The following is a 54,671-nucleotide window of genomic DNA, read 5'->3' as shown; positions in this document are numbered from 1 at the left end:
CATGCTGCCCGTGCCCAGTTCGGGAAAGCCGCCCACCACCAGGCGCGTGGGCTCGCCGCCGGTGTGGGAGTCGAGGATCTGTATGCGTTGCATGGCACTGTCGTGGGTCATGGTGGGTCGCGTGGGTTGGGGTGCGAAGATCGTAGCGGGAGCCCAGCCGCGATCCCAGCAGTTTCAGTAGCTGGCGAGGGGGACGGGGACGGCGTTCCTGAAGGTCAGCACCGTGATGGGCGCCTGCTTGAGGTTGCCCTTGTCGTCGTAGGCATAGGTGCCCGCCACGCCCTGGTGGCTTGCCTGGTACATCTGCGCTCCGACCTTGGCAGGCTCCACGGACTGGGCCTTCTGCATGGCATCGGCCATGAACATCACCTGGTCGTAGTACGACGCCGCGTAGGCATCGGCATCCAGCTTGAAGCGCGCCTTGTACTTGGCCTTGAAGGCCGGGCCGCTCGCGGCCTTGTCGAGCATGGTGCCGCCCTGGGCGCAGAACACGGTGTCGTTCACGGCCTCGCCGCCGAGCTTGCCGACCTCGGGGCTGCACAGCGTGTCGCCGCCCAAGAGCTTGGCCGTGAGGCCCAGTTGCTTCATCTGGCGCGCCATGGGCGCCGCCTGCGGGGCATAGCCGCCAAAGAAGATGGCCTGCGGTTGCTTGCCCTTGAGGCTGGTGAGGATGGACAGGAAATCGGTGGACTTGTCGGTCGTGAACTCCTGGCCCACCACGGTGAGGCCCTGCTTCTTCGCCTCTTTGGTGAACTGGTCGGCCACGCCCTGGCCGAAGGCGGTGCGGTCGTCGATCACCGCCACCTGCTTGACCTTGAGCACCTGGGCGGCATAGACGGCCATGTTCGAGCCGATCTGGGTGTCGCTGGCGATGATGCGAAACAGGTTCTTATAGCCGCCCTCGGTGACCTTGGGGTTGGTGCCGACAGTGGAGACCATGGCCCCGCCGTCGCTGTAGACGCGCGAGGCCGGGATGGCCACGCCCGAGCAGTACGGCCCCATGACGAACTTGACGCCGCTGTCCACGAGCTTTTGCGCCACGCTCACGCCGGTGCGGGCGTCGCACTGGTCGTCCTCGGACACCAGTTCGAACTTGATCGCCTTGCCTCCCACCACGATCTTCTTCGCATTGAGCTCCTCGACGGCCAAGCGCACGCCGTTCTCGTTGTCCTTGCCCGCGAACGCATTCGGGCCCGACAGCGGGCCGCTGTGGCCGATCTTGACGACCTGCTCCTGCGCGAATGCCGGTGCCGCCAGCAGCAGCAGGGCTGCCAGCGCCGTGGGGGTCATGAATCTGGATGCCATGGGAGACCTTTGGGTGGAAGAAGGGAGTGGGGGAGGGCGCGGGCGCTCAGGCGACCGACTGGTACTCGGTGGGGCGCGTGTCCAGCGCCTTCTTCACGACGCGCTCGATGAAGGCGCGCTCCTCGCCGATCAGCGGCAGGCGCGGGCGGCGCATGTGCTCGGTGCCCACGCCCACCAGCACGTCGATGAGCTTGAGGTTCTGCACCAGCTTGGTCGATACATCGAGGTGCAGCATCGGCGTCATCCACTGGTACAGCTTGAGCGCTTCGGCAAAGCGGCCGGCCTTCATCAGGTCGTACAGCGCCACGGTCTCGCGCGGGAAGGCGCAGCCCACGCCGGCCAGCAGGCCGTCGCAGCCCAGGGCCAGACCTTCGTAGGCCAGGTCGTCCACCCCCAGGAAGAGCTGGTAGCGATCGCCCACGGTGTTGCGCAGGTCGGTGATGCGGCGGATGTTGTCCGTGCTCTCCTTGATGGCGGCGATCCACTCGCAGTCGGCCAGTTCCAGCATGTGCTCGGGCTTGAGGTCCACGCGGTAGGCCACGGGGTTGTTGTAGACCATGAGCGGCTTCTGTGCCACCTTGGCCATGGCGCGCACATTGGCCATGGCTTCGCGCGCATCGGCCACGTAGATCACCGAGGGCATCACCATGTAGCCGGCCACGCCCAGCTTGTTGCCGCCATCGATGTAGCGCAGCGCCTCGCGGGTGCTGGTCTCCGAGACGTTGGCCAGCACGGGCACGCGGCCATCGGCGGCGTCGAGCGCGATCTTGGCGACCTGCAGCTTTTCTTCCAGCGTGAGGGTGCTGGCCTCGCCCAGCGAGCCGCAGGTCACCAGGCCGTGGATGCCGTTGCGGATCTGGAAGTCGATGTGGCGCGCCGTGCCCTCGGCATCGATGCTCTCATCGGCGTGGAACTTGGTGGTGATGGCGGGGAAGATGCCTTGCCAGCGGGGATTGCTCATGGGGTGAACTCCTGGGGAAGAAAGAAGGAACGAAGGGGGTGAAGGAAAGCAGTGGCTGGGATGAATCGGTGTCGTTGGTAAATATATTAAGAAAATATTTGAAATATCTTGTGAGGGTATTTAGCAGCTTGCGTGCCAGCCGAATTTGCGCTTGGATGGGCTGCATCCGGGCGTTCGGGGGCTGAAGAAGCCTGCCAGGGGGCCTTCGTGCATCGTTGTTGGGCGCTGGGCACCGCAACGGGGCATGACTTTGGTGCGGGGCGGATGCGAAGGGATCCCAGACCCGCAACGCCCTTGCGATGCTGCTTCGAGGCCCTTGCCAGCCGCGTTCGGGACAGTCAAGTGCAGTGTCTCTAGAGGCCGCAAGCCGTTTCAGCTTGCTGCCTCGATAGAATCTGTGGTTATCTCCAAAAATGGGGTTGCCGCGCCCTGCGCGAGCGGCCCACCATTCGTTCCAGGCCCGTTGCCCCTTTTCGCCCATGACCAACAACACCACGCCTTCGATCTCGGTTGCAGACATCCGCAAGTCCTTTCTGGACTTTTTCGCCTCCAAGGGCCACACCATCGTGCCCTCGAGCTCGCTGGTGCCGGGCAACGACCCGACGCTGATGTTCACCAACTCCGGCATGGTGCAGTTCAAGGACGTGTTCCTGGGCACGGACAAGCGCCCTTACAACCGCGCGGTGTCGGTGCAGGCCTGCCTGCGCGCCGGCGGCAAGCACAACGACCTGGAGAATGTGGGCTACACCGCGCGCCACCACACCTTCTTCGAGATGCTGGGCAACTGGAGCTTTGGCGACTACTTCAAGCGCGAGTCGCTGCATTGGGCCTGGGAACTGCTGACCACCGTGTACAAGCTGCCCCCGGAGCGCCTGCTGGCCACCGTGTACCAGGAGGACGACGAGGCCTACGACATCTGGACCAAGGAGATCGGCCTGCCGCCCGAGCGCGTGATCCGCATCGGCGACAACAAGGGCGGCCGCTACAAGTCCGACAACTTCTGGATGATGGCCGACACCGGCCCCTGCGGCCCCTGCAGCGAGATCTTCTACGACCACGGCGACCACATCCCCGGCGGCCCCCCAGGCAGCCCCGATGAAGACGGCGACCGCTTCATCGAGATCTGGAACAACGTGTTCATGCAGTTCGACATGGCCGAAGACGGCTCGGTCAGCCCGCTGCCCGCGCCCTGCGTGGACACCGGCATGGGCCTGGAGCGCCTGGCCGCCATCCTGCAGCATGTACACAGCAACTACGAGATCGACCTCTTCGACGCGCTGATCAAGGCCGCCGGCCGTGAGACCGGCGTGGCCGACCTGAACAACAAGAGCCTGCGCGTGATCGCCGACCACATCCGCGCCACCGCCTTCCTGGTGAGCGACGGTGTGATCCCCAGCAACGAAGGCCGCGGCTACGTGCAGCGCCGCATCGTGCGCCGCGCCATCCGCCACGGCTACAAGCTGGGCAAGAAGACTCCGTTCTTCCACAAGCTGGTGGCCGAACTGGTGCGCGTGATGGGCGACGCCTACCCCAAGCTGCGTGAGCAGGAGCAGCGCATCACCGAGGTGCTGAAAGCGGAAGAAGAGCGCTTCTTCGAGACCCTGGCCAACGGCATGGAAATCCTGGACACGGCCCTGGCAGGCGATGCCAAGGTGCTGCCCGGCGACGTGGCCTTCAAGCTGCACGACACCTACGGCTTTCCGCTGGATCTGACCAATGACGTCTGCCGCGAGCGCGACGTCGAGGTGGACGAGGCCGGCTTCAAGGTCGCCATGGAAAAGCAAAAGGCCCAGGCCCGCGCCGCCGGCAAGTTCAAGATGGACAAGGCGCTGGAGTACACCGGCGATGTGAACCGCTTCACGGGCTACGAGCAACTGGCCGAAACGGCCAAGATCACCGCCATCTACGTCGATGGCACCAGCAGCGCAGCCCTCAAGGCAGGCCAGAACGGCGTGGTGGTGCTCGACACCACCCCCTTCTACGCCGAAAGCGGCGGCCAGGTGGGTGACGAAGGCACCATCACCAGCGGCTCTGCCCGCTTTGCGGTGGGTGACACGCTCAAGGTCAAGGCCGATGTGTACGGCCACCACGGCACGCTCGAAGAGGGCACGCTGAACGTGGGCGACACCGTGCAGGCCGAGGTCAACACAGCCGTGCGCGCCGCCACGGTGCGCAACCACTCGGCCACCCACCTGATGCACAAGGCCCTGCGCGAAGTGCTGGGCACGCATGTGCAGCAAAAGGGCAGCCTGGTGAACGCCGAGCGCACGCGCTTCGACTTTGCCCACAACGCCCCCGTGACCGATGCCCAGGTGCGCGAGATCGAGCGCCTGGTGAACGAGGAGGTGCTGGCCAACGTGCCCACGCAGGCGCGCGTGATGGACATCGAATCGGCCCAGAAGACCGGCGCCATGATGCTCTTTGGCGAGAAATACGGCGAAACCGTGCGCGTGCTCGACATCGGCACCAGCCGCGAGCTGTGCGGCGGCACGCATGTGCAGCGCACGGGCGACATCGGCCTGTTCAAGGTGGTGGCCGAAGGCGGCGTGGCCGCAGGCGTGCGCCGCATCGAGGCGGTGACCGGCACCAACGCACTGTCCTACCTGCAGCAGCTCGAAGACACGGTGAACCAGGCGGCCGGCACTTTCAAGACCCCGGTGGCCGAGCTCAACCACCGCATCGGCCAGACCCTGGACAGCGTGAAGGCCCTGGAAAAGGAAATCGCAGCGCTCAAGGGCAAGCTGGCATCGAGCCAGGGCGACGAGCTGGTGGGCCAGGCGGTGGACGTGAACGGCATCAAGGTGCTGGCCGCGGCCTTGCCCGGTGCCGACGCGAAAACCCTGCGCGACACCATGGACAAGCTCAAGGACAAGCTCAAGACCGCCGCCATCGTGCTGGCCGCCGTCGATGGCGACAAGGTGCAGATCGCTGCGGGCGTGACGGCCGACAGCATCGGCAAGGTCAAGGCCGGCGAGCTGGTCAACTTCGTGGCCCAGCAGGTTGGCGGTAAGGGCGGCGGCAAGCCCGACATGGCCATGGCCGGTGGCACCAATGCGGCGGGCCTGCCTGCCGCGCTGGCCAGCGTCGAGGCCTGGGTGCGCGAGCGCGCCTGAGGCTAAGCGGTAGGTACAGGAAGGTACACCCGATGGACCTGCCTGGACTGATCCCCAAACCGGGCCGCTGCCTGCTCGCCATGGCTTTGGGGCTATGGGTGGCCTGTGCCGCAGGCGCCCCGTCGGATGCTGTGGAGCGCGTGCAGTTCCAGGCGCCTGCCGGTGAGTCGGGTGGCTCGGTGACCCTGCAGGCCTGGTGGTACCGCCCGCCCGCCGCACTGGCCCCGGCCACGGGCAAGGACACCAGGCCCCTGCCTGCCGTGATCCTGCTACACGGCTGCGGCGGCATGCTCAACCGGCGCGGCCAGCCGGCAGAGCGCATGCGCGAGTATGCGGACCTGCTCAACCAGCAGGGCTGGCATGCCCTGGCCGTGGATTCGCTGACACCGCGCGGCGAAAAGGAGCTGTGCACCCAGCGCGTGGGCACGCGCAAGATCAACCAGAACGACCGCCGCCGCGATGCGCTGGCCGCCCTGCAGTGGCTGGCCGCCCAGCCGGGCGTGGACGGCCAGCGGTTGGCGCTGCTGGGCTGGTCGCACGGCGGCAGTGCCGTGCTGGCCGCCAGCAACCTGCGCCATGCCGACGTGGCGGCGGCGAAGGTGCTGCCCCGCCTTGCCGTGGCGTTCTACCCCGGCTGTGGCTCCGACCTGCGCGGCGGCTATAGGCCGGCGGCCGATACGCTGATGCTCGTCGGCAAGGCGGACGACTGGACACCGGCCGCACCCTGCCAGGCCCTGGCGGCGCCGCGCGGCACACCACGCGACGATACCCCGGGCAGCCGCGAGGTGCGGGTGGTGGCCTACGAGGGCGCCTACCATGGCTTCGATGGCACCGTACCCTTGCGCCTGCGCACCGACGTGCCCAACGGCGTGTACCCGGGGCAGGGCGTGCATGTGGGTGGCCACCCGGTGGCGCGCGAGCAGTCGCGCAAGGAGCTGCTGGCCGCCCTGGGCAAGGCGTTCAGCCGCTGACCAGCAGAAGGCCTGCGGTAGGCCCTCGGCGGGTCAGAACAGCTCTACATCGTCGTTGGAGACCTTGGCCGTGAGGTGCCCGCCGGCAATCAGGTCTTCGTAGAAGCAGACCTGGTTGCGGCCGTGCTCCTTGGCGTAGTAGAGCGCCTGATCGGCCTGGCCCAGGATTTCGACCGGGGAGCCACGCGAGGTGCCGACGAAACCCAGGCTCACCGTCACGCGGCCCACCTGCGGAAAGTCGTACTCCTGCACGGTCTCGCGGAAGCGGTTGAACACCTTGTGCGCCCGTGCCAGCGTGATGTTGCGCAGCAGCACCACGAACTCCTCGCCACCAAAGCGGAAGATGCGGTCGTGCGAGCGGAACGAGGTGCGCAGGATGTTGGCGATCAGGATCAGCACCTCATCGCCGTAGAGGTGGCCGAAGCGGTCGTTGACCAGTTTGAAGTGGTCGATGTCCACCACGGCCAGCCAGTTCTGCGCGGGCTCGCTTTCGGAGGCCACTTCTTCTGTGACCAGCGCTTCGGCGCTCTGGGGTCGATTGCTGCTCAGGCCGCTGGCGGTGCGGGAGAACTGCTCGTCGAAGGTCTTGCGGTTGAACAGGCCGGTCAGCGCGTCGCGTTCGCTGTAGTCCAGCAGGTTCTGGTAGTTCTGGTAGACCAGGAACACGCCCTTGATGACTTCGAGCTTGTGGGCCGAGAACGGGCGCGACTGCGTGATCTCCAGGCAGGTGCTGACCTTCTCGTGCATCCATACCGGCAGCCACAGCGTATGGCGCCCAGGGCGGTGCGAAAGCGCGCTGTCGCCCTGGCTCTTCACGCATTCGCACAGCTCGGGGTACTGCTCCAGCAGTTCGCGCCGGGGGTCGGCGGCAGCCTCGGAGTCGGTGGAGACCAGTTGCCCGTCCTCCACCCAGGTGCGTGGGCGCACATGGGCCACGCCCTTGTCTGTGAACAGCTCCAGCGCCCGGACCGCCTTGATGCCGCTGAGTTTTTGCAGGGTGGAGAGCACCGACACCTCCAGCCGCAGGTGGTCGCGGTGGCCGGTCATTTCAACCAGGTGTTGCAGGATGGGCTTCATAGGCGCGGTGATGGCGGTCGTCCGGTGGAGGGGGCGCTAATTGCGCCGCACAAACACAATATCCCACACACCATGCCCGAGGCGCAGGCCGCGGTTCTCGAACTTGGTCAGTGGGCGGTAGTCCGGCTGCGGCGCAAAGCCGTCGGCGGTGTTGGCCAGCAGGGGCTCGGCACCCAGCACCTGCAGCATCTGTTCGGCGTAGGGTTGCCAGTCGGTGGCGCAGTGCAGGTAGCCGCCGGGCTTGAGCCGGGCGGCCAGCTTGGCGACTAGCGGCGACTGGATCAGCCGGCGCTTGTTGTGCTTGGTCTTGTGCCAGGGATCGGGAAAGAAGATGTGCACGCCATCGAGGCTGGCCGGGGCCAGCATGTGGTCTATGACCTCGACGGCATCGTGCTGCAGGATGCGGATGTTGCCGATCTCCTTCTCGCCGATGCGCTTGAGCAGGGCACCCACGCCGGGCTCGTGCACCTCGCAGCACAGGAAGTTGTCGTCGGGGCGCACGCGCGCAATATGGGCCGTGGCTTCGCCCATGCCGAAGCCGATCTCCAGGATCAGCGGGGCCGTGCGGCCGAAGGCGGCGGGGGCGTCGAGCAGGGCGGCGGTGTAGGGCAGCACGAAGCGCGGGCCCAGGTCTTCGAAGGCCTTGGCCTGGCCCGTGGTGGTGCGCCCTGCGCGGCGCACAAAGCTCTTGATGGTCTTGGGGTGGGCAACGCCAGCGGGCGCGGTGTTGCCGGCTTGGGGGGGCCTGGCGGCGGGTGCCGCACTGTCGGGGGCGGGGGAAAGGATTGGCAGTTCGGTCACGATGGGCCATTGTAGTTTCTGAACCACGCATTGGCCCATTGCGCCAGCGCATCCCCCGTGCAAGTGTTGTGTGGATGTGCCAGCGCGGGCAGCCCCAGGGCCTGTGCCGCCTGGGCCAGCGCCTGCAGGGGATCGTGCAGGTCCAGGGCCTGGGCACCGTTCTGCTTGGAGAGTTTCTCCCCGTTGTCGCCACGCACCAGGGGGGTGTGCAGGTACTGCGGCGTGGGCGCGCCGAGGGCGCGCTGCAGCAGGATCTGGCGCGGGGTGTTGTCGGCCAGATCCTCCCCACGAACGATGTGGGTAATGCCCTGGGCCGCGTCATCCACCACCACGGCCAATTGATAGGCCCACAGGCCGTCGGCGCGGCGCAGCACGAAGTCGCCGATCTCGGCCGCCACCTCTTGCTGCTGTTCACCCAGGCGCCTGTCGCTCCAGCGCGTGGGCAAGAGGCCTTCGGGCACCCGAAACCGCCAGGACCGGCCGCCCCGCCCATTCAGGCCATGGCGGCAGGTGCCAGGATAGGGCAGGGCCGCATGCCGCTCGCGCGCATGGCCGAGGGCGAGCTGCGCCTCCTCGATGTCCTTGCGCGAGCAGGCGCAGGGGTAGGCCGCGCCTTCGGCCACCAGGCGATCCAGTGCCTGCTGGTAGAAGGCACCGCGCGCGGACTGCCACAGCGGCGGCTCGTCGGGCACCAGGCCGCAGGCGGCCAACTGCTGCAGGATGATTTCGCCTGCACCCGGGATGCAGCGCGGGGTGTCCACGTCCTCGATGCGCACCAGCCAGCGACCGCCACGCCCTCCGTTGAAGGCGCGGGCGTCGAGCCAACTGGCCAGGGCGGCCACCAGAGAGCCTGCATGCAGGGGCCCTGTCGGCGACGGCGCAAAACGGCCGATGTAGCCGGACCCGGGGCCCTGCACAGGGTCCTCGCCTTCTTTCATGCCACGGCGAGTGCCAGCTCCAGTCCGGACACGAAGGCATCTTCCAGGCGGTGGCCCAGGCACCAGTCGCCGCAGGCACCCAGGCCCAACTGGGCGTCCCATAGGTGGCTGCGGCCCAGGGGGTGGGTGGTCTGGGCATAGCGCCAGCGCTGGGTCTGGGCGTGCGCGGGTTGTGCGCGGATGCCGGTCACCTCGGCAAAGGCCTTGATCAGCTTGGCCTGCACGCGCTCGGCGTCGTCTTCAAGGTGCTCGGCAGACCAGGCGGGGCTGGCCTGCACGGTCCAGCGCTCCACGCTGGGGCGGCCGGGCTTGGAGGATTCGCGCGCCAGCCAGGCGATGCGGTGGTGCGTGCTGCGTGCGGCATTCCATTGCGGGCCCAGGGTGGTCAGGCCCGGGCGCACGGCCTGCGGGTAGGCCAGCATCAATGTCCAGCAGGGGGCGATGGCAACGCTGGACAGGGCCGCTGACAGGCTGCTGTCGATGGCCGAGGTGGACAGCAGGGCCTGCGCGGGCGTGGCCGGCTGGGCCAGCAGCACGGCGTCGAAGCCGGCGTACACGTGGTGGCCGCCGTCGGGCCCTTCGGTGCGCAGTTGCCAGCCGGGGGCGTTCAAGGCGTCATGCTCGATGCGCGTGACGCAAGTGTCGGTGATCAGCCGGCCGGCCTGGGCCAGCGGTTCGGCCCAGGTGGCCACCAGCGACTGCATGCCGGGGCTGGCGACCCAGTGCGCTTCGCGCGTGGGCAGGCCGGCGGCGGTCACGCGGCCAGCAGCGTCCAGCACGCGCACGGAATTGGCGCTCCAGCGCTTGCACACGCCGGGCACGGTGTCGATGGCGCGCGCAAAACGCGCATCGCGCACGGTGAAGTACTGCACGCCGGCATCGAAGCCGCCAAAGGGTGAGTCGATGGTGGCCGTGCGTCCGCCGGCGGCGGAGGATTTTTCGAAGACGGTGACCTGGTGGCCCGCCTGCACCAGGGTGCGGGCGCAGGCAATGCCGGCCATGCCGGCGCCGATGATGGCGAAATGCCGGGGTGCCTTGGCACTGCCGGCGGTTTTGCGGGTGGAGGGGCTTGTCGTCGTGGTCGCCGCAGCAGCCACAGGGCTGGGTGCAGGGCGTCGAGGCCGTTTGGCAGGGCGAGAAACAGGTTTGCTCATGGGAGGCCTTTCGGGAACGGTTGGCAGGAAAACTCCGACACCGACCACTCTACACGCCCCACGCAGGGCTGCGCATCAGAAATGATGGTGGTTTTCCAGCAGTGCGCGGCGCGTGGTGGGGCTTTGCAGCTGGTTGAGCCACCACTGCAGCGCGCGGCCGGGCGCGGTGAAGCCCGGGCCGCCCCAGGCGTAGTGGATGGGCACGCGGCGTTCGGGCCGCGCCACCTTGCGTGTCACCAGCCGCCCGGCTTCGAGGTAGGGGCGCACCATGGGCTCGGGCAGAAAGCCGCCGCCCAGGCCGCGCAACTGGGCGCGCACCTTGGCCTGCATGGTGTCCACCGTGAGCACGTCCTGCCCGCCCAGCAGGCCCATGGTGGCGCCGCCGCGCAGGGCCGAGTCGGCCACCGCCACGGCGCGGTGCTGCAGCAGGGTGGCGTCGGTGATGGGCTCGGGCACCGAGGCCAGTGCATGGTGCGGCGCCACGACGTAGATGAACAGCAGGTCGCCCAGCGTGGCCTGCTGCAGGCCGGCCACGCTGGAGCCTGCAATGGTGACGCCGATGGCCAAGTCCGCCCGGCCCGAGGTCAGGGCCTCCAGCGTGCCGGTCATGATGCCGTCGCGCAGCTTCAGGCGGGTGGGAGGCGCCATGGCGTAGAACGCATCCACCAGCTCCATCATGGTGTGCGGCGAAATGGCACCATCGACCGAGATCGTGAGCTGCGGCTCCCAGCCCGTGGCCACGCGGCGCACGCGGTGGGCCACGGCGTCGATGTCCTGCAGCAGCCGCGCGCCCTCGCGCAGCAGCTCCACGCCGGCCTCTGTGGGGCGGGCCTGGCGCGCGCTGCGGTCAAAGAGCAGCACGTCCAGCGCATCCTCGATCTGGCGCACGCGGTAGGTCAGCGCGCTGGGCACCAGGCCCAACTGGCGCGCTGCGGCGGCAAAGCTGCCGGCCTCGGCAATCACCTGCAGCATGGCCAGGCTGTCAGGGGTCAGCACATCGCGTGGGTTTTGCATGGTGGCGCCATAGTAATTCAATTTTTTTGAATCATGCCATCAATGTGCCAGCGCCCGGAACAGGGAGCACAGGCCTAAAGTTGCGTCTTGAAAGGGCTACACACCATGCTGACTGTTCGCAAATCCCAAGACCGCGGCTACGCCGACCATGGCTGGCTGCATTCGTACCACAGCTTTTCGTTCGCCGGCTACCACGATCCCGAGCACATGGGTTTTGGCAACCTGCGCGTGATCAACGAAGACCGCATCGCCGCAGGCATGGGCTTTGGCACCCATGGCCACCGCGACATGGAGATCATCAGCTACGTGCTGTCGGGCGAACTGGCCCACAAGGACAGCATGGGCAACATCAAGGGCATCCCGCCCGGCGACGTGCAGCGCATGAGCGCGGGCACGGGGGTGCAGCACAGCGAGTTCAACCATGCAGAGGGTCAGACCACGCATTTCCTGCAGATCTGGCTGCTGCCCGACGTGCAGGGCATTGCACCCGGCTATGAGCAAAAGGCCTTTACCGATGCCGAAAAGCGCGGCACGCTGCGCCGGGTGGCCTCGCCCGACGGGGCCGATGGCTCCGTGACCGTGCACGCCGACGCCACGATCTACGCCGGCCTGTTCGACGGCGGTGAGTCGGCCACCCTGGCGCTCGACCCGGCCCGCAAGACCTATGTGCACCTGGTGCGCGGCGCGCTGCAGGTCAACGGGCAGGCGCTGTCGGCCGGTGATGCCGCGCTGATCGAGAAGGAAACGGCCCTGGCACTGGCCGAAGGCCGCGATGCCGAAGTGCTGGTGTTCGATCTGGCCCCTTGACCTAATTTTTTTCCGCCCCCTGTTCTTTACCTGTTACCTGAAGGAGTCCACCATGTTCAATTCCCTGCAAAACCCCCTGGCCCTGGCTTCGCGCCTGCTGCTGGCTGCCCTGTTCCTGCCTGCCGGCATCGGCAAGCTCACCGGCTTTGCCGGCACCGTGGGCTACATCGCCTCCGTGGGCATGCCCATGCCCACCGTAGCGGCAGGCCTGGCCGCCGCTGTGGAAGTGCTGGGTGGCCTGGCGCTGGTCTTCGGCTTCGGTACCCGGTTTGCCGCACTGGCCCTGGCGTTCTTCACGCTGGTCGCCAGCTTCTTCTTCCATGCCTACTGGGCACTGCCGGCCGACAAGCAGATGATGCAGCAGCTGATGTTCTTCAAGAACGTGGGCGTGACCGGCGGCCTGCTGGCCCTGGCGGCCTTCGGCGCCGGTGGCTGGAGCGTGGACGCACGCCGTTCTTCCCACTGAAGTCGCCATCCTGCGGCATGATGGCGTTTTAACGTTGCAAGGAACCGCCGCATGCTGCAGATCGCTGTCGTCTACCACTCGGGCTACGGCCATACCCAGCGCATGGCCCAGGCCGTGGCTGATGGCGCGGGTGCGCAGCTGATCGCCATCGATGCGGACGGCAGCCTGCCCGAAGGCGGCTGGGAAACCCTGGCCGCCGCCAGCGCCATCATCTTCGGCTCACCGACCTATATGGCCGGGCCCAGCTGGCAATTCAAGCGCTTTGCCGACGCATCGTCCAAGCCCTGGTTCAGCCAGGCCTGGAAGAACAAGCTGTTCGCCGGCTTCACCAACAGCGCCGCCACCAATGGCGACAAGCAGATCACGCTCGACTACCTGTTCCACCTGGCCATGCAGCATGGCGGCCTGTGGGTGGGGGCGGGCGTGCTGCCATCGAACTCCAAGGCCGCCACGCGCAACGACGTGAACTGGCTGGGCGCTTACAGTGGTGCCATGGCGCAATCACCTTCCGACGCTTCGGCCGGCGAGATGGCGCCGGGCGACCTGGACACAGCCCGTTTCCTGGGACAGCGTGTGGCCGAGATGGCTGCACGCTTTAAGTGAAGCACCCCCTGTGTCGCTTCGCGCCTTCCCCCTCTCTCGTCTCGCTGCGCGAGCCGGGAGGGGGACGCCCCCAGCGCGGCGGGGCGGCCCTTGCGCGGGGGCACTGGCCTTGGCCGTGCCAGTTTCATGCGTCGCAGCTGGCGCATAGCGCAATGAAGAACTGATTCCAACCCCACGACTACAGGAGCCTCCCATGCAACCATGCCATCGTCTTCGCGCCCCGTGCGCTGGAGCACGCTCATGAGCGGCGCACTGCGCCTGTCCGGCCATGCCAAGGACCTGGGCGGCGGCTTCACCGTGCGGCGCCTGCTGCCTGCCGTGCAGTGCCGCTCGGTAGGGCCGTTCATCTTCTTCGACCATTTCGGCCCGGTGTCGGTGGTGCCCGGCGCGGCGCACGATGTGCGGCCCCATCCGCACATCGGCCTGGCCACGGTGACCTACCTGTTCTCCGGCGCCATCATGCACCGCGACAACCTGGGCTACGTGCAGCAGATCGAGCCCGGCGCCATCAACTGGATGACGGCCGGCAACGGCATCGTGCACTCCGAGCGCCGGCCCGAGAGCTTGGCCGACACGACCTATGTGAACCACGGCATCCAGCTGTGGGCCGCGCTGCCGGTGGCTGCCGAGGAGGTCGATGCCTCCTTCGTGCACACGCCGGCCGCTGCCATTCCCGAGGTGCAGGTCGGTGATGCGGTGGTGCGCGTGCTGATCGGAACCGCCTTTGGCCAGACCTCGCCCGTGGCGACCTATGCGCCCACGCTGTACCTGGACGTGCAACTGCCTGCGGGCGGCGTGCTGGAATTGCCGGCGGCCCTGGCGCAGGAAATGGCCCTCTACCCCGTGGATGCCGAGCTGCTGCTCGACGGCGAGCCCTTGCCCGACCACACCCTGGCGGTACTGCCCGCAGGTGCTGCGGCGGCGGCCGTGCGGCTGCAGGCCGGCGACAGCGCCGTGCGCCTGATGGTCATCGGTGGCGATGCGCTCGACGGGCCGCGCCACATGTGGTGGAACTTCGTCTCCAGCCGCAAGGAGCGCATCGTGCAGGCCGCCGGGGACTGGGAGGCAGGCCGCATGAAGGTGGTGCCAGGCGAAACGGAATTCATCCCGCTGCCGGAGCACCGTTTCCGCGCGGATTGAGCCTCAGGCCTCTTGCGGCTTGTCGGTGGACAGGTCGGCGGCCAGCACCCGGCGCTCGTCGAAGACGAAGCAGCCGCCGTGGTAGTGGGCGCCATCGGTTTCCTCGAAATACTTGAGGATGCCGCCTTCGAGCTGGTAGACATGCGGCAGGCCTTCCTCGCGCATGAGGATGGCGGCCTTCTCGCAGCGGATGCCGCCCGTGCAAAAGCTCACCACCGTCTTGTCGGCGAGTTCCTCCTTGTGGGCACGCAGGGCCGGGGGGAACTCGGTGAACTTGTCGATGCGCCAGTCGATGGCGTTGTCAAATGTGCCGTGGTCGACCTCGAAGGCGTTGCGGGTGTCGAGCGTCACCACCTCGCGGCCTTCGTCGTCGTGGCCCTGCGCCAGCCAGCGGTGCAGCGTGGCCGGCGTCACCGCCGGGGCGCGGCCTGTGGAGGGCTGGATGGTGGGGTGGTCCATGCGGATGATCTCGCGCTTGACCTTGACCAGCATTTTGCGAAAGGGCACCGTGTCCGACCAGCTCTCCTTGGGCGCCAGGTCGGCAAAACGGGCGTCGGTGCGCAGCGCATCCACGAAACCGCGCACCGCTTGGGCCGGGCCCGCCAGGAAGAAGTTGATGCCTTCCTCGGCCAGCAAGATGGTGCCCTTGAGCTGCGCCGCAGTGGCGCGCTCGTGCAGCAGGTCGCGCAACGCATGCGCATCGGGCAGCGGCACGAATTGGTAGCAGGAGATGTTGAGGACGTCGTTCACGGCGATGGCCTGTTTACACGGGTTCTGGGAAAGGAGTGTTCTGCCGGGGGCGACTCTCCGGACGGGCGCGGTTACGGCCTGATTGTCGCGCTGCTGCCGGCCCCTGGCCTGTAGCCTGGCGGGTTGCCCGCCAGGTTCCCTCAGGGGGCGGGTACCAGCAGCGTGGTCTCGATCTTGTTGGCCAGCTGGGCGATGGCCAGCGACGCCGGGCAGCCCGGCGTGTTGAGCAGCAGCAGCTGGCGGCGCATCACGGCGTCGCGCACCGACGGGTCGGCCGGGATGTCGCCCATGTGGATCAGCCGCACGCCGCGGCCGGTCTCGGTGCTGACGAAGCGGTCCAGCACCTGCTGCAGCTGGCTGGTGATGGCCCGGCCATCGCCCGGGCGGGCGGCCTGGTTGATCACCATGCGCACATGCTGGCGCTTTTGCTGCATGGCCAGCACCTTGATGGCGGCGTAGGCGTCGGTCAGCGAGGTGGGCTCGGGCGTGGCCACGATCAGCACCTCGGAGGCCAGCGAAATCGAGAACAGCACCACGTCCGAGATGCCGGCGCCGGTGTCCAGCAGGATCACGTCGTAATTGGGCGCCAGTGCCTGGATCACATTCAGGAACTGGTTGCGCACCTCGGGCGTGAGGCGCGAATACTCCACCATGCCCGAGCCGGCCAGCAGCACCGAGAAGCCGCCGGGCGCCTGGATCACGGCGTCTTCCAGCAAGGCCTTGCCGGTGAACACGTCGTGCAGGGTGATCTTGGGGTGCAGATTGAGCACCACGTCCAGGTTGGCCAGGCCCAGGTCGGCGTCGAGCACCAGCACACGCTGGCCGCGCCGCGTGAGCGCCGCCGCGAGGTTGGCCGACACGAAGGTCTTGCCTACGCCGCCCTTGCCGCTGGTGATGGCAATGATGCGCGCACCAGTGGCCGCCGCGCCGGGTGGGCGTCCGGGCGAGGGTGGGGCGTCGGAGGAGGTGGGTGGGGGGGACAGCGCGTCGCTCATCTTCTAACTTTCAGTTGGCGCTGCCTGTTGGGTCCAGCGGGGGCAGATCGCCCCAGCCCGAGGGGGTGTACAAGGGGCCGAACAACAGGCTCTTCTCTTCGGCACTGACGGTGCTGTCGGGCTGCTCTTCGATGCTCACCCGGTTGCGGCCCGACGATTTGGCCTGGTAGAGCTGGTGGTCGGCCCGGTCGGTCCACAGCAGGGTGGTCGAACGGATCCATTGCAGGGCGAAGGCCCCGCCAACGCTCACCGTGACATTCAGTTCCACGGAGGGCGAGATTCTGACAGGTGTGTTGGCCACGGCACGGCGGATGCGTTCTGCAACCACCTTGCCAAACGCGGCCTGGCAGGCGGGCAGCACCACCGCGAACTCCTCGCCGCCGTAGCGTGCCAGGGTGTCCATGGGGCGCACGCAGGCGCTCAGGGTGCGCGCCACCGACTGCAGCACCACGTCACCAGCCAGGTGGCCATGGGTGTCGTTGACCGCCTTGAAGTGGTCGATGTCCAGCATCAGCAGCAGGGCCGCCTCGCCCGAGCGCGTCACGCGGTCGATCTCGCGCTCGAGCACGGCGCGAAAATGCCGACGGTTGGCCAGCCCGGTGAGGGGGTCCTTGAGGGAGAGTTCGCACAGACCGTCGATCAGGCCCTGGAGGTAGCGCGACGGTGCCTCGCGTTGCAGGGAGGCTTCGCTGCCGGCCGCCTGCGCCACGAGGGCGTGTGCAATGTCCAGACGCAGATCGCGCAGGTCTACGAGATGAGAGGCCGCAGAGTCAGACACAAATGGATAAGGCAGAGTTCGTTGAGTGTAGCAGCGGGACGGCGCAAAAACGCAGCTTCTGGGCGGGCCGTGGGGTGATACGGCTCAGGTGGCTGCACCCTCAGGGTCGGGCGGTGGTATCTGCTGCAGCGCCTGCAGGGCCTCGGCGTCGGTGCGGTACATCTGCAGCCCCGGGCCGGGTTCGAGCAAGCCGGCGCGGCGCAGCACCTGGTCCACCGGCAGTTTCATGCCGCTCACGTGCAGTATGCCGCCACGCGCCTGCATCAGGGCGCGCAGCGCGGCAAAGGTCTCCACGCCGGTGATGTCGATGCGGTTGATGGGCTGGGCCATGAGGCACAGGTGGACGATGGCGGGGTCGGCGGCCAGGTGGTCGATCACATGCCGCTCCAGCGCGCTGGCCGAGCCGAAATCGAGCTCCGCATCCATGCGCAATGCCAGCAACTGGGGGGCCAGGGGCGGCAGGTGCCACAGGTGGCGGTCGCGCAGGCTGCCATCGGGGTGCAGGCCGACCTCGATAATGCGCGGGTGCAGGCGCTGGTACAGAAAGTGGCTCAGGTTCATCACCAGCCCCACCAGCACGCCCCAGTACATGCGCGGTGCGGTGGCCAGCGTCAGCGCAAAGGTCACGCCGGCCATCACAGCCTCGACACGCGAGATGCGCCACAGGCGCAGCAGGGTGGCGGGTTTGATGAGGCTGGTTACCGCCGTGACCACCACGGCCGCCAGCACCGACTGCGGCACGTGGTAGAGCGCCGGAGTGAGCCACAGCAGCACCACCAGCACCAGGGCGATGGCGAACACCGTGGCCCAGCCGGTGCGGGCACCGGCATACAGGTTGATGGCCGAGCGCGAGAACGAGGCGCTGGTGGCAAAGCTGCCGCACAGGCCGCTGCTGATCTTGGCCAGGCCCTGGCCGATCAGGTCCTGGTTCTCGTTCCAGCGCTCGCCCGAGCGCTGGCTCTCCACCTTGGCGCTGGAGGCGGTTTCGAGAAAGCTCACCAGCGTCACCACCAGCACCGGCATCACCAGTGCGGAAAACTGCGACCAGGACAGCAGGCCCGGCCAGTACAGGGACGGCAGCCCCTCGGGCAGCGTGCCGACCACCGAGCCGCCACTGTCGGCATAGCCCAGCGCCCAGCTCAGCGCCCCGGCAGCACCCACGACCACGATGGCGGCCGGAAAGTTCGGGCGCCAGCGCCGGGCCAGCACCAGCAGCGCCAGGCTGCCCAGGCCGAAGGCGGCAGCCACCAGGTCGAAATGGCCCAGCGACGGGGTGGACCACAGGGCGCCGAGGTCCGAGCGCAGGCCGGTGAAGGCGCGCAACTGGGAGGCTAGGATCAGCAGCGCGGCCGCCTGCGTGAAGCCGCTGAGCACGGGCGAGGTCACCAGGTTCAGCAGCCAGCCAAAGCGTGCCATGCCCATCACCAGCTGCAGCAGGCCCGAGAGCAGGGCCATCCACGCCGCCAGGGCCACCCACTGCGCGCTGCCGGGCTCGGCCAGCCCGGTCAGGGAGGCGCCGATCAGCAGGCTGGTGAGGGCCGTGGGCCCCACGCCCAGCCGGGTGGAGGAGCTGAACAGCACGGCCACCAGGGCCGGGATCAGCGAGGCGTAGATGCCGGTCACCAGCGGCATGCCGGCCAGGGCCGCATAGGCCACACCCTGTGGCACCAGCATCAGCCCCACGGTCATGCCGGCCGAAAACTCCCCTTTGAGCAGGTGGCGGTCGGGACGGGGCCAGGCGAGAAACGGAAGCCAGCGGGACAGGGAGGGCAGGGAAGGCATGGCCCCGATTGTCGCGCGCTTGTGCGGGCTGCCTGGCGTCCTACAGCCACTTCGGAGCTATCCGACCCTGTGCGCGCGTCGGTTTACCTAAAGTACGAAGCATGTTTCAACCCGCAAGGAGCTTTCCCATGAACACCGCAACTACCGCTCAGCGCCCCCTTCACCGCATCGCCAGCGTGCTGGCCGTCAGCGCTCTGGCGCTGGGTCTGGCTGCTTGCAGCAAGACCGAAGACGCCACCGTGGGCCAGCGCCTGGACTCGGCCGTTGACCGCACCGAGCAGGCGGCCACCGAAGCCCGCATCAAGGCCGAGAGCGCCATGCAAAGTGCCGGCAACAAGATGGAGCAAGGCTCGCAGACCGCGATGGAAAAAATCGACGACGCCACCATCACAGCCCAGGTCTCTGCCGGCCTGGCCAAGGATCCTGACCTGAGCGCCATCAAGATCAATGTGGACACCGTCAATGGTTCCGTGACGCTGAACGGCCCCGCCACCACGCCTGCCGCCAAGGAGCGTGCCGAGACGATTGCCACCGCCGTGAAGGGCGTTACCTCGGTCAACAACCAGTTGACCGTCACACCGAGCTAAGGCACAGCCGTACCTGACGGCTTGCACCGGGCCCCGGGACTGTAAAGATACCGGACCCCACGCGCACCGGGCAGGGATGGACTTGCGACCCGCCAGTCGGGCAGCGAGCAGGCTGCCTCCTTCATCTTCATTGCGAGGACTGGCATTCGAAGACCGCCCATGCAAGTGATGCGTGCAATGCAAGCCATCGGCCATGCACTGGCCTTTGCCTGCCCCCGAACAGGGGCCATGGCAAAGGAGCCGCGCCGCACAAGGTGATCCTTGTGCGGCGCGCTACCATTGGCTGCATGCAAGACCATGCCACCGACATCGCCTCCCGCCTCGTCCACCACGATTACCTTCCGCCTGCGGGCTTTCAGGCCCCCCAGACTGCCGTCTACAAGGCCTCGACCGTGATCTTCCCCAACGTGGCCGCCATGCGCAGCCGCGAGTGGAAGGACAAGAGCGGCTACACCTACGGCCTGCATGGCACCCCCACCACCTTCATCCTCGAAGAGCGCCTGTGCGCCCTGGAGGGCGGCCTGCAGTGCCTGTTGGTCCCGAGCGGCCTCGCAGCGATTGCCAATGTGGCACTGGCGCTGCTCAAGCCCGGCGATGAACTGCTGATTCCCGACAATGTCTATGGCCCGAGCAAGGACCTGATCCACGGCGAGCTGCGCCGCTTCGGCATCACGCATGCGGTCTACGACCCGCTCGATCCGGCCGATCTGGCCGCGCGCATCACGCCTGCCACCCGCCTGGTCTGGCTTGAAGCGGCCGGCTCGGTCACCATGGAATTCCCCGACCTGTGCGAGCAGGTGCGCATTTGCCGCGCGCGCGGCGTCACGACGGCGCTGGACAACACCTGGGGTGCGGGCCTGGCGTTCGCGCCGTTCGACCTGCTGGGCGACGGCAGCCTGGGCGTGGACATCTCGGCCCACGCCCTCACCAAGTACCCCAGCGGCGGCGGTGACGTGCTCATGGGCAGCATCGTCACGCGCGACGAGGCGCTGCACATGCAGCTCAAGCTCACCCACATGCGCCTGGGCCTGGGCGTCGGTGGCAACGATGCCGAGGCGGTGTTGCGCTCGCTGCCCAGCATCGGCCTGCGCTACCGCGCGCACGACGAGGCGGCGCGCTCCCTGGCGTCCTGGATGCAGGCCCAGCCCGCCATCGCCCAGGTGCTGCACCCGGCATTGGCCGGTGCGCCGGGCCATGACCACTGGAAGGCGCTGTGCGGCGCAGCCTATGGCGGTGCGGGCGCGGCGGCCGGCCTGTTCAGCGTGGTGATCGATGCGCGCTTCGGGCAGGACCAGGTCGACGCCTTCTGCGACGGCCTGCGCCTGTTCAAGCTGGGCTACAGCTGGGGTGGGCCCATGAGCCTTGTGGTTCCTTATGAGCTGGCGCGCATGCGCGGCCGGCCCACGGCGCACCTGAAGCCCGGGACGCTGGTGCGGTTTTCCATCGGCCTGGAGGCGGTGGAGGACCTGCGCCAGGACCTGCAGCAGTCCCTGCAGCGGGCCTTTGCCCCCGCTTGACGGGCGCGGGGGTATGTCGGCAAACACAGGCCTAGCTGTTACAGTGGGCCTCTACTTCAGGAAGCAAACACCTTGGCAACACCCAACTACGGATACGAAAAGCGCCAGCGCGAGCTCGCAAAAAAGCAAAAAAAAGAAGAGAAGCTGCGCTCCAAAACCCAGCGCAGGCCGGATGACCCACAGGGTGACCAGCCAGCCGGTGGCAATGGCGATGGCGCACCGGGCGGCAACCAGCCCACGGGCGCACCAGGCGGCTGAGCCTTTGACCGCCGTGTCCGGCACCCTGCCGCGCCGCAACGGCCGCAGGCGGGTCCGGCAGCACGGCGCTCAGCGCAGCAGCTTTTTCAGCTCTGGCCACACGTTGGCCAGCATCTGCGGGTGCGCCTCTGCACGCGGGTGAATGCGGTCTGCCTGGAACAGGCGGGTAGGGTCCGGGCCATCGGCCACGCCCTTGAGAAAAAACGGCACCACGGCCACTTTTTTGGCCTGGGCCACGGTGGTGAACAGGCCGGCAAACCGGTTCGCGTAGTCGGTGCCATAGTTCGGCGGCACCTGCATCCCCACCAGCAAGACCTTGGCCCCGGCCTTTTGCGCCGCATCGGTCATGGCGCTCAGATTCTCTTCGGTGTTCTTGAGCGGCAGGCCGCGCAGCGCGTCATTGCCGCCGAGCTCGATCACCACCACGGCAGGCTTGTGCTGGGTCAGCAGGGCGGCCAGGCGTGAGCGCCCGCCCGAGGTGGTCTCGCCGCTCACGCTGGCATTGACCACGCGGCGCTCGATCTTTTCCTCCTGCAGCCGCTTTTCCAGGAGGGCCACCCAGCCGGCGCCGCGCGCCAGGCCGTACTCGGCGCTCAGCGAATCGCCCAGCACCAGAATGGCCGGCGCGCCTGGCGCGGAAGATGCAGGCGCCTGTGCCCAGGCTGCGGGGGCGCAAACCCCTGCCAAACCCAGGATGCCTGCCGAGAGGATAAAGTGGCGCCGATACTGCAGATGTCGAATCAAAGCAAAGAACCTTTCATGTCCGAATCTTCCCCATCGCCCGTGACCCCCATTATTGCCGTCGAGCATGTCTTCAAGTCGGTCACGGATTCGACCGGTACGCTGGACATTCTGCGGGATATCGATTTCCGCCTGGCGCCAAGGGAAACTGCGGCCATCGTGGGGGCTTCGGGCTCTGGCAAGAGCACGCTCCTGTCCATCATCGCCGGGCTCGATACGCCCACGCGCGGCACGGTGCGCCTGGACGGCCATGACCTCTTCGCCATCGACGAGGACGAGCGCGCCGCGCTGCGCGCGCAGAAGGTGGGCTTCGTGTTCCAGAGCTTCCAGCTCATGGGCAACCTCACCGCGCTGGAGAACGTGATGCTGCCGCTGGAGCTGGCCAACCGGCGCGACGCGCGCAAGGCCGCTGCCGACATGCTGGCCCGCGTGGGCCTGGGCCAGCGCCTTTCGCACTATCCCAAGGTGCTCTCGGGCGGCGAGCAGCAGCGCGTGGCGCTGGCGCGAGCCTTCGTGGTGCACCCGGCCGTGCTGCTGGCCGACGAGCCCACGGGCAGCCTGGACTTTGCGACGGGCGAGACCATCATGCAGCTCATGTTCGAGCTCAACCGCGAGCAGGGCACCACGCTGGTACTGGTCACGCACGACCGCGGCATCGCCGCGCGCTGTGAGCGGCGCATCACCATTGATGCCGGGCAGGTTGCTGAGAACTAGGCTACCCCCTGAGGCGCTTCGCGCCTTCCCCCTGGAAGGGGGACGCCACCGGTGGCCTGGCAAAGCCAGTTCCACGGTGGCACTGGCCTTGACGCGCCAGTTGCATGGGCCTACAGCGCCATCGACAGCTGATAGGGAATCAGCTTCGTCCAGTCGATAATCAGGGCATGTCTTCCCCCAAAGTTCTTTTCGGCTTCCACGCCGTGGGCGTGCGTCTGAAGACCGCGCCCAAATCCGTCATCGAGATCTACTACGAGGTCACGCGGCGCGATGCGCGCATGCGCCAGTTCCTCGACCGGGCCCGCGAGGCCGGTGCCCGCCTGATCGAAGCTGACAGCGAGCGCATCGCCAAGCTGGCCGGCAGCCATGGCCACCAGGGCGTGGCGGCGCGGGTGGAGCCCGTGGCCCAGATCACCTCGCTCGACGAGCTGCTGGAGAACCTCGAAGCCGCTGGCGTCGAGAACCCGCTGCTGCTGGTGCTCGACGGCGTGACCGACCCGCACAACCTGGGCGCCTGCCTGCGCGTGGCCGATGGTGCCGGTGCCCATGCCGTCATCGCCCCCAAGGACCACGCCGTGGGCATCAATGCCACGGTGGCCAAGGTCGCCAGCGGAGCGGCCGAAACCATGCCCTACTTCATGGTCACCAACCTGGCGCGCACCCTGGGCGAGCTCAAGGAGCGCAACATCTGGTGCATAGGCACCAGCGACGATGCGCCCAAGACCGTCTACCAGGTGGACTTGAAGGGCCCCGTGGCCCTGGTGCTGGGCGCCGAGGGCGACGGCATGCGCCAGCTCACGCGCAAGACCTGCGACGAGCTGGTCAGCATCCCCATGAAGGGCGCGGTGGAAAGCCTCAATGTGTCTGTCGCCAGCGGCGTCTGCCTCTACGAGGCGCTGCGCCAGAGGACTTGACCGTATGCAGGAGGATCGCCTGGACACCGTGCGCGCCTGGGTGCAGGAGGCCCGGCACATCGCCGTGCTCACCGGCGCGGGCGTGAGCGCCGAATCGGGCGTGCCCACCTTTCGCGATGCGCAGACGGGCTACTGGGCCCAGTTCCGCGCCGAGGACATGGCCACCGAGGAGGGCTTTCGCGCCCATCCCGAGCGGGTCTGGAACTGGTACCAGCACCGGCGCCAGTTGATGGAGGGCGTGGCGCCCAACGCCGGGCACCTGGCGCTGGCGGCCTTCCAGGCGGCCCACCCGGGGCGGCTCACGCTGATCACCCAGAACGTGGATGGCCTGCACCAGCGCGCGGGCAGCACGGGCGTGCTGTGCCTGCATGGCGATCTGTTCGCCAACCGCTGGCTCGACACGCCGCGCAACTGCTGCCACATCGACGATGCAGTGGCCGGCAGCCCGCCGCATTGCGACCGCTGTGGCAACCGGCTGCGCCCCGGCGTGGTGTGGTTTGGTGAAATGCTGCCGCTGGCCGTGTTCGAGGCCGCTGAGCGGGCGGCGCAGGATTGCGACCTCATGCTGGTCGCCGGCACGGCAGGCGCCGTGTACCCGGCTGCAGGCCTGGCGCGCCAGGCGCGTGCGGTCGGTGCCCGTGTGGTCGTGGTCAACCCCGCCCCCAGCGAACTCGACGATGCCGCAGATGCCGTGCTGCGCGGTACGTCGGCAACCCTGCTGCCGCAGTTGCTGCAAGCCTGATCGGGCTACGCCTGGTTCAGGGGGCATGCCCCAAAATTGTGCGCTTTGTGCGACAGACTGTCGCAGACCGGACAAGTTGTCACGGGCCGTGCCTGTAGCCTGCGCCACCTTTGCACAATTCTCCGGGCACCTTCACACCATGAGCCGTCGTCACTTTCTCCTGCGCGCCACCCAGATGGCTGCGGCCACCAGCCTGCCTGTGTGGGCTTCCACGGCGAGCGCTGCCGAAGAACCGATGTCGGCCAGGCACATCAACCTGGGCTGCTCCATTGCCCTGACCGGGCCGCTGGGCCAGGCCGGCATCGAGCAGGTGGCGGGCATGAAGGCCGCGTTTGCCGAGCTGAACCAGGCCGGCGGCGTGCACGGCCGCGAGATCCGCATGGACGCCAAGGACGATGCCTACGTCGCCAGCCGCACCCTGCAGAACGTGACGCAGATGCTGGAGGCGCAGTCCATCTTCGCGCTGATCTCGCCCCTGGGAACGGCCAACACGGCCGCCATCCTGCCGCTGATCGAAGGCAAGGGCATCCCCACCGTGGGCCCCATCACGGGTGCGCCCTCGCTGCGCTCGGCCGAGCAGCGCAACGTGTTCTTCGTGCGCCCGAGCTACCGCGACGAAACCCAGCGCCTGGTCAAGCAGGTGGTGGAGATGGGCCTCAAGCGCATTTCCGTGGTCTACCTGGACAACCCCTTTGGCAAGGAAGTGCTCAAGGACATGTCGCGCGCGCTCGATGAGATCAAGGTCGAGCGCGCCGGCGAATTCGCCCTGGCGGTGGACGGCAAGAATGGTGCCGAGCTGGCCGAGAAGGTGGCCGCAGAGCGCCCGGGCGCCGTGCTGCTGGCCACCACCGGCACGGCCAACACGGCTTTCGTGCTGCCATTCCGTGCCAAGGCGGCCGGCGTGCCGCTGGCCGGCCTGTCGGTCACGGTGATCTCGTCGGAGCTGCCCAAGCTGGCCGCCGCCACGCGCGGCATGGCCCTGGTGCAGGTGTTCCCGGACGCGAATTCGCAAAAGTCGGTGGTGGTGCGCAAGTTCCAGAGCACCATGAAGGCCACGGGTGCCAATGCCGCCTTCATCAACAGCGGCAGCTCCCTGGAAGGCTGGGTCAATGCCCAGATCATGATCGAAGGCCTGAAGAACGCGGGCAAGGACCTGACCCGCGACAAGCTGCGCAATGGCCTGGCGGGTATCCGCTCGCTCTCGTTCGGCGACTTCAATGTCGGCTTTGGCAGCAAGGCACCCTACGTGGGCTCCGACTCGATCTACCTGGCCATCTACGCCGAGAACGCGCGCCGACTGAGCTGAGCCAAGGCCTTTCCCTGCATGCCTGCGGTCGGCGCACCAAGCGGCTGCGCCAGGCTCACAGGTACCACCGCCACGCCTGCAGCATGCCTTGCGCGGTGGCTTCGCTGCCGGTGAATGCCGCGAGCACGTGCGCCACCTGCGCGCGGCTGCTGGCCTTGAGCTCATAGGTGTCGTCGAGCGCATCGTCGCCCAGGGCCGCCAGGGCGTTGGCCACCGTGGCGATGGCGCCCAGCGCGGTGGGCAGGTCATCGGCAAAACGGTTCGGGTCGTTGAAGTTTCCTCGTCCCGCCATGTCGAACCAGACGCTACCGTCGTTGCGGTCCAGGATGAATGGGTTGGCGCCTTCCTGCGCGATCACCAGCCAGTGTGCAGGCCAGCCCTTGATCGGGTTGTCGGGGTTGCGTGACCAGGCATAGCCGTCCTGCCGTGCCCAGAGCTTGTGCAGCGGCGGCACGTCCACCGGGTTGCCCCCCGCGTTGATGGCGAGGCCCACCGGGCCTACCGACGCATGCCAGGTCTCGCCCCAGGGCCCCACCTCGCGGTAGAAGGCCTCCACGATGGCGGGCAGAGGGAAGGGCCCTTGCCAGTCGCTGGCGGGCTGGGGTTGCAGGTGGCCCCAGGGGGCGAGCAGCGGGCGCAGGCGGTCGAATGGCGCCACCATGGTCACTCCGAATGCACGTCGGTGAAGGCACCGTTGGCGGTGTTGATGTGGACGAGCTGGCTTGGCTCCCAGGGAATCTCGTAGCCCACCGAGCAGGCACTTTGCGTGGCCCCCGGGCCGTGGTCGGGATGCACTTCGATGAAGCAGGGCGTCAGAAAGCCCCAGAGCGTGCCTTCATTCAATGCAACCCCCGGTGGCACCACCTCGCATTCGAGCAGAAAGGCAACGAGCGCCGGGGTGGCGTCGTCGCGGATCTGCCGGGCATTGGCGAGCAAGCGCGAGAAAGCCTGGGCCTGCGCTGCCGTCGGCCCCTGTTTGGCGCCATGCACGCGCAGGGCAAATCCGTCGCCCAGGTGGGCAATGCCGACCGTTCCTTCCCAGACCTTGGACTGGCCTTCGGCGGACAGGGCACCGAAGGGTGCTGCCTGCAGGTTGCGGGTGAACATGCCCATGGGGTCCTTTGCGGCGGGTGTGGGGGTGCCCAAGTATCCTGCAGGATCCGCGCACTCGGCGATCCTCCCTGCTGCGGTACCGCCTGCAGATACCTGCGGTGCCTGCGGCGAACCCCGTGCCTGCGGTCGTCCTGCACAGGGCGGGGCCTGCCTGCAACCCGCCCGGGGAATATTTGGCTTGGCGTTTTGCGCAAGGCATGCCTAAGATGTTTCCAACGGGGGGCAGGGGGGTGAGCGACGGCCAGGCCCCTTCACGAAAAGGGCTGTATGGCATCTGATTTCTCCGGGGCCTACTGGGAGCACAATCCTGACGCGCTGCTGGTCATCGCGCCGGACGGTGCTGTCCTGCACTGGAACCCGGCAGCGGAAGCCACCTTCGGCTACACCGAGGCCGAGGCCCGGGGCCGCAGCCTGGCACAGCTGATTGTGCCGCCGGACCAGGTACACGACGAGGAGTCGATCTGCGCCGAAGCCCTGCAGTCCGGCGTATCCGTGCACGAGTCGGTGCGCCGGCGCAAGGACGGCTCGCTGGTCCATGTGAACGTGTCCACCCGGGCTGTCTTTGGCGAGGGCGGTCAACTGGCCTACTTTCTGTCGAGCAAGAAGGACGTCACCCAGCTCAAGGTGCTGCGCGATGCCAAGCTGGTCGAGGCGCGCTTTCGCGACCTGCTCGAATCCACGCCCGATGCCATCGTGATGGTCAACGCCACCGGGCGCATCGTGCTCGTGAACTCGCAGGCCGAGCGGGTATTCGGCTACCCCCGGGCCCAGTTGCTGGGGCAGGCGGTCGAGGTGCTGCTGCCCCAGCGCTACCGCAACGCCCACCTGGGGCACCGCAGCGGCTTTTTCGTCCAGCCGCGCACGCGCACCATGGGGGCGGGTCTTGAGCTGTATGGTGTGCGCAGCGACGGCAGCGAGTTTCCGGTGGAAATCAGCCTGAGTCCACTGGAAACGGAAGAGGGCACCATGGTGATGAGCGCCATCCGCGACATCACGGCGCGCAAGAAGGCCGACCAGAAGTTCCGCGACCTGCTCGAATCGGCGCCCGATGCCATGGTGATCGTGGACCGGGATGGGAACATCGTGCTGGTCAACTCCCAGGCCGTCAAATTGTTCGGCTGGGCGCGCGAGGAGCTGCTGGGCCAGCCGATCGAGCTGCTGGTGCCCACGCGCCACCGCGGCCAGCACCCGCGGCACCGAGGGGGGTTCTTCACCGAGCCGCGCACCCGCTCCATGGGGGCAGGTCTGGACCTGTACGGCCTGCGCAAGGATGGCTCCGAGTTTCCGGTCGAGATCAGCCTGAGCCCGCTGGAGACCGAAGAGGGGCTGTTCGTCTCCAGTGCCATCCGCGACGTGACCGAGCGCAAGCGCTTCGAGCAGGCGCTGCGCGACAAGAACCTGGAGCTGGAGAACGCCGCGCTGGTCAAGGACCGCTTCCTGGCCAGCATGTCGCACGAGCTGCGCACGCCGCTCAATGCCGTCATCGGCTTCACCGGCACCCTGCTCATGCGCCTGCCGGGGCCCCTCAACGCCGAGCAGGAAAAGCAGCTGCGCATCGTGCAGACGGGCGCGCGCCACCTGCTGTCGCTGATCAATGACCTGCTGGACGTGGCCAAGCTGCGCGATGGCAAGCACGTGCTTCAGTGGGAGATGGTGGATTGCTGCGCAGTGGTGGAGGAGGTGGCTGCGACCCTGGGCCCTGATGCGCAGCGCAAAGGCCTGGCCTTCGTGGTGAGCATGCCCGAGCATGCAGTCCTTGTCCGCACCGACCGGCGCGCCCTCGCCCAGGTGGCCATCAACCTGGTGGGCAATGCCATCAAGTTCACGGGCCAGGGTCAGGTGCTGGTGCAGCTCGATGCGCCGGACCCGGCCAGCCCGCGGCTGAGCCTGCGCGTGCAGGACACCGGGCCCGGCATCCCCCTCGTGGACCAGTCGCGGCTGTTCGAGCCGTTTTCCCGGGTGGAGGGTGCCGAGCGGCACCAGGAGGGTTCGGGCCTGGGCCTGCACCTGAGCCGCAAGCTCGCCCAGGCGCTGGGCGGCGACATCACGCTGCACAGCCGGCCAGGCGAGGGCAGTACCTTCATTCTTGATTTGCCGGGAGCCCAGGGATGACGGCCCGCATCCTGGTCATCGAAGACGACGAAGCCAGCCGCATGCTGGTGACTTACCTGCTGGAGGCCGATGGCTACCAGGTCTACAGCGCGTCCAACGGGCGCGATGGCGTGCGCGCCGCGCTGGAGCATGGGCCCGATCTCATCCTGTCGGACCTGCAGATGCCGGTCATGGACGGTTATGAGGTGGCCAGGCTGCTGCATGCCGACCCCGGCTGGCGCCGGGCTCCGCTGGTCGCCGTGACGGCTTTTTCCATGCCCGGAGACCGGGAGAAGGCGCTGGAGGTGGGCTTCCAGGACCACATCTCCAAGCCCATCGACCCGGAGCGCTTCGTGCGCCAGGTCGAGGCCTATCTCTCGCCGTCATCGCGGGCGGTACGCCCGCCGCGGTGATCCACAAGCAAGGAGGGCGGCAGCCATGGCAAAGATCCTCGTCGTGGACGACCAGGCCCCCAACCGGGCCCTGGTCGTCACGCTGGTGCGGCATGGCGGCCATGAGGCCCTGGAGGCCGTGGACGGTGCGCAGGCGCTGGCCCTGGTGCGCGCCGAGCGGCCGGCGCTGGTGATCTCGGACATCCTCATGCCCACCATGGACGGCTACGAGTTCGTGCGCCAGCTGCGCTCCGATCCCGCGCTGGCGGCCACCCGGGTCATCTTCTACAGTGCCCACTACCAGGGGGAGCAGGCGCGCAGCCTGGCGCTGGCCGGAGGCGTCTCGGAGGTGCTGGTCAAGCCCTGCGAGCCGCAGGACATCCTGCGCGCCATCGAACGCACGCTGGCGCAGGCGGCTCGCGGCTTCGAGGGCGCACCCCCGGTCGTGGAGCCAGCCTTCCGCTCCCAGCACCTGCGCCTGGTGACCGACAAGCTGCGGGGCAACGTGGTGGAGCTGGAGGCCACCAACCGCCGGCTGGCGGCGCTCACCGAGCTCAATCTGCAGCTGGCCTCCGAGCGCGACCCGGCCATGCTGCTCAACAAGGTCTGCACGGGCGCACGCGACTCATAGGCGCCCAGTACGCCGTGCTGTGCGCCGTGCGCAAGCCGGGCGATGCGTCGCTGGTGTGCACCAGTGGCATCGACCCGGTGCTGGCGCGCTCGCTGCCTGCGCCCGATGCCTCGTCAGGCCTGCTGGGGCGGCTGCAGACGGAGCGCCGCTCGCAGCGGCTGCTCAACCCCGGCGGCGACCCCACCATGGCGGGTCTGCCGCAGGGCTACCCGCCGCTGTACTGCGCGCTGGAGGCGCCGGTCACCTCGCTGGCTTCGTCCTATGGCTGGATCTGCCTGGCCAACAAGGAGGGGGCCGACCACTTCAGCGCCGAGGACGAACGCATCCTGTCCATCCTGGCGGCGCAGGTGGGGCGCATCTATGAAAACGGCAGCCTCTACCTGGAGGTGCAGCGCCATGCCGAGCAACTGCACATCGAGGTGATCGAGCGCCGGCGGGCCCTGGAGGAGCTGCGTGCCAGCGAGGCCAGATTGCACCGGGCGCAGGTGCTGGCCAAGATCACCCACATCATCAGCGGACCGGGCGGGCAGTTCGAGAGCTGGCCCGCCACGCTGGCGCAGATGCTGCGGCGCGACCCGAACACCATGCCGGCGTCTGCCCGGGAATGGATCGGCATGGTGTACGCCGACGACCGTGCACTTGTGCGCAGCATGGCCTTGCAGGCAGTGCGCGAAGGGGTGCGCATGGACTTCACCTACCGCCTGTGGCGTGCCGATGGGGCGCTCTTGCACCTGCGCCAGGTGATGGAGCCGCTGCCCGGCGAAGGCGCTGCCCCCGAAGGCTTGCGCTGGTTCAACACCATCCAGGATGTCACGGCGCAAAAGCGGGCCGAAGAAGCGCTGCGCGAGAGCGACCGGCGCTTCAACGAACTGCTCGACAAGGTCGAGATGGCCTCGCTGATGCTGGACCGCAACGGCTGCATCACCTACTGCAACGACTGCCTGCTGCGCCTGACGGGCTGGGAGCGCGGCGAGATCTTCGGGCGCAACTGGTTCGAGCTGTTCCTGCCGCCGGGCATGGACGGCATGCAGCGGGGGTTCGAGGACATGCTGGCCGACCGGCCGGCCGCCTGGCATTTCGAGCAGGAGATCCTTACGCGGTCCGGCGGGCGCCGGCTGGTTTACTGGAACAACACGGTGCTGCGCTCCGTCGATGGCGAGGCCATGGGCATCGCCTGCCTGGGCGAAGACATCACCGAGCGGCGCGAGGCCGAGCACAAGATCAAGCGCCTCAACCGCGTCTATGCCGTGCTCAGCGGCATCAGCACGCTGCTGGTGCGCATGCGCAGCCGCCAGGAGCTGTTTGCCCAGTCCTGCGACATCGCGGTACGGCACGGGAAGTTCCGCATGGCCTGGATCGGCCGGGTCGACCGCGCGGCGCAGCAGGTGATTCCCATGGCCATCGCCGGCACCGACCCGGACTTCTTCGACGACCTTGCCGGCCGCCTGTCGTATGCGGACGAGCCCTCGGGCGTCTACAGCCTCACGGCCACGGTGGTGCGAGAAAAGCGCGCCGTGGTCTGCGACCAGGTCGAAGGCGATCCCCGGGTGCTGCTGCCGGCCAGGCTGCAGGCCCGTTCGGTGGCCTCCCTGGCCGTGCTGCCCCTGTTGGTGGCACACGAGGTGGTGGGCGTAATGGCGCTGTTTTCCGACGAGGCCAGCTTCTTCGATGCCACCGAGATGAAGCTCCTGGGCGAGCTGGCCGGCGACATCAGCTTTGCGCTTGACCACCTCGAAAAATCCGACCGCCTGAACTACCTGGCCTACTACGATGACATCACCACCTTGCCCAACCGCACGCTGTTTCTGGACCGCGTGAACCAGCACATGCGTGCGCGCGAGGGCCACCGGCCGCAGGGTGCGCCCTTCCTGGGGGTGGCGCTGATCGACGTGAACCGCTTTCGCATCGTCAACGACACGCTGGGGCGCTCGCTGGGCGACGAGCTGCTCAAGCTGGTGGCGCAGCGCCTGCAGTTGCATGCCAGTGCGATGGACATGCTGGCGCGCATTGGCGTCAACAGCTTTGGCGTGGCCGTGTGCGAGGCGCGCGATGCGAGTGCGGTGGCCATGGCCGTGGACCACCTGGTGCGCGCCTGCTTCGACGAGCCCTTCCAGCTGGGCACGCAGGAGCTGCGCATCACTGCGAAGGCGGGCGTGGCCCTGTTCCCCATGGATGGCGGCGATGCCGAGGCGCTGCTGCGCAATGCCGAGGCCGCGCTCAAGAAGGCCAAGGCCTCGGCCGACGCGCTGATGTTCTACACCTCGGAGATGAATCTGCGCGTGGCCGAGGCGCTGAGCCTGGAGAACCACCTGCGCGAAGCGCTGGAGCGCGGCGAGTTCGTGCTGCACTACCAGCCCAAGCTGCACCTGGCCAGCGGCGAGGTGACCGGCGCCGAGGCCCTGATCCGCTGGAACGACCCGCGGCGCGGCCTGGTGCCGCCGGGGCAGTTCATCCCCATCCTCGAAGAGACCGGCCTGATCTACGACGTGGGCCGCTGGGCCCTGGGCCAGGCGCTGGCCGACAACCTGCGCTGGCGCGCCGCAGGCCTGGCGCCAATACGGGTGGCGGTGAATGTCTCCTTCCTGCAGCTGCGCCACCGGGGTTTCATCGAACAGGTGCGCGCGGCTGTGGCGCACGGCCCAGAGGCTGCTGCCGGGCTGGAGCTGGAGATCACCGAGAGCATGGTGATGGACGACGTGCAGCGCAGCACCCAGAGCCTGCACGCCATCCGCGAGATGGGTATCACCGTGGCCATGGACGATTTCGGCACCGGGTTTTCCTCGCTGAGCTACCTGGCCCGGCTGCCGCTCGACACGCTCAAGATCGACCGCTCGTTCATCCTGCACATCGCCGCCGGCCCCAAGGGCAGCGCGCTGGTGTCCACCATCATCAACCTGGGCCATTCGCTGGGGCTCAAGGTCGTGGCCGAAGGGGTGGAGACCGAGGAGCAGTCTCGCCTGCTGGCACTGCTGGGCTGCGACGAGATCCAGGGCTTTCTCTACAGCCGGCCCGTGCCGGCCGATGTGTTCGAGCAGCAGTTCCTGCGCGGCGCGCAGCCCGCCAGTTGATGAGGACATTGCTGCCCGGCGGCGGTTCGCAGCTGCCCTATGATTTGGGGCTCTGCATTTGAATGCCAGGCCCATGGGCGAAGAACACGACTACCAGCGACCATCCCCAGCGGACGACCAGACGCGCCGCGCACTGCGCACCAACACCCTGGCCATCCTCGCCTTCTGGCTGGTGGTCATGGGGGCGCTGTACTTCGGCATGAAGCAGTTCATGGCGCCGCGCGGCGCCACGGTCACCTCCACCGGCTCGCTGGTGATCCCGCGCCACAATGACGGCCACTTCCGCGTGGCGGGCACCATCAATGGGGTGCCCGTGAACTTCATGGTGGACACGGGCGCCAGCCTGATCGCCGTGACCGATGCGGTGGCGAAGAAGGCCGGCCTCACGGGTGGCGTGCCCACCACCTTCCGCACGGCCAACGGCAACCGCGAGGGGCGGGTAGCCCCCTCCGACTCCGTCACGGTGCGCAACCTTGCGGTATCGGGCCTGCGTGTGGGCACGGGCTATACCGGCGAGAGCGAGGACGACGCGCTGCTGGGCCAGAACTTCCTGCGCCAGTTTGACGTGGAGATCAAGCGCGACGCCATGGTGCTCAACCCGCGCGGGAGTTGAGCACCCAGGTGCCGGGCATCAGCCCTTCTTCTGCACCGATTGGATGATGCTGGAGAAATCCAGCGCACCATGGCCCGCCAGGCTGTGCGCTGCGTACAGGTTGCGCGCCAGGCCGCCCAGGGGCGTGGCGGCCTTCACGGCGGCGGCGTTCTCCTGCGCCAGGCCCAGGTCCTTGAGCATCAGGTCGGTGCCAAAGCCACCGGCGTAGCCCTTGCTGGCAGGGGCCGTCTCCATCACGCCGGGCATGGGGTTGTATTTTTCGAGCGCCCAGTTGCCGCCCGAGCTGCGGCGCATGATCTCCGACAGCACCTTGGGGTCCAGGCCATTGGCCACACCCAGGGCAATCGCTTCGCTGGTGCCCGCCATCAGGATGCCCAGCAGCATGTTGTTGCAGATTTTGGCCGTCTGGCCCGCACCCACGCCACCGGCGTGGAAGATATTGGCGCCCATCTTTTCGAGCACGGGGCGCGCACGTTCCAGGTCGGCCTCGTCGCCGCCCACCATGAAGGTCAGCGTGCCGGCAATGGCGCCGCCCGTGCCGCCCGATACCGGCGCGTCGATGAAGGCCACGCCCTTGGCCTTGGCGGCCTCGGCCACCTTGCGCGAGGTGGCGGCGGCGATGGTCGAGCAGTCGATCACCAGCGTGCCGGCCGGCAGCTGGGCCAGCAGCTCGCCGGTGCCCAGGAACAGGCTGTCCACATGCTGGCTGGCGGGCAGCATGCTGATGACCACTTCGGCGCCCTGCACGGCGGCTGAGGCATCGGCCGCGATGCCCACGCCATCGGCGGCCAGCTTGTCGCGCGCGGGCTGCGAAAGGTCGAAGGCCCGGACTTCGTGGCCCGCCTTGTGCAGGTTCACGGCCATGGGGCCGCCCATGTTGCCCAGACCGATGAATGCGATTTTCATGTTCGTATCTCCTTGGTGTCGTTGTGATGTGGAAAGGGGGTCAATCCGTGGCGATGTCTGCGCCCCGGCCGGCGAGTTCCTCACGCAGCACGGAGCGGTGGCAGCGCGCCTCGCTCTCGCAGTAGCAGCCGACCGACATGGCACCATGGTGCGAAAGGGTGGCCAGCAGGTCCAGCGTGCGGCTGGTCTCGGGCTGGGCCAGTTCCTTGCGGAACTGCTTCACGAAGGCTTGCCACTCCTTGTCGCTCTGCGCCTGCTGGCCTTGGGCCATGAGTTCGGCGCTGGGCGAGAGCAGGGGGTACCACACGTCGTACCAGTTCTGGCTGCCGAACTCGGCCTTGGGCACACCGCGCGGCGGCCGGCGCACGGTGCCGATGCGGGTGCCTTCACCGGGGGCACGCGGGGTGCCGAGGCGGACGATGCGAAGTGGCATGGTGGTGGCTTCTTGGGTGGCGCGTCAGTCGTCGGCCTCGAAGATGCTGTGGCGCTTGGTCGCTGGCTTCTTTTTGGTGGCGGTGCCTGGCTTTTTTGTGGCCGGGCTGGCCTTGGCAGCGGCCGACTTGCGCGGCGGCGTGGCCTTGGCCTGGGGGTTGTATGCCAGGGCCGTGTCGATCCAGAAGCTCCACTGCGTGCGCGTGGCGTAGCCATTGGGCTCGATCCAGAAGTAGCCCTTCATGCCGCCACCGGGCGACAGCTCGCGCGTGTTCTGCATTTCCTGGAACTCCGGGTGGCGGTCCGGCGGCAGGCGCACCAGCAGCTCTTCGCCTTTGACGCCGATGCACAGCTTGCCATCCACGAAGAAGCAATAGCAGCCGAACATGGTGCGCTCGTCCCCATCGCTGCGCTGCGCCAGCGCGGCGCGCACGGCGTCGATCAGGTGCAGGGTCTCGTCGGAAAGGGGGCGGGCGGGCATGGGTTCGGCGGGCTCAGCGGATCACGTCAGGGGCATCGCCGTCGAGCATGCGCCGCGCAATGATCACGCGCATGATCTCGTTGGTGCCCTCCAGGATCTGGTGCACGCGCGCATCGCGCAGCAGGCGCTCCAACGGGTACTCGCGGATGTAGCCGTAGCCGCCATGCAGCTGCAGGGCCTCGTTGCAGACGGTAAAGCCCACATCGGTGGCAAAGCGCTTGGCCATGGCGCAGTAGGTGCTCGCATTCGGGTCGCCCGCATCGAGCTTGCTGGCGGCCATGCGCACCATCTGGCGCGCGGCCACGAGCTCCGTTGCCATGTCGGCCAGTTTGAACTGCAGCGCCTGGAAGCTCGCAATCGGCTTGCCGAACTGCTTGCGGTCGTGCATGTACTGCTGGGCCTGCGTGAGCGCGCCCTGGGCGGCGCCCACCGAGCAGGTGGCGATGTTGATGCGCCCGCCGTCCAGGCCCTTCATGGCAATCTTGAAGCCCTCGCCCTCGCGGCCGAGCAGGTGGTCGGCCGCAATGCGCACGTTGTCGAAGCTGATGGTGCGCGTGGGCTGGCTGTTCCAGCCCATCTTTTCTTCTTTCTTGCCGTAGCTGATGCCCGGTGTGTCGGCCGGCACCGCAAAGGCCGAGATGCCGCCCGCGCCCGAGGCCGCATCGCCCGTGCGGGCCATGAGCACCAGCACGTCGGTGGCGCCCGCGCCCGAGATGAAGGCCTTGGAGCCGTTGATCACGTACTCATGCCCCACCAGCTCGGCCCGGGTCTTGAGCGAGGCCGCGTCCGAGCCCGCGCCGGGCTCGGTCAGGCAGTACGAGGCGAGCTTTTCGCCGGTGGTCAGCAGCGGGCCCCAGTGGTCGCGCACGGCCGGCGTGGCCCAGGTGCCCAGCATCCAGGTCGCCATGTTGTGGATGGTGATGAAGGCCGTGGTGGACGGGTCCACCGCCGCCATTTCCTCGAAGACCAGCGTGGCATCGAGCCGCGGCAGGGCCAGGCCGCCCGCAGCCTCGGGCGCATACAGGCCGCAAAAGCCCAGCTCGCCGGCCTTGGCAATGGCCTCCTTGGGGAAGATGCCTTCGGCGTCCCAGTGTGCCGCGTGAGGCGCGAACTCGGCCCGCGCAAAGTCGCGGGCCGTCTGGGCAAAGGCGCGTTGTTCTTCGGAGAGCTCAAAGTCCATGGTGTCTGTCTCGCTGTCGTCTTTGTTGTTCTGTTGGGGCAATGCGCTCAAGGCTTGGCGGGGCTGTCCATGCTGAGCCAGCGCATCAGCCCCATGCGGCGCTCCTGCGTCTCGCGGGTCAGGCACTCGTGGTAGAGCCGGGGCCCTTCGGGCTGCTGCTCGCTGGCACGAGTGGCCTGCTTGCACTGCGTGGTGCGCGCGCGCAGCCAAGCCGAGTGCTCCTGGCGCAGCTGCGGGCGCTCATGCGCCGACAGCGCGCGCATCACGTCGCCGTAGAGCACGGCCATGGTGGTGTCTGCCGCCTGGAAATCCTGCACCGCGCAGGCATTGGTCTCGGCCACCGTGCCGCCTTGCCGGCAGGCGGCACCGGCCTGGGCGAGTGCGATGGATGGACCCATGAGCAAGGGCAGGGCGCAGGCAATGGCCTGGGCAGCAAGGCGCGCCATGGTGGCTGGCGGGGAGGGCAATGGATCTCGGTACATGCAGCCGATTTCACCATGCCCTGCCAGCCATGCCCTCACAACGCACAGCGCCGCCTGGGGCCATTTTTACTTCAGGCTGATCGTGGTGTTCACACCATGCGAGGTGGTGCTGTCGTCGAACCAGCGGGCCGTCACGGTCTTGGTCTGGGTGTAGAACATCACCACCTGCTTGCCGTAGGGGCCCAGGTCGCCGAGCTTGGACGCGCGCGAGCCCGTGAACGAGAACAGCGGCACCGGCACCGGGATTGGCACGTTGATGCCGACCTGGCCCACGTCGATCTCTTCCTGGAACTTGCGCGCTGCGGCACCCGATTGGGTGAAGATGGCCGTGCCGTTGCCGTTGGGGTTGCTGTTGATGAACTCGATGGCTTCGTCGATGTCGGCTGCAGGCACCAGGGCCAGCACGGGGCCGAAGATTTCCTGGTCATAGATGGCCATGCCGGGCTGAACGTTCGAGAAGATGGTCGGGCCCACGAAGTTGCCCTTTTCGTAGCCGGGCACCGTGGGCTTGCGGCCATCGAGTTCCAGCGTGGCGCCGTCGGCAATGCCGCGTTCGATCAGGCTCTCCACGCGCTCCAGGGCGGCGCAGGACACCAGCGGGCCCACGTCGGTGCCCTTTTCGGTGCCGCCGTTGATCTTGAGCGTCTTGGCCTTGGCCACCAGCTCGGGAATCCACTTTTGCGACTCGCCCACCAGCACCACCACGGGCAGTGCCATGCAGCGCTGGCCGGCAGCGCCGAATGCGGCGCCGGCAATGGCGTTGAGCGTCTGCTCCTTGTTCGCGTCGGGCAGGATGATGGCGTGGTTCTTGGCGCCCATCATGCACTGCGCACGCTTGCCGGCCAGGGTGGCGCGGTTGTACACATGCGTGCCCACCTTGGTGGAGCCCACGAACGATACGGCCTTGATGTCCTTGTGGTCGCAGATCGCGTTCACGGCCATTTCGCCGCCGTGGATCACGTTGAGCACGCCGGGTGGAATGCCGGCTTCCAGCGCCAGCTCCACCAGGCGCATGGTCACCATCGGGTCCTGCTCGGAGGGCTTGAGCACGAAGGTGTTGCCCGTGGCGATGGCCATGGGGAACATCCACAGCGGGATCATCGCCGGGAAGTTGAAGGGCGTGATGCCGGCGCACACACCGAGCGGCTGCAGCAGGGTGTAGGTGTCCACGCCACCGGCCACGTTGTTGGCCAGCTCGCCCAACTGCAGGTTGCCGATGCTGGCGGCGTGCTCCACCACTTCGAGGCCGCGGAACACATCCCCTTCGGCGTCGGGCAGGGTCTTGCCCTGCTCGGCCGTCAGGATAGCGGCCAGCTCGGCCATGTTCTCGCGGATCAGCTGCTGGTACTTGAGGAAGATGCGGGCACGGGTGCCGATGGGTGTCTTCTTCCAGGTCTTGAAGGCGTCCTTGGCCGAGGCCACGGCGGCATCGATCTCTTCGGCCGTTGCAAACGGCACACGGGCCAGCACCTGTTGCGTGGCCGGGTTCACCACGTCACGCCACTCGGTGGTCTTGGACTCGACGAACTGGCCGCCGATCAGCAGCTTGACGGTGGGGGCCAGTACGGCCGAAGAGGTAGGTGCGTTCATCGGGTTGTCTCCTGAAAGTGGGGGCGCGAAAACGGGGAAGTATCTGGCAACCCGTGCATGGTAGCTGTGCAAAATTGTGAAGACAATAGACAATACTGCGCACAAGGTTTGCAAAAATGCACATGATGCGTTGGCCGCTGTGCATGTGCACCTGCACGCTTGACGAGAGCTTCCATGGACTGGGACAACCTGCGCTACTTTCTGGAATTGGCCCGTGCCGGCACCCTGGTGGGTGCGGCGCGCCGCCTCACCGTGGACCACACCACGGTGGCGCGCCGCATCCAGGCGCTGGAAAAGCAGGTCGGCTCGGCCCTGTTCGCCCGCGAGGCCGGCGGCCACCGGCTGACCGAGGCCGGCCGCGCGCTGCTGCCCCAGGTCGAGGCCATGGAAGCCGCCTTTCTGGCGGTGGAGAACGCCGCCCCCGGCGTGCGCCAGGGACTGCAGGGCCTGGTGCGCATCGGCACCACCGAGGGCTTTGGCAACCTGGTGCTGGCACCGCAGCTGGCGCATTTCGCGCTGCAGCACCCGGGCCTGGTGCTCGACCTGCTGGCCCTGCCGCGCCTGGTGCACCTGTCGCGGCGCGAGGCGGACATCGTGATCTCGCTGGAGCGCCCCGCGCGCGGCGCGGTGCTGGTGGTCAAGCTCACCGACTACGTGCTGCAGCTCTACGGCACGCGCGACTACCTGGCCCGCCATGCGCCCATCCGTACCGCGGACGACCTGCGCGGCCACAGCTTCATCAGCTATGTGGACGACCTGCTGTTCACCAAGGAGCTGCAGATCCTCGATGAGCTGCACCGCCCCGCACGCTTTGCGCTGCGCAGCACCAGCATCCTCGCGCAGTACGAGGCGGTGCGCGCAGGCGCCGGGCTGGCGGTGCTGCCGGCCTTCGTCGCCGCGCAGGATCCGGCCCTCACGCTCGTGCTGCCAGGCAAGGCGCGCTTCACGCGCACCTTCTGGATGTCCATGCCCGAGGAGAACAAGCATGTGGCGCGCATGCAGGCCACCTGGGCCTTTCTGCGCGAGACGGTGGCGGCCCAGCAAGGGCTGCTGCTGCCCGAGCCCGTGGACAACACGGCTGGCTGATAGGGCTATGGCGCGAGCAGCGCCCGGTGCACGGCATCCCAGGTGTCCGGATTCTGTGCGGCCAGCAGGCCCGGCCGCACGTCCACCGGGGTGTAGCCCGTTCCATCCAGACGCGCCACCTGCCCGCCGGCCTCGGTCAGGAACAGGGCGCCTGGTGCATGGTCCCAGGACTCGGCGCGCCAGAACAGCGCGAAGTGCTGCTGGCCCGCAGCGATGGCAGGGTACTCGTGGCCTGCACAGCGCAGCCCGGGCAGTACCTGGGCGATGCGCCCGGCGCGTGCCTCGGTGCGCGTGCGCAGGTCCTGCGGCAGAAACCGCGTGAAAACGGCACCGCGCAGGGCCTCTTCGCCGGGCGCTGCGTGGGAGGTGTGCGCACGCACGCCGTCGGTCCAGGCCCCGCTGCCGCGCTCTGCGGTATGCATCCGGTCCGCCAGCGGGTCCAGCATCCAGGCGGCCACGGTCTCGCCGCGCCGCACCAGGGCCACCATCACGGCAAAGCAGGACTGGCCCGCGACGAAATTGGCCGTGCCGTCGAGCGGGTCTACCAGCCACAGGTCGCCGTCGTGGGCAAGGCGCTCGCGCAACTGCGCCTGCGCGCTCACCGCTTCCTCGCCCAGTACCACCGACCCGGGCAACAGGGCCGTCAACCCGGCCGTGATCAATGCCTCTGCCTCCCGATCCGCCGCAGTCACCAGCTCGCCGGGGGACTTCTCCACGATGTCCTGCGCGCGCAGGGCCTGGTAGCGGGGCAGGATGGCCTGCGCCGCCGTCTGGCGCAGGAGTTCGGTGACTTGGTCGATCATGGGGCAGCAGCGGGGCGGGTGAAGCAGGGCAGGGCGATGCTACTACCCCCTGCGCCGGAATGCCTGGCGCGATAGGATCGGCCTCCATGACCTTGCCTGTGGCCCAAACGCCTACCCCGCCCCGCGTGCGCCCACGTGCCGCCGCCATCATCACGCGTCCCGGGCAGGTGCTGCTGCACCGCGCCGAAGGCGATGCGTTCTGGGCCCTGCCCGGCGGCGGCATCGAGCCTGGCGAGAGTGCCAGCGAGGCCCTGGTGCGCGAAATGCAGGAAGAACTCGGCCTGGCGGTGGTGCCCGGCGCGCTGGCTTGCGTGGTCGAGAACTTCTTTGTCTATGCCGGCGTGGCGTACCACGAGACCGGCTTGTACCTGCATGTGCACCCCGCGCCGCAGGGCCTGCTGGACCAGTCCGACGGCCCCTATGAAGGTGTGGAGGGCCGGCGCAGGCTGGAGTTCGCCTGGTTCGAGCGCGCCGAATTGGCGCGGCTCGATCTGCGCCCTCCCTTTCTGCGCGAAGCGCTGGCGCGCGACACCGCGCAGGTGCTGCACATCGTCTACCGCGACCCGCTGCCCCCAGGGGTGCTGCCGGCCCCTTCGCCATCCCCCTCGAAAGCCCCCGCATGAGCCCCAACGACCTGCAGGACTACCTGCACCAGCACATTCCCCTGTCCAGCGCGATGGCCGTGTCCGTGGTGGAGGCATCGCTCGAGCGCGTGGTGCTCAGCGCGCCGCTGGCACCCAACATCAACCACCGCGAGACCGTGTTCGGCGGCAGCGCATCGGCCGTGGCCATCCTGGCCGCGTGGTCCATGCTGCACATGAAGCTCTCGGCACAGAACCTGGGCAGCCGGCTGGTGATCCAGCGCAACACCATGGAGTACGGGCTGCCCATCGACGGGACGTTCACGGCCGTGGCCGAGGCGCCCACCGAGCAGGCCTGGCGCGCCTTCGTGCGCGTGTTCGAGCGCAAGGGCCTGGGCCGCATCGAGCAGGCGTCGGTGCTGATGTACCAGGGGCAGGCAGCCGGGCGGCTCACCGGCGAATTCGTGGCCTTCGGGCAGGGGTATCGGTAGTCCCGCTACCATGCGTCGACCAACTGCAAGGGAGACCACCATGGGACTGCTGGACGGCGTGATGGGCAATGCATCCAAGATCGATGCATCCAAGATTCAGGAAGAGTTCGCCCGCATCCTGATGCCGGGCGAGGTCGTGGAGCATGCCTACCAGCTGATTCGCGACTACTTCGTCTTCACCAACAAGCGCCTGGTCCTGGTGGACAAGCAGGGCATCACCGGCAGCAAGGTCGAATACCACTCGCTGCCTTACAAAAGCATCACCCACTTCAGCATCGAGACCGGTGGCACCTTCGACCTCGATGCCGAGCTCAAGATCTGGATCTCGGGCAGCGCCACGCCGTTCCAGAAGCAGTTCAACAAGAAGCTCAGCATCTACGACGTGCAGAGCGTGCTCGCCAGCTACGTGCTGAAGTAGGGGCATGGCCCGGAAAAGCGGCTGTGCAGCGCCGCTTTTCTGCCCATTGCAGGAGGCGCTTGCCGCATATGCTGGACCACCGGGCGATGGTCTGCCCTGGTGCTTTGCCGGAAAGCACCGGCAGCCAATCCCTGCACAGGAGTCCAGTGGCCATGTCCCCCCTCATTTCCGGCCTCGCGTCCGTCGCATCCTTTCTCTACAACGCCGCCTCGGGCAGCAAATCAGCGGCCTCTTCGCGCACCAGCCAGCCGGCTGCTGCCGAGCCATCGGCCGTGGTCACCCTGAGCAAGGAGGCCGAGGCCCTGACCGGCTTTGCCGGCAAGGGCATCCTGATGGCGTCGGGCAAGCTCGACGGCCCGCTGGGCACACACGCGGCTGCCGATGCGGGCACGGCGCTGACGGCATCGCAGGCAGACCGCGCGGTGTCCAAGAAGGATTTCCAGGAACTGCTCGCCAGCTTTGGCGCCAGCGATGCGCAAAAAGAGCAACTGGCCGCTGGCTTCGACGCCAACCAGGACGGCGCCATCTCGCGCGACGAATTCCTCAAGGGCATTGCCGCCACCTCGGGCACCAACGGCGGCAGCGAGCTGTCGCAGTCGCTGCTGCAACTGGTGGACCGCCATGGCAATGCCAACGGCGTGGTGAACCAGACCGAACTGGCACAGCTCACCACGGCGTTTGCCAACGCGCAGCTGCGCAAGGCGGCCTGACCGCCTGCACCCATCGGGCGCATCCAGAAAGCAAAAAAGCGTGGCCGTGCCACGCTTTTTGCTTTGGGCCTTCAGCAGGCCGCCGCAGGTTTATATCCTGCCCATGAGCAGCAGGATCACCAGGATCAGCACCACCAGACCGATGCCGCCGCTGGGTCCATAGCCCCACGAACGGCTGTGGCCCCAGGTGGGCAGCGCGCCGACGAGGATGAGGATCAGGACGATCAGGAGAATGAGGGAGAGCGACATGGCAGTTCCTTTTGTTGTGGTGACTGCATTGTTCGATCACCCCTTGCGCCGGATCGCAGGCGGCGGGCGCGCCCCCATGTCAGGCTTTTCCGACGCAGCGTGTGGGAGGTGCGGGCCCTGGCGTCAGTCGAGCGTGATCCCGGCCTTGGTGATCAACTGCTCGTACTGGACCGATTTGGCCGCAGCGTTGCGGCCGATGTCCTCCACCGACCAGGCCAGCGGCTCGAAGGCGAAGGTGTTGAAGCGCTCGCGCACTTCGGGGTCGGCCAGTGCGGTGAGCACGTCCGCGTGGATCTTGCGCCGCACGGCGGCGGGCACGCCCTTGGGGGCTACCAGTACCACGAAGGAGTTCACATCGAGCTGGGCCGGGCCGCCGGCCTCGGCCACGGTGGGCACGTCGGGCAACTGCGGGATGCGCCTGGGCGCTGCCACCGCCAGGTATTTGATCTTGCCCGCCTTGTAGACCCCCTGGCTTGACGGAATGCTGGCAAAGCTCCAGGCCACCTCGCCGGTGGCCACGTTGGTGTACAGCTGGCTCACCTCCTTGTAGGGCACATGGGTCATGCGCACGCCGGTGAGGGATTCGAGCCACTCGCCGCCCAGGTGGCCCGGGCTGCCCACGCCCCACGATCCATAGCTGAGCTCGCCGGACTTCGTCTTGGCGTCGTTCAGCAGGTCGGTCATGTTCTTCCAGGGCGACTGCGCCGGCACCGCCACCATGAACGGGGTGCGGAACAGCGGCGCCACCGGGTCGAAGGTCTTGAGGGTGTCGACGTTGCGCTTCTTGTACAGGTGCGGCACGGCGGCCAGATGCTCGCTGTCGAGCTGCAGCAGCGTGTACCCGTCGGCTGCGCCGCGCTTGGCAGCATCCATGGCGATGAAGCCGCCGCCGCCGGGGCGGTTGTCCACCGTCACGGTCTGCTTCCACTGGGTTGACAGCTTGTGCGCCACCAGCCGCAGCACGGCATCGGGCCCGCTGCCCACGGCAAAGGCGGTGTAGAGCGTGACCGGCTTGCTCGGAAAGTCGCTGCCCTGGGCATGGCTGGTGCCCGCAGCGCCCATCAACATGCCCGCGCAGGCAAGCGAAACGAGCAATGGGCGTCTGGTGGTCTGGTTCACGGGTGTCTCCTGGAGGTGTGATGGATCGTCTGATGGCTGATTGACAGTATGCTGATGAAAATCATAGGTCCGGTGAATGGCGGATGCGCTCGGTGAAAACCCTTGATGCGATTTTTACGGCAAAAGTGAGTAACGACAGCTTGCGTTCATGCCTTCCAGATTGCTACACTTATCATCAGCATACTGATTAAATGCAATCAAGAGGTGAGCAATGGAGCAGACAAATGAGCGCGCTGCGGGCCTTCCCGTGCTGGTGGCGGGCGGTGGCATTGGCGGGCTGGCAGCGGCCCTGGCCCTGGTGCGGCAGGGCTTTGCCGTGCAGGTGCTGGAGCAGTCGCCGGCCATCGGCGAGATCGGTGCCGGCATGCAGTTGGGCCCCAATGCCTTCCATGCCTTCGATGCCCTGGGCGTGGGCGAGCAGGCGCGCAACCGCTCGGTGTTCACCGACTGCATGGTGATGCACGATGCGCTGGACGAGTACCAGGTGGGCCGCATCCCCACGGGCGAGGCCTTCCGTGCCCGCTTCGGCAACCCCTATGCAGTAATCCACCGCGTGGATGCGCACAACTGCCTGCTGGAGGGCGCGCTGGCCACCGGGCGCGTCACCTTTCAGACGCACACGCGCATCGAGCGCGTCGAGCAGGACGCCAGCGGCGTCACCGCCTTCGACCAGCAGGGCAAGGCCTGGCGCGGGGTGGCACTGATCGGTGCCGACGGCGTGAAGTCCGTGGTGCGCCAGCAGTACGTGGGCGACCCGGCCCGCGTGACCGGCCACGTGGTCTACCGCGCCGTGGTGGAGCGCGAAGAGTTCCCCGAGGACCTGCGCTGGAATGCCGCCAGCATCTGGGTGGGGCCGCACTGCCACCTGGTGCACTACCCGCTGCGCGGCGGCGAGCAGTACAACGTGGTCGTCACCTTCCACAGCCGCCAGACGGAGGAGTGGGGGGTGACCGAAGGCAGCCGCGAGGAGGTGCAGAGCTACTTCCAGGACATCTGCCCCCGAGCCCGCCAACTGATCGACCTGCCCAAGAGCTGGAAGCGCTGGGCCACCGCCGACCGCGAGCCCATCGCCCGCTGGACGCATGGCCGCACCACGCTGCTGGGCGACGCGGCCCACCCCACCACGCAGTACATGGCCCAGGGCGCCTGCATGGCGCTGGAGGACGCGGTGACCCTGGGCGAGGCCCTGCGCGTGCACGGCAACGACTGGGACGCTGCGCTCGATCGGTACCAGCGCTCGCGCGTGGCGCGCACCGCGCGCATCGTGCTCTCCGGCCGCGAGATGGGGCGCATCTACCACGCCCAGGGCGTGGAGCGCCTGGTGCGCAACGACCTGTGGCGCGGGCGCAGCCCCGAGCGCTTCTACGACGCCATGGAGTGGCTGTACGGCTGGAACGTAGCCAGCTGCCTGGCAGCGCACTGAATCACAAGGAGACAACACACATGCAAGAACTTGGACGCCTCGAAGACCTGCCCCAGGACTACCGCGAAGAACTCGCGCAATCGAACCTCGTGCCCCTGTGGCCCAGCCTGCGCGCCATGCTGCCGCCCGGCACGCCGCGGCCGCGCACCGTGGCCACGCACTGGCCCTATGCCACCCTGCGGCCGCTGCTGATGCGGGCCGGCGAGCTCACGCCCATCGAGAAGGCCGAGCGCCGGGTGCTGGTGCTGGCCAACCCCGGCCACGGGCCGGACAGCATGCAGGCCAGCGCCGCCATGTACCTGGGCATGCAGCTGCTGCTGCCCGGCGAGTGGGCGCCCGCGCACCGCCACACACCGAATGCCGTGCGCATGGTGGTGGAAGGCGAGGGCGCCTGCACCACGGTGGACGGCGAGCGCTGCCCCATGGAGCGCGGCGACCTGATCCTTACGCCCACCGGCCTGTGGCATGAGCACGCCCACGAGGGCACCGCGCCCGTGGTCTGGCTCGACGTGCTGGACCTGCCGCTCGTGCACTACCTGGAGGCCTCATACCACGTGGATGGGCCGCGCCAGGCCATCACCCAGGCGGCGGGCGACCGCGCCGATGCGCGCGGCGGCATCGTGCCCACGACCGTGTTCGGGCGCACGCAGCGCGCCTACCCGATGTTGCGCTATCCCTGGGCCCAGGCGCGTGCCGCCCTGCAATCGCTGGCGGCCGACCAGCCCGCGCTCGCGTCGGTGCAGATCACCTACGTGAACCCCGAGACCGGCGCCGATGCCGAGAACATCCTCGGCTTCTACGCGCAGATGCTGCGCCCGGGGCAGGTGCTGCGGCTGCCTGCGCGCTCGCCGGCCATGGTGTTCCACCTGATCGAGGGCATGGCCGACGTGCAGGTGCAGGAGCAGCGCTTTGCGCTGGCCGAGGCAGACACCTGCTGCGCCCCCGGCTACACGGCCGTCACGCTGGCCAACCGCTCGGCCGACCAGCCGGCCTTTTTCTTCATCGCCGACGAAAGCCCGCTGCACCGCAAGCTGGGCGTGTTCGAGAACCGTGGCTGATCGCTGCGCCATTCCTTTTGTCTTTTTGAAAGCCCTGCATGTCCACCACCTACCTCTGGACCCCTCCCGCCACCGTATCCCTGCCCGTGCGCGGCCAGGCCGCGCGCCTGCCCGTGAACCGCTTGTTCTTCGTGGGCCGCAACTACCACGCCCACGCGGTCGAGATGGGCCGCCCCGTGGACAAGTCGCAGGAGCGGCCGTTCTACTTCACCAAGTCGCCGTCCACGGTGGTCGAATCCGGCGCCACCGTGGCCTATCCGCCGGGCACCGAGAGCTACCACTACGAGATGGAACTGGTGGTAGCCATCGGGACGGCGGGCTTTCGCATTGCGCCGGAGCAGGCGCACACCCACATCTACGGCTATGCCTGCGGGCTGGACATGACGCGGCGCGACCTGCAGCTCGTGGCGCGCGACAAGGGCCGACCGTGGGACCTGGGCAAGGATGTGGAGCAGTCCTCCATCGCCTCCGAGGTCGTGCCCCTGCCCGGCGTGGTGATCGAGCGTGGGGCCATTGCGCTCAGCGTCAACGGCCAGGTGCGCCAGCAGTCCGACGTCGACCAGCTCATCTGGAACATCCGCGAGCTCCTTGCCGACCTGTCGCAGTTCTACCACCTGCAGCCGGGCGATCTGGTCTACACCGGCACGCCCGAGGGTGTCGGCGCGGTCGTGCCGGGCGACCGCATCGAGGGCCATGTCGAGGGCGTGGGCTCCATCACGCTGGCCGTGGGCCCCGCGGAATGAGCGGCGCTGCCGGCATGAAGCTGCACCACTTCTTTCGCAGCGGCACCTCGCACCGGCTGCGCATCGCGCTGCACCTCAAGGGCCTCGAAGTCGAACACATTCCCGTGGACCTGCGCCAGGAAGAGCACCTGGGTGACGCTTACCGCGCCATCAACCCGCAGAGGCTGGTGCCCGCGCTGCAGCATGACGGGCAGACTTTCATCCAGTCGCCCGCCATCATCGAATGGCTGGAGGAGCGCTACCCCGAGCCGCCGCTGCTGCCGGCGGGCGCCGATGCCCGCGCCCACGTGCGCGCCCTGGCCGCACTGGTAGGCTGCGATATCCACCCGGTCAACAACCGCCGCATCCTGGAGTATTTGCGCCACCAATTGGGCTGCGACGAGGTAGCGGTGAATGCTTGGTGCGCCACCTGGATAGGCGCGGGCTTCGACGCCTATGAGGCGCTGCTGGCGCGCGATACCGGGCGCGGCGCCTTCAGCTTCGGGCATGCGCCCACGCTGGCCGATGTGTACCTGTTGCCCCAGGTCGAAAGCGCGCGCCGCTTCCAGGTCGATCTGGCGCGCTGGCCGCTCATCAGCGCGGTAGACGCGGCCTGCGCTGCCTTGCCTGCCTTCCGGCTCGCAGCGCCTGCGGCCCAGGCGGGCGCGTGAGTGCCCGGCCCGGCAGCGGCTTCCGATAGACTGCGGCCTCACGGATTGCCGCTGCCTGCTGTCCACCACCGCCCGCCTGCTCGCTTGTCTGCCCATGTCCTCATCCCATTCCCCAGCGCTTGAAGAACTGCCCGGCCACTACATCCGCCGGTTGCAGCAGATCGCGGTGGCCATCTTCCTCGAAGAGACGCAGGAGGTGGGCATCACCCCCGTGCAGTTCGCCGCGCTGGCGGCCGTGCAGCGCGAACCGGGCCTGGACCAGCGCCGGCTGGCTGGCCGCATCGGCTTTGACACCTCGACCATCGGCAGCGTGATCGACCGGCTCGAGGCGCGCGGCTGGATGGTGCGCAACAGCAGCCCGGGCGACCGGCGTGTGCGCCTGCTGATGCTCACGCCCGACGGCGAAGACCTGCTGCGCCAGGTGGAGCCCGGTATGCGCCGCGCCCAGAAGCGCATGCTGGCCCCCCTGCCGCCCGAGCAGGGCGAGCTCTTCATGGCCATGCTCAAGACCCTGGTCAACGCCAACAACGTGCTCAGCCGGGCGCCCAGCGTCACCAGCACGCCCGAGCTGCCCGCCTCGCGCACCCGAGCCAAGGCCAGCAAGGGCTGACCAGGAATGAAAAAGGTGGCGAGCCCGAGGGCTGCGCCACCTTGTCATGCATGCGGTCCGGAGTCCCGGTGTCAGTGGGCCCCTGCGGCGTCGGCCGAGGCGGCGCCCCCTTGCGATGGCCGCTTGGTCAGCCAGATCAGCCCGATCAGCAGCACGAACAGGCCGGCCGATCCGAGGAAGATGTCGTCTGCCGCGCGGGTGAAGGCCTGCTGGTCTATCAGCCGGTTCACCTGCGCCAGTGCCTGCAACTGCGTCATGCCAGACGCCATCAGGTTGTCCAGCGTGGCGCCGAACACGCCCTGGCCCTGGATCAGGCCCTCGGTCAGGTGGGCGTGGTGCATGGCGGCCCGGCTCTCCCACAGCGTGGTGGCGATGGACGTGCCCATCGCCCCGGCGGTGATGCGCACGAAGTTGCTCAGGCCCGCAGCGGCCGGGATGCGTTCGGGCGGCAGGCCCGACAGCGTCAGCGTGGTCAGCGGGATGAAGAAGAACGCCATGGCCGCGCCCTGCAGCAGGGTGGGGATCAGGATGTGCACGAAGTCGGTCTGCACGGTGAACTGCGAGCGCATCCACAGCACGATGCCGAACACGATGAACGCGCCCGTCGCCATGCGCCGCGGATCCCACTGGCCCACCTTCTTGCCCACCAGCGGCGTGAGCAGGATGGCGAAGACGCCCACCGGCGCCAGCGCCATGCCGGCCGAGGTGGCGGTGTAGCCCATCCACTGCTGCAGCCACAAGGGCAGCAGCACCACGTTGCCGAAGAACAGCGCGTAGGCCACCGACAGTGCCAGCGCACCGAAGGTGAAGTTGCGGCCCTTGAAGAGCTTGAGGTCCACCACCGGGTGCTTGTCGGTGAGCTCCCAGACCAGGAACACCGCGAACGCCACCACGGCCACCACCGCCATCAGGATGATCTCGTTGGAGGCGAACCAGTCGAGCTCCTTGCCCTTGTCGAGCATGAGCTGCAGCGCGCCCACCCACAGCACCAGCAGGGACAGGCCCACGGTGTCGATAGGCAGCTTGCGGATCGGCGTTTCGCGCTTGCGGTAGATGCCCCAGGTCAGCAGGCCGGCCAGCAGCCCCACCGGCACGTTGATGTAGAAGATCCACGGCCAGGAGATGTTGTCGGTGATCCACCCGCCCAAGAGCGGCCCCACCACGGGCGCGACCAGCGTGGTCACGCCCCAAAGGGCCAGCGCAGTGCCCGCCAGGGCGCGCGGGTAGCTGGCCAGCAGCAGGGTCTGCGACAGCGGGATCATGGGCCCGGCGACCAGGCCCTGCAGCACGCGGAAGAAGACCAGCATCTCCAGCGACGAGGCAAAGCCGCACAGCCAGGAGGTCAGCACAAACAGCAGCACGCTCATGGTGAACAGCCGCACCGCGCCAAAGCGCTGCGTGAGCCAGCCCGTGAGCGGCACCGAGATGGCGTTGGCCACGCCGAAGCTGGTGATGACCCAGGTGCCCTGGCCCGGGCTCACGCCCAGGTCGCCGGCAATGGCGGGGATGGAGACGTTGGCGATGGACGAATCGAGCACGTTCATGAACGTGGCCAGCGACAGCGACAGCGTGCCCAGCAGCAGGGCCGTGCCCTGCAGCGGTGGATACGCCGCAGGCGGCCCGGGCGGGGCGGCTGGCGGCGTCGTCACAGCAGGCGGCGCCGAGGCGCCGGCCTGGTCTGCGGTGGGGTTGGCGGCAGTCATGCGGACTCCGGCTTACTGCACCACAGGGGCACGCACGGGCGCCGAAGCGTGGTTCTGTGCCTGCGCTGCGCTGCTGGCCTGTGCCTGGGTCACCTTGGGTGAGGCCACGGCCACGGCCTTGCGGCCCAGGTTGGCGGCGATGATGTTTGCCACCTCGTCGTCAGCGGCCTTGAACTGCTCGTCGAACACGGCGGTGGCGGCCACGGGCGTCGTGCGCTGCGTGTCCGACAGGGTCTTGCCGCTCTGGTCGGCGGTGTCCACCTTCACGTCCATCGACAGGCCCACGCGCAAGGCGTGTTCACTGACTTCCTTGGGGTCCAGCGCAATGCGCACGGGCACGCGCTGCACCACCTTGATCCAGTTGCCTGTGGCGTTCTGCGCGGGCAGCAGGGCAAACGCGGCGCCGGTGCCGGCACCCAGGCCCGTGACCTTGCCGTGGTAGACCACCTTGGTGCCGTACACGTCGGCCACCAGTTCGGCCGGCTGGCCGATGCGCAGGTTCTGCAGCTGGCTTTCCTTGAAGTTGGCGTCCACCCACAGGTCGTTCAGTGCCACCAGCGTCATCAGCGGGGCGCCGGCCTGCACACGCTGGCCCACCTGCACGCCGCGCTTGGCGACATGGCCGTCGAGCGGTGCGAGCAACTGGGCGCGCTGCACGGCCAGGTAGGCCTCGCGCACGCGGGCCGAGGCACGCTGCACGTTGGGGTGCTGCTCGATGGAGGTGCCTTCGGTCTGCGTCTGGCTGGCGGCCAGTTGCTCCTGCGCGGCCACCACGGCGGCCTGGGCCGCTGCCACCGTGCTCTTGGCAGAGGTCACCTGGGCATTGGCGTGCTGGAACTCTTCCTTGCCCACGGCGCCGCTGGCCATCAGCGGGGCCCGGCGGGCCACGTCGTCCTGCAGGCGCGCGGCTTCGGCCTGGGCGCGGGCCAGGTCGGCGCTGCGCAGGCTGACCTGGGCTTTCAGGGTGGAGTTGTTGGCGAACAGGGTACGCACTTCGCGCACCGTCTGCGCCAGTTGGGCCTCGGCCTGTTCCAGCGCGACGCGGGCGTCGGCTGGGTCGAGCTTGACCAGCAACTGGCCGGCCTTCACGTAGTCGGTGTCGTCCGCACCGATGGAGACCACGGTGCCACCGACCTGCGGCGTGATCTGCACCACGTTGCCCGCTACGTAGGCGTTGTCGGTGGTCTCCATGTGGCGGCCATTGGCCCAGTGCCAGGCGCCCCAGCCGATGGCGGCAATGGCCACGGCGGCGGCGATCAGGGTCAGTCCGCGGCGGCGCGCGGGGTTGGTGGCTTCTTTGTTGGAGGCAAGTGGTTCGCTCATGGCAAGGGTCCTTCGGGAATGTGCTGTTGTGTGTGGTTTTTTATGCGTCGTATCGGGGTGCTGGTGCTCAGCGGGCCGCGGTCTGTAGCGTGGCCGTGTCGTCCGTCCAGCCGCCGCCCAGGGCCTTCATCAGCTGCAGGCGGGTGTCGAGCTGGCGCGCGCGCAGGTCCACGGCCAGGCGGCGCTGGGCCAGCACCTGGCTTTCTGTGGAGAGCACCACCAGGTAGTTGCCCAGGCCCGCGCGGTAGCGCTCCTGTGCGAAGCGGTAGGCCTTTTCGGCGCTGGCGGCGGCCTCGTCCTGCAGCGCCTGCTGGCGCGTGAGCGACTGCACGGAAGCCATGGCGTCGCCGGCTTCCTTCACGGCGTCGAGCACCATGCCGTTGTACTGAGCGATGGCAGCGTCGAGCTCGGCCTGGCGGCCGCCCAGTTGGGCGCGCAGCCGGCCACCGTCGAAGATCGGCAGGCGCAGCGCGGGCGTCACGCCCATCTGGCGCGAGCCTGCGTTGAACAGATTGTCCAGCCCCAGCGAGTTCAGGCCGATGAAGGCGGCGATGTTGATGTTGGGGTAGAACTCCGTGCGCGCGACCTTCACGCCCTGGGTGGCGGCTTCCACACGCCAGCGCGCAGCCACCACGTCGGGGCGGCGGCCCAGCAGGTCGGCACCCAGTGCGTCGGGCACGGCCGTGGGCTGCAGGGCGGCCAGTTGCGGGGTCAGCGAAGTCAGCGCATCGGGCGCCTGGCCGCTGAGCACGGCGACCTGGCGGCGCGCCAGGGTGATCTGCTCTTCCAGCGCCTCGATCTGGGTGCGCGCATCGGGCACGGCGGCCTGGGCCTGCGTCAGCTCGACCTGGCTATCGAGGCCTGCGGCCACGCGGTCGTTGGTCAGGCGGCGCTGCTCTTCACGCTGCGCAAGGGCCCGCACGGCCACCTCGCGCTGCGACACCAGGCGGGCCAGGGCCACATAGCTGCGGCCCACTTGGGCGGCCAGGGTGTTGGCGGCAGCGGCGGCATCGGCCTGGGCGGCGCGGGCCTGGCCCAGGGCCGCTTCCAGCTCGGCCGCGTGCTGGCCAAAGAAGTCGGGCGACCAGCTGAAGCTGGCCTGCACCGTGCCGCTGTTGTAGGTGTTGCCGGCCACCGGGGCGGGCACCAGGCCGTGGGCCGTGTAGCGCTGGCGCGTGGCGTCCACGCCCAGGTTCACCTGCGGGCCGTTGGCGGCTTCGCGCACCTGGCTCAGCGCCACGGCCTGTTCCAGCCGGGCGCGGCTCACGGCCAGGCTGGGGCTGCCCTGCAGGGCCTTGTCGACCAGGGCGTTGAGCTCTGCGTCACCGAGGGTGGTCCACCATTGCGACGGGGCGCCAGACTCGGTGGCCGCTGCGTTCAGGCCCAGTGCGGCCGGCGTGGTCTGTGCCAGTGGCGTATGGGCTGCGCCGGGGCTGGCGCAGCCGACCAGGAAGAGGGCGGCCGCCAGCGCGACGGCCGACACGGCGAAATGGGCCGCCATGGCGGCACGGGTGGACAGGGGGGTGGTGGATGAGGACATGTCTGCTATCTCTTGGGGGGATACGGGGGCGGGGCGGCCGGGTCAGGCGGCCGGTGGCTGCTGTTGTTGTTCCTGGCGCACGGCATCGCCGTTGGCCAGCATGCGGCGCAGCATGCTGAGCAGCAGTTGCCATTCATCGCGGGTGAAACCGCGCAGGTGGTTGTTGAGCACTTCGGCGAGCACAGGGGGCACCTTGGCGGCGACGGCCTCGCCTTCGGGCGTGAGCACCACGTGCACCACGCGCCGGTCGGTGGTCGAGCGTTCGCGCAGCACCAGGCCCTTGGCTTCCAGGCGGTCCAGCGTGCGCGTCATGGAGGCCGCATCCGTCTCCAGTTCCCGGGCCATCACGGCCACCGTGGCCGCGGCCCGGCCCGTCATGGCCTGGCATTTGGAGATCTTGAACAGCGGCAGCCACTGCGCGAAGGTGAGGTCGTGGGTGGACAGCTGCGCGTCCGCCTGCGTGCGGATGGACGACATCACCTTGCGCATCAGGTAGCCCACGCTTTCCTCGGCAGGGCTGTGGCTCTTGCCGTAGAAAGGGGTGGACGAAGCGGGTGCGGAGCTGGTTGTCATGGGATAGGAATTTAATTGACTAGACAATGATTGTCATTGCAATCAATTAATTCCCGAGCTGTAACTAGGGGTTATTACCAGTGTCGCTGGGGGTTGTCGGCGTGGCTTCGCGAGGGCGGGTGCACTGCCCGATATAGTGGGCGGGCCATGTCGGCAGTCCTGCGGGTATCCCCGAATCGTTCATGACCATCCCTGCTTCCCCTATTGCGCCTGCGGACCCTTCTTCGTTGTTGCGCATCGCCGTCATGGGCGCCGGGGCGGTGGGCTGCTACTACGGCGCGCTGCTGTCCCGCGCCGGCCACCCGGTGACCCTCATCGGCCGTGAGGCCCATGTGGCGGCCGTGCAGCAGCGGGGCCTGCGGCTGCAGACCGCAGTGCTCGACGTGCAGGTGCCCATGCAGGCCAGCACCGAGGCCAGTGCCGTGCAGGGGGCCAACGTGGTGCTGTTCTGCGTCAAATCCTCGGATTCCGAAGACGCGGCGCGCCAGATCCGCCCCCTCCTCGCGCCCGGTGCGCTGGTGCTCACGCTGCAGAACGGGGCGGACAACGACGAGCGCGTGCGCGCCGTGCTGGACGCCAGCACACCCGTGGCGGCTGCCGTGGTCTACGTGGCCACCGCCATGGCCGGGCCCGGGCATGTGCAGCACCATGGCCGGGGTGAGCTGGTGATTGCGCCCTCGCCGCGCAGCGAGGCGGTGGCGGCACAGTTCGCCGCCGCCGGCATTCCCACGCAGATCTCGGACAACGTGCGCGGCGCGCTGTGGGCCAAGCTGGTGCTCAACTGCGCCTACAACGCGCTGTCGGCCCTGGCGCAGCAGCCCTATGGCCCTCTGGTGCAGGTGCCTGGTGTGACGGACGTGATCGCGGACACCGTGGCCGAATGCCTGGCCGTCGCGCAGGCCGATGGTGTCACCATTCCCGGCGACATACAGGCGGCCGTGCGCGGCATCGCGGCCACCATGCCGGGCCAGTATTCGTCCACCGCGCAGGACCTGGCGCGCGGCAAGCCCAGCGAGATCGACCACCTCAACGGCTATGTGGTGCGCCGTGGCGCGGCGCTGGGCGTGCCCACGCCGCTGAACCGGGCGCTGCAGGTGCTGGTGAAGCTGGCGGAAGGGCGGGGTGGTTCTGGATCGGCTTTCGGTGGTGGTTGACGCTTGCCTGTGCTGAGTGCGGGA

At 68.1% G+C, this 54,671-nt stretch carries 57 protein-coding genes (1 of these 57 running past the window's edge); 29 read left to right on the top strand and 28 right to left on the bottom strand.

What is annotated here, in order from left to right; translation table 11 throughout:
* From ASE31_RS21270 to ASE31_RS21260, 3 genes are all read right to left on the bottom strand, one after another.
* Window positions 1-93 carry the 5' portion of a 4-hydroxyproline epimerase gene (locus ASE31_RS21270; protein ID WP_057203770.1) on the bottom strand. The gene continues 846 nt to the left of window position 1, outside the view, so only the first 93 of its 939 coding nucleotides appear in the window; the start codon lies at window positions 91-93; its stop codon lies beyond the left edge, outside the window.
* Window positions 94-174: 81 nt separating this feature from the next.
* Window positions 175-1,305: a branched-chain amino acid ABC transporter substrate-binding protein gene (locus tag ASE31_RS21265; protein WP_057203769.1), complete on the bottom strand. Its 1,131-nt coding sequence runs from the start codon at window positions 1,303-1,305 to the stop codon at window positions 175-177.
* A gap of 46 nt (window positions 1,306-1,351) precedes the next feature.
* A complete protein-coding gene (locus tag ASE31_RS21260; protein ID WP_057203768.1) occupies window positions 1,352-2,266 on the bottom strand; it encodes a dihydrodipicolinate synthase family protein in 915 nt (304 codons plus the stop codon).
* Window positions 2,267-2,745: 479 nt separating this feature from the next.
* On the opposite strand from ASE31_RS21260, the gene alaS reads away from it, so the two are divergent.
* Together alaS and ASE31_RS21250 are read left to right on the top strand one after the other, a co-directional pair.
* Entirely contained in the window at window positions 2,746-5,379 is a 2,634-nt protein-coding gene (gene alaS, locus ASE31_RS21255; RefSeq protein WP_057203767.1) for an alanine--tRNA ligase, read from the top strand.
* Between the two features lie 32 nt (window positions 5,380-5,411).
* Entirely contained in the window at window positions 5,412-6,350 is a 939-nt protein-coding gene (locus ASE31_RS21250) for a dienelactone hydrolase family protein (protein WP_057203766.1), read from the top strand.
* Between the two features lie 33 nt (window positions 6,351-6,383).
* Here ASE31_RS21250 and ASE31_RS21245 read toward each other — a convergent pair whose 3' ends face one another.
* The 5 genes from ASE31_RS21245 to ASE31_RS21225 form a co-directional block, all read right to left on the bottom strand.
* Entirely contained in the window at window positions 6,384-7,427 is a 1,044-nt protein-coding gene (locus ASE31_RS21245; protein ID WP_057203765.1) for a GGDEF domain-containing protein, read from the bottom strand.
* 36 nt (window positions 7,428-7,463) lie between these two features.
* Complete coding sequence (gene trmB, locus ASE31_RS21240; RefSeq protein ID WP_057203764.1) at window positions 7,464-8,267, bottom strand: tRNA (guanosine(46)-N7)-methyltransferase TrmB; 804 nt, start codon at window positions 8,265-8,267, stop codon at window positions 7,464-7,466.
* The gene (gene gluQRS / locus ASE31_RS21235; protein WP_057203763.1) at window positions 8,225-9,166 is read right to left on the bottom strand and encodes a tRNA glutamyl-Q(34) synthetase GluQRS; all 942 of its coding nucleotides are present in this window, start codon (window positions 9,164-9,166) and stop codon (window positions 8,225-8,227) included. The genes trmB and gluQRS overlap by 43 nt, the downstream gene beginning before the upstream one ends.
* Window positions 9,163-10,167, bottom strand: coding sequence for an NAD(P)/FAD-dependent oxidoreductase (locus tag ASE31_RS21230; RefSeq protein ID WP_057203869.1), 1,005 nt, complete (start codon window positions 10,165-10,167; stop codon window positions 9,163-9,165). Before ASE31_RS21230 ends, gluQRS begins: the two co-directional genes overlap by 4 nt.
* A 228-nt stretch (window positions 10,168-10,395) precedes the next feature.
* Window positions 10,396-11,334: a LysR family transcriptional regulator gene (locus tag ASE31_RS21225; protein ID WP_057203868.1), complete on the bottom strand. Its 939-nt coding sequence runs from the start codon at window positions 11,332-11,334 to the stop codon at window positions 10,396-10,398.
* 105 nt (window positions 11,335-11,439) lie between these two features.
* Between ASE31_RS21225 and ASE31_RS21220 the strand changes: the two genes are divergently transcribed.
* From ASE31_RS21220 to ASE31_RS21205, 4 genes are all read left to right on the top strand, one after another.
* Window positions 11,440-12,141 carry a pirin family protein gene (locus ASE31_RS21220; RefSeq protein ID WP_057203762.1) on the top strand — a complete coding sequence of 234 codons (702 nt, stop codon included), beginning with the start codon at window positions 11,440-11,442 and terminating at the stop codon, window positions 12,139-12,141.
* 52 nt (window positions 12,142-12,193) lie between these two features.
* Complete coding sequence (locus tag ASE31_RS21215; RefSeq protein WP_057203761.1) at window positions 12,194-12,607, top strand: DoxX family protein; 414 nt, start codon at window positions 12,194-12,196, stop codon at window positions 12,605-12,607.
* Between the two features lie 51 nt (window positions 12,608-12,658).
* A complete protein-coding gene (locus tag ASE31_RS21210; RefSeq protein WP_057203760.1) occupies window positions 12,659-13,210 on the top strand; it encodes a flavodoxin family protein in 552 nt (183 codons plus the stop codon).
* A 240-nt stretch (window positions 13,211-13,450) separates the two neighbouring features.
* A complete protein-coding gene (locus ASE31_RS21205) occupies window positions 13,451-14,350 on the top strand; it encodes a pirin family protein (RefSeq protein WP_057203867.1) in 900 nt (299 codons plus the stop codon).
* A 3-nt stretch (window positions 14,351-14,353) separates the two neighbouring features.
* Here ASE31_RS21205 and ASE31_RS21200 read toward each other — a convergent pair whose 3' ends face one another.
* From ASE31_RS21200 to ASE31_RS21185, 4 genes are all read right to left on the bottom strand, one after another.
* Window positions 14,354-15,100 (bottom strand): sulfurtransferase, encoded by a 747-nt coding sequence (locus ASE31_RS21200; RefSeq protein WP_057203759.1) that lies wholly within the window; start codon window positions 15,098-15,100, stop codon window positions 14,354-14,356.
* Window positions 15,101-15,240: 140 nt separating this feature from the next.
* Window positions 15,241-16,095 (bottom strand): MinD/ParA family protein, encoded by an 855-nt coding sequence (locus tag ASE31_RS21195; protein ID WP_057203758.1) that lies wholly within the window; start codon window positions 16,093-16,095, stop codon window positions 15,241-15,243.
* Window positions 16,096-16,105: 10 nt separating this feature from the next.
* Window positions 16,106-16,873: a GGDEF domain-containing protein gene (locus ASE31_RS21190; RefSeq protein WP_057203757.1), complete on the bottom strand. Its 768-nt coding sequence runs from the start codon at window positions 16,871-16,873 to the stop codon at window positions 16,106-16,108.
* A gap of 84 nt (window positions 16,874-16,957) precedes the next feature.
* Window positions 16,958-18,655, bottom strand: a complete 1,698-nt coding sequence (locus ASE31_RS21185) for a SulP family inorganic anion transporter (protein WP_057203756.1) — start codon at window positions 18,653-18,655, stop codon at window positions 16,958-16,960.
* Between the two features lie 128 nt (window positions 18,656-18,783).
* On the opposite strand from ASE31_RS21185, the gene ASE31_RS21180 reads away from it, so the two are divergent.
* The 3 genes from ASE31_RS21180 to ASE31_RS21170 all read left to right on the top strand — a co-directional run bounded on the left by ASE31_RS21180 (window position 18,784) and on the right by ASE31_RS21170 (window position 21,017).
* Window positions 18,784-19,242, top strand: coding sequence for a BON domain-containing protein (locus tag ASE31_RS21180; RefSeq protein WP_057203755.1), 459 nt, complete (start codon window positions 18,784-18,786; stop codon window positions 19,240-19,242).
* A 287-nt stretch (window positions 19,243-19,529) separates the two neighbouring features.
* Window positions 19,530-20,759 (top strand): PLP-dependent transferase, encoded by a 1,230-nt coding sequence (locus ASE31_RS21175; RefSeq protein WP_057203866.1) that lies wholly within the window; start codon window positions 19,530-19,532, stop codon window positions 20,757-20,759.
* A 72-nt stretch (window positions 20,760-20,831) separates the two neighbouring features.
* Window positions 20,832-21,017 (top strand): hypothetical protein, encoded by a 186-nt coding sequence (locus ASE31_RS21170; RefSeq protein ID WP_057203754.1) that lies wholly within the window; start codon window positions 20,832-20,834, stop codon window positions 21,015-21,017.
* 69 nt (window positions 21,018-21,086) lie between these two features.
* Here the strand turns inward: ASE31_RS21170 and ASE31_RS21165 are convergent, their stop codons facing one another.
* Entirely contained in the window at window positions 21,087-21,761 is a 675-nt protein-coding gene (locus ASE31_RS21165) for an arylesterase (protein ID WP_057203753.1), read from the bottom strand.
* A 15-nt stretch (window positions 21,762-21,776) separates the two neighbouring features.
* On the opposite strand from ASE31_RS21165, the gene ASE31_RS21160 reads away from it, so the two are divergent.
* The 4 genes from ASE31_RS21160 to ASE31_RS21145 all read left to right on the top strand — a co-directional run bounded on the left by ASE31_RS21160 (window position 21,777) and on the right by ASE31_RS21145 (window position 25,434).
* Window positions 21,777-22,472, top strand: a complete 696-nt coding sequence (locus ASE31_RS21160) for an ABC transporter ATP-binding protein (protein WP_007859298.1) — start codon at window positions 21,777-21,779, stop codon at window positions 22,470-22,472.
* Window positions 22,473-22,639: 167 nt separating this feature from the next.
* On the top strand, window positions 22,640-23,386 hold the full coding sequence (rlmB, locus tag ASE31_RS21155) for a 23S rRNA (guanosine(2251)-2'-O)-methyltransferase RlmB (RefSeq protein WP_007859295.1): 747 nt from the start codon (window positions 22,640-22,642) through the stop codon (window positions 23,384-23,386).
* Window positions 23,387-23,390: 4 nt separating this feature from the next.
* Window positions 23,391-24,128, top strand: a complete 738-nt coding sequence (locus ASE31_RS21150) for an NAD-dependent deacylase (RefSeq protein ID WP_057203752.1) — start codon at window positions 23,391-23,393, stop codon at window positions 24,126-24,128.
* Window positions 24,129-24,267: 139 nt separating this feature from the next.
* On the top strand, window positions 24,268-25,434 hold the full coding sequence (locus ASE31_RS21145; RefSeq protein WP_057203751.1) for an ABC transporter substrate-binding protein: 1,167 nt from the start codon (window positions 24,268-24,270) through the stop codon (window positions 25,432-25,434).
* 55 nt (window positions 25,435-25,489) lie between these two features.
* Here the strand turns inward: ASE31_RS21145 and ASE31_RS21140 are convergent, their stop codons facing one another.
* Together ASE31_RS21140 and ASE31_RS21135 are read right to left on the bottom strand one after the other, a co-directional pair.
* Window positions 25,490-26,095 carry a hypothetical protein gene (locus ASE31_RS21140; protein ID WP_057203750.1) on the bottom strand — a complete coding sequence of 202 codons (606 nt, stop codon included), beginning with the start codon at window positions 26,093-26,095 and terminating at the stop codon, window positions 25,490-25,492.
* A 2-nt stretch (window positions 26,096-26,097) separates the two neighbouring features.
* Window positions 26,098-26,541: a hypothetical protein gene (locus tag ASE31_RS21135; protein WP_157412603.1), complete on the bottom strand. Its 444-nt coding sequence runs from the start codon at window positions 26,539-26,541 to the stop codon at window positions 26,098-26,100.
* Window positions 26,542-26,814: 273 nt separating this feature from the next.
* Between ASE31_RS21135 and ASE31_RS21130 the strand changes: the two genes are divergently transcribed.
* From ASE31_RS21130 to ASE31_RS21115, 5 genes are all read left to right on the top strand, one after another.
* Window positions 26,815-28,659 carry a PAS domain-containing sensor histidine kinase gene (locus tag ASE31_RS21130; protein ID WP_057203748.1) on the top strand — a complete coding sequence of 615 codons (1,845 nt, stop codon included), beginning with the start codon at window positions 26,815-26,817 and terminating at the stop codon, window positions 28,657-28,659.
* On the top strand, window positions 28,656-29,051 hold the full coding sequence (locus ASE31_RS21125) for a response regulator (protein WP_057203747.1): 396 nt from the start codon (window positions 28,656-28,658) through the stop codon (window positions 29,049-29,051). Before ASE31_RS21130 ends, ASE31_RS21125 begins: the two co-directional genes overlap by 4 nt.
* A 25-nt stretch (window positions 29,052-29,076) precedes the next feature.
* A complete protein-coding gene (locus ASE31_RS32750; protein WP_235514712.1) occupies window positions 29,077-29,661 on the top strand; it encodes a response regulator in 585 nt (194 codons plus the stop codon).
* A gap of 14 nt (window positions 29,662-29,675) precedes the next feature.
* Complete coding sequence (locus ASE31_RS21120; RefSeq protein WP_235514711.1) at window positions 29,676-32,729, top strand: EAL domain-containing protein; 3,054 nt, start codon at window positions 29,676-29,678, stop codon at window positions 32,727-32,729.
* A gap of 73 nt (window positions 32,730-32,802) precedes the next feature.
* A complete protein-coding gene (locus ASE31_RS21115; RefSeq protein ID WP_057203746.1) occupies window positions 32,803-33,342 on the top strand; it encodes a TIGR02281 family clan AA aspartic protease in 540 nt (179 codons plus the stop codon).
* A gap of 18 nt (window positions 33,343-33,360) precedes the next feature.
* Here ASE31_RS21115 and mmsB read toward each other — a convergent pair whose 3' ends face one another.
* From mmsB to ASE31_RS21085, 6 genes are all read right to left on the bottom strand, one after another.
* Window positions 33,361-34,248: a 3-hydroxyisobutyrate dehydrogenase gene (mmsB, locus tag ASE31_RS21110; RefSeq protein ID WP_057203745.1), complete on the bottom strand. Its 888-nt coding sequence runs from the start codon at window positions 34,246-34,248 to the stop codon at window positions 33,361-33,363.
* A 40-nt stretch (window positions 34,249-34,288) separates the two neighbouring features.
* The gene (locus tag ASE31_RS21105; RefSeq protein WP_057203744.1) at window positions 34,289-34,681 is read right to left on the bottom strand and encodes a DUF488 domain-containing protein; all 393 of its coding nucleotides are present in this window, start codon (window positions 34,679-34,681) and stop codon (window positions 34,289-34,291) included.
* Window positions 34,682-34,705: 24 nt separating this feature from the next.
* Window positions 34,706-35,161 carry a TfoX/Sxy family protein gene (locus ASE31_RS21100; protein WP_057203743.1) on the bottom strand — a complete coding sequence of 152 codons (456 nt, stop codon included), beginning with the start codon at window positions 35,159-35,161 and terminating at the stop codon, window positions 34,706-34,708.
* Between the two features lie 13 nt (window positions 35,162-35,174).
* Complete coding sequence (locus ASE31_RS21095) at window positions 35,175-36,341, bottom strand: acyl-CoA dehydrogenase family protein (protein ID WP_057203865.1); 1,167 nt, start codon at window positions 36,339-36,341, stop codon at window positions 35,175-35,177.
* A gap of 47 nt (window positions 36,342-36,388) precedes the next feature.
* A complete protein-coding gene (locus ASE31_RS21090) occupies window positions 36,389-36,787 on the bottom strand; it encodes a lysozyme inhibitor LprI family protein (RefSeq protein WP_057203742.1) in 399 nt (132 codons plus the stop codon).
* Between the two features lie 102 nt (window positions 36,788-36,889).
* Window positions 36,890-38,413 carry a CoA-acylating methylmalonate-semialdehyde dehydrogenase gene (locus tag ASE31_RS21085; protein WP_057203741.1) on the bottom strand — a complete coding sequence of 508 codons (1,524 nt, stop codon included), beginning with the start codon at window positions 38,411-38,413 and terminating at the stop codon, window positions 36,890-36,892.
* Between the two features lie 174 nt (window positions 38,414-38,587).
* Here ASE31_RS21085 and ASE31_RS21080 point away from each other — a divergent pair, with 174 nt between their 5' ends.
* Entirely contained in the window at window positions 38,588-39,499 is a 912-nt protein-coding gene (locus ASE31_RS21080; RefSeq protein ID WP_057203740.1) for a LysR family transcriptional regulator, read from the top strand.
* Between the two features lie 5 nt (window positions 39,500-39,504).
* Here ASE31_RS21080 and ASE31_RS21075 read toward each other — a convergent pair whose 3' ends face one another.
* Window positions 39,505-40,302 carry an inositol monophosphatase family protein gene (locus ASE31_RS21075; RefSeq protein WP_057203739.1) on the bottom strand — a complete coding sequence of 266 codons (798 nt, stop codon included), beginning with the start codon at window positions 40,300-40,302 and terminating at the stop codon, window positions 39,505-39,507.
* An 86-nt stretch (window positions 40,303-40,388) separates the two neighbouring features.
* On the opposite strand from ASE31_RS21075, the gene ASE31_RS21070 reads away from it, so the two are divergent.
* The 4 genes from ASE31_RS21070 to ASE31_RS21055 all read left to right on the top strand — a co-directional run bounded on the left by ASE31_RS21070 (window position 40,389) and on the right by ASE31_RS21055 (window position 42,502).
* Window positions 40,389-40,925, top strand: coding sequence for an NUDIX hydrolase (locus ASE31_RS21070; protein ID WP_057203738.1), 537 nt, complete (start codon window positions 40,389-40,391; stop codon window positions 40,923-40,925).
* Window positions 40,922-41,374 (top strand): YiiD C-terminal domain-containing protein, encoded by a 453-nt coding sequence (locus ASE31_RS21065; RefSeq protein ID WP_057203737.1) that lies wholly within the window; start codon window positions 40,922-40,924, stop codon window positions 41,372-41,374. Before ASE31_RS21070 ends, ASE31_RS21065 begins: the two co-directional genes overlap by 4 nt.
* Before the next feature lie 40 nt (window positions 41,375-41,414).
* The gene (locus ASE31_RS21060; RefSeq protein WP_057203736.1) at window positions 41,415-41,792 is read left to right on the top strand and encodes a PH domain-containing protein; all 378 of its coding nucleotides are present in this window, start codon (window positions 41,415-41,417) and stop codon (window positions 41,790-41,792) included.
* Between the two features lie 152 nt (window positions 41,793-41,944).
* Window positions 41,945-42,502 (top strand): hypothetical protein, encoded by a 558-nt coding sequence (locus ASE31_RS21055; protein ID WP_057203735.1) that lies wholly within the window; start codon window positions 41,945-41,947, stop codon window positions 42,500-42,502.
* A gap of 90 nt (window positions 42,503-42,592) precedes the next feature.
* Here ASE31_RS21055 and ASE31_RS31195 read toward each other — a convergent pair whose 3' ends face one another.
* Window positions 42,593-42,751, bottom strand: a complete 159-nt coding sequence (locus ASE31_RS31195; RefSeq protein ID WP_007856361.1) for a DUF3309 family protein — start codon at window positions 42,749-42,751, stop codon at window positions 42,593-42,595.
* Between the two features lie 123 nt (window positions 42,752-42,874).
* Window positions 42,875-43,819 (bottom strand): tripartite tricarboxylate transporter substrate binding protein, encoded by a 945-nt coding sequence (locus ASE31_RS21050; RefSeq protein WP_082604295.1) that lies wholly within the window; start codon window positions 43,817-43,819, stop codon window positions 42,875-42,877.
* A gap of 262 nt (window positions 43,820-44,081) precedes the next feature.
* On the opposite strand from ASE31_RS21050, the gene ASE31_RS21045 reads away from it, so the two are divergent.
* The 5 genes from ASE31_RS21045 (at window position 44,082) to ASE31_RS21025 (ending at window position 48,354) form a co-directional block, all read left to right on the top strand.
* Entirely contained in the window at window positions 44,082-45,293 is a 1,212-nt protein-coding gene (locus ASE31_RS21045; protein WP_057203734.1) for a 3-hydroxybenzoate 6-monooxygenase, read from the top strand.
* 20 nt (window positions 45,294-45,313) lie between these two features.
* Window positions 45,314-46,351, top strand: coding sequence for a cupin domain-containing protein (locus ASE31_RS21040; RefSeq protein WP_057203733.1), 1,038 nt, complete (start codon window positions 45,314-45,316; stop codon window positions 46,349-46,351).
* A 38-nt stretch (window positions 46,352-46,389) separates the two neighbouring features.
* Window positions 46,390-47,094, top strand: a complete 705-nt coding sequence (locus ASE31_RS21035; RefSeq protein WP_057203732.1) for a fumarylacetoacetate hydrolase family protein — start codon at window positions 46,390-46,392, stop codon at window positions 47,092-47,094.
* A 14-nt stretch (window positions 47,095-47,108) separates the two neighbouring features.
* Window positions 47,109-47,744: a maleylacetoacetate isomerase gene (maiA, locus tag ASE31_RS21030; protein WP_057203863.1), complete on the top strand. Its 636-nt coding sequence runs from the start codon at window positions 47,109-47,111 to the stop codon at window positions 47,742-47,744.
* 94 nt (window positions 47,745-47,838) lie between these two features.
* The gene (locus tag ASE31_RS21025) at window positions 47,839-48,354 is read left to right on the top strand and encodes a MarR family winged helix-turn-helix transcriptional regulator (protein WP_057203731.1); all 516 of its coding nucleotides are present in this window, start codon (window positions 47,839-47,841) and stop codon (window positions 48,352-48,354) included.
* Window positions 48,355-48,425: 71 nt separating this feature from the next.
* On the opposite strand, the gene ASE31_RS21020 is transcribed toward ASE31_RS21025, so the two are convergent.
* The 4 genes from ASE31_RS21020 to ASE31_RS21005 form a co-directional block, all read right to left on the bottom strand.
* Entirely contained in the window at window positions 48,426-50,057 is a 1,632-nt protein-coding gene (locus tag ASE31_RS21020; RefSeq protein ID WP_255357698.1) for a DHA2 family efflux MFS transporter permease subunit, read from the bottom strand.
* Between the two features lie 12 nt (window positions 50,058-50,069).
* Window positions 50,070-51,380, bottom strand: coding sequence for an HlyD family efflux transporter periplasmic adaptor subunit (locus tag ASE31_RS21015; protein WP_057203730.1), 1,311 nt, complete (start codon window positions 51,378-51,380; stop codon window positions 50,070-50,072).
* A 67-nt stretch (window positions 51,381-51,447) separates the two neighbouring features.
* The gene (locus tag ASE31_RS21010; protein ID WP_057203729.1) at window positions 51,448-52,920 is read right to left on the bottom strand and encodes an efflux transporter outer membrane subunit; all 1,473 of its coding nucleotides are present in this window, start codon (window positions 52,918-52,920) and stop codon (window positions 51,448-51,450) included.
* Window positions 52,921-52,962: 42 nt separating this feature from the next.
* Window positions 52,963-53,493 (bottom strand): MarR family winged helix-turn-helix transcriptional regulator, encoded by a 531-nt coding sequence (locus ASE31_RS21005; RefSeq protein ID WP_057203728.1) that lies wholly within the window; start codon window positions 53,491-53,493, stop codon window positions 52,963-52,965.
* Window positions 53,494-53,675: 182 nt separating this feature from the next.
* Here ASE31_RS21005 and ASE31_RS21000 point away from each other — a divergent pair, with 182 nt between their 5' ends.
* Window positions 53,676-54,647 carry a ketopantoate reductase family protein gene (locus ASE31_RS21000; RefSeq protein ID WP_057203727.1) on the top strand — a complete coding sequence of 324 codons (972 nt, stop codon included), beginning with the start codon at window positions 53,676-53,678 and terminating at the stop codon, window positions 54,645-54,647.
* Window positions 54,648-54,671: the final 24 nt, after the last annotated feature.

Origin of the sequence: Acidovorax sp. Root217 (assembly GCF_001428645.1) — a bacterium.
Classification (GTDB): Bacteria; Pseudomonadota; Gammaproteobacteria; order Burkholderiales; family Burkholderiaceae_C; genus Acidovorax.
This window is presented reverse-complemented; position numbering and strand designations above follow the sequence as displayed.

Coding starts and splice junctions, on each gene's coding strand:
- ASE31_RS21175 (WP_057203866.1), top strand. CDS start 19,530: ATGCAAGACCATGCCACCGACATCGCCTCCCGCCTCGTCCACCACGAT.
- trmB (WP_057203764.1), bottom strand. CDS start 8,267: ATGGGCCAATGCGTGGTTCAGAAACTACAATGGCCCATCGTGACCGAA.
- ASE31_RS21015 (WP_057203730.1), bottom strand. CDS start 51,380: ATGAGCGAACCACTTGCCTCCAACAAAGAAGCCACCAACCCCGCGCGC.
- ASE31_RS21045 (WP_057203734.1), top strand. CDS start 44,082: ATGGAGCAGACAAATGAGCGCGCTGCGGGCCTTCCCGTGCTGGTGGCG.
- ASE31_RS21065 (WP_057203737.1), top strand. CDS start 40,922: ATGAGCCCCAACGACCTGCAGGACTACCTGCACCAGCACATTCCCCTG.
- ASE31_RS21090 (WP_057203742.1), bottom strand. CDS start 36,787: ATGGCGCGCCTTGCTGCCCAGGCCATTGCCTGCGCCCTGCCCTTGCTC.
- mmsB (WP_057203745.1), bottom strand. CDS start 34,248: ATGAAAATCGCATTCATCGGTCTGGGCAACATGGGCGGCCCCATGGCC.
- ASE31_RS21000 (WP_057203727.1), top strand. CDS start 53,676: ATGACCATCCCTGCTTCCCCTATTGCGCCTGCGGACCCTTCTTCGTTG.
- gluQRS (WP_057203763.1), bottom strand. CDS start 9,166: ATGAAAGAAGGCGAGGACCCTGTGCAGGGCCCCGGGTCCGGCTACATC.
- ASE31_RS21150 (WP_057203752.1), top strand. CDS start 23,391: ATGCAGGAGGATCGCCTGGACACCGTGCGCGCCTGGGTGCAGGAGGCC.
- ASE31_RS32750 (WP_235514712.1), top strand. CDS start 29,077: ATGGCAAAGATCCTCGTCGTGGACGACCAGGCCCCCAACCGGGCCCTG.
- ASE31_RS21105 (WP_057203744.1), bottom strand. CDS start 34,681: ATGCCACTTCGCATCGTCCGCCTCGGCACCCCGCGTGCCCCCGGTGAA.
- ASE31_RS21215 (WP_057203761.1), top strand. CDS start 12,194: ATGTTCAATTCCCTGCAAAACCCCCTGGCCCTGGCTTCGCGCCTGCTG.
- ASE31_RS21025 (WP_057203731.1), top strand. CDS start 47,839: ATGTCCTCATCCCATTCCCCAGCGCTTGAAGAACTGCCCGGCCACTAC.
- ASE31_RS21230 (WP_057203869.1), bottom strand. CDS start 10,167: ATGGCCGGCATTGCCTGCGCCCGCACCCTGGTGCAGGCGGGCCACCAG.
- maiA (WP_057203863.1), top strand. CDS start 47,109: ATGAAGCTGCACCACTTCTTTCGCAGCGGCACCTCGCACCGGCTGCGC.
- ASE31_RS21130 (WP_057203748.1), top strand. CDS start 26,815: ATGGCATCTGATTTCTCCGGGGCCTACTGGGAGCACAATCCTGACGCG.
- ASE31_RS21020 (WP_255357698.1), bottom strand. CDS start 50,057: ATGACTGCCGCCAACCCCACCGCAGACCAGGCCGGCGCCTCGGCGCCG.
- ASE31_RS21010 (WP_057203729.1), bottom strand. CDS start 52,920: ATGTCCTCATCCACCACCCCCCTGTCCACCCGTGCCGCCATGGCGGCC.
- ASE31_RS21125 (WP_057203747.1), top strand. CDS start 28,656: ATGACGGCCCGCATCCTGGTCATCGAAGACGACGAAGCCAGCCGCATG.
- ASE31_RS21140 (WP_057203750.1), bottom strand. CDS start 26,095: ATGGTGGCGCCATTCGACCGCCTGCGCCCGCTGCTCGCCCCCTGGGGC.
- rlmB (WP_007859295.1), top strand. CDS start 22,640: ATGTCTTCCCCCAAAGTTCTTTTCGGCTTCCACGCCGTGGGCGTGCGT.
- ASE31_RS21055 (WP_057203735.1), top strand. CDS start 41,945: ATGTCCCCCCTCATTTCCGGCCTCGCGTCCGTCGCATCCTTTCTCTAC.
- ASE31_RS21185 (WP_057203756.1), bottom strand. CDS start 18,655: ATGCCTTCCCTGCCCTCCCTGTCCCGCTGGCTTCCGTTTCTCGCCTGG.
- ASE31_RS21260 (WP_057203768.1), bottom strand. CDS start 2,266: ATGAGCAATCCCCGCTGGCAAGGCATCTTCCCCGCCATCACCACCAAG.
- ASE31_RS21210 (WP_057203760.1), top strand. CDS start 12,659: ATGCTGCAGATCGCTGTCGTCTACCACTCGGGCTACGGCCATACCCAG.
- ASE31_RS21035 (WP_057203732.1), top strand. CDS start 46,390: ATGTCCACCACCTACCTCTGGACCCCTCCCGCCACCGTATCCCTGCCC.
- ASE31_RS31195 (WP_007856361.1), bottom strand. CDS start 42,751: ATGTCGCTCTCCCTCATTCTCCTGATCGTCCTGATCCTCATCCTCGTC.
- ASE31_RS21115 (WP_057203746.1), top strand. CDS start 32,803: ATGGGCGAAGAACACGACTACCAGCGACCATCCCCAGCGGACGACCAG.
- ASE31_RS21080 (WP_057203740.1), top strand. CDS start 38,588: ATGGACTGGGACAACCTGCGCTACTTTCTGGAATTGGCCCGTGCCGGC.
- ASE31_RS21250 (WP_057203766.1), top strand. CDS start 5,412: ATGGACCTGCCTGGACTGATCCCCAAACCGGGCCGCTGCCTGCTCGCC.
- alaS (WP_057203767.1), top strand. CDS start 2,746: ATGACCAACAACACCACGCCTTCGATCTCGGTTGCAGACATCCGCAAG.
- ASE31_RS21040 (WP_057203733.1), top strand. CDS start 45,314: ATGCAAGAACTTGGACGCCTCGAAGACCTGCCCCAGGACTACCGCGAA.
- ASE31_RS21225 (WP_057203868.1), bottom strand. CDS start 11,334: ATGCAAAACCCACGCGATGTGCTGACCCCTGACAGCCTGGCCATGCTG.
- ASE31_RS21100 (WP_057203743.1), bottom strand. CDS start 35,161: ATGCCCGCCCGCCCCCTTTCCGACGAGACCCTGCACCTGATCGACGCC.
- ASE31_RS21085 (WP_057203741.1), bottom strand. CDS start 38,413: ATGAACGCACCTACCTCTTCGGCCGTACTGGCCCCCACCGTCAAGCTG.
- ASE31_RS21075 (WP_057203739.1), bottom strand. CDS start 40,302: ATGATCGACCAAGTCACCGAACTCCTGCGCCAGACGGCGGCGCAGGCC.
- ASE31_RS21180 (WP_057203755.1), top strand. CDS start 18,784: ATGAACACCGCAACTACCGCTCAGCGCCCCCTTCACCGCATCGCCAGC.
- ASE31_RS21195 (WP_057203758.1), bottom strand. CDS start 16,095: ATGAGCGACGCGCTGTCCCCCCCACCCACCTCCTCCGACGCCCCACCC.
- ASE31_RS21070 (WP_057203738.1), top strand. CDS start 40,389: ATGACCTTGCCTGTGGCCCAAACGCCTACCCCGCCCCGCGTGCGCCCA.
- ASE31_RS21265 (WP_057203769.1), bottom strand. CDS start 1,305: ATGGCATCCAGATTCATGACCCCCACGGCGCTGGCAGCCCTGCTGCTG.
- ASE31_RS21145 (WP_057203751.1), top strand. CDS start 24,268: ATGAGCCGTCGTCACTTTCTCCTGCGCGCCACCCAGATGGCTGCGGCC.
- ASE31_RS21095 (WP_057203865.1), bottom strand. CDS start 36,341: ATGGACTTTGAGCTCTCCGAAGAACAACGCGCCTTTGCCCAGACGGCC.
- ASE31_RS21245 (WP_057203765.1), bottom strand. CDS start 7,427: ATGAAGCCCATCCTGCAACACCTGGTTGAAATGACCGGCCACCGCGAC.
- ASE31_RS21135 (WP_157412603.1), bottom strand. CDS start 26,541: ATGTTCACCCGCAACCTGCAGGCAGCACCCTTCGGTGCCCTGTCCGCC.
- ASE31_RS21005 (WP_057203728.1), bottom strand. CDS start 53,493: ATGACAACCAGCTCCGCACCCGCTTCGTCCACCCCTTTCTACGGCAAG.
- ASE31_RS21205 (WP_057203867.1), top strand. CDS start 13,451: ATGAGCGGCGCACTGCGCCTGTCCGGCCATGCCAAGGACCTGGGCGGC.
- ASE31_RS21220 (WP_057203762.1), top strand. CDS start 11,440: ATGCTGACTGTTCGCAAATCCCAAGACCGCGGCTACGCCGACCATGGC.
- ASE31_RS21050 (WP_082604295.1), bottom strand. CDS start 43,819: ATGTTGATGGGCGCTGCGGGCACCAGCCATGCCCAGGGCAGCGACTTT.
- ASE31_RS21060 (WP_057203736.1), top strand. CDS start 41,415: ATGGGACTGCTGGACGGCGTGATGGGCAATGCATCCAAGATCGATGCA.
- ASE31_RS21160 (WP_007859298.1), top strand. CDS start 21,777: ATGTCCGAATCTTCCCCATCGCCCGTGACCCCCATTATTGCCGTCGAG.